General features: G+C 68.2%; 46 protein-coding genes (2 of these 46 running past the window's edge). 21 read left to right on the top strand and 25 right to left on the bottom strand.

Annotated elements, in window-relative coordinates:
* The 5 genes from NBG84_RS00745 to NBG84_RS00725 all read left to right on the top strand — a co-directional run.
* Window positions 1-436, top strand: the 3' portion of a protein-coding gene (locus NBG84_RS00745) for a helix-turn-helix domain-containing protein (protein WP_250917216.1). It extends 425 nt beyond the left edge of the window; only the last 436 of its 861 coding nucleotides appear in the window; its start codon lies off the left edge, out of view; its stop codon occupies window positions 434-436.
* Window positions 437-673: a DUF397 domain-containing protein gene (locus NBG84_RS00740; RefSeq protein ID WP_250917215.1), complete on the top strand. Its 237-nt coding sequence runs from the start codon at window positions 437-439 to the stop codon at window positions 671-673.
* Between the two features lie 222 nt (window positions 674-895).
* Window positions 896-1,528 (top strand): isochorismatase family protein, encoded by a 633-nt coding sequence (locus NBG84_RS00735; RefSeq protein WP_250917214.1) that lies wholly within the window; start codon window positions 896-898, stop codon window positions 1,526-1,528.
* Window positions 1,529-1,580: 52 nt separating this feature from the next.
* Window positions 1,581-4,961 carry an NACHT domain-containing protein gene (locus tag NBG84_RS00730; RefSeq protein WP_250917213.1) on the top strand — a complete coding sequence of 1,127 codons (3,381 nt, stop codon included), beginning with the start codon at window positions 1,581-1,583 and terminating at the stop codon, window positions 4,959-4,961.
* Window positions 4,962-5,188: 227 nt separating this feature from the next.
* On the top strand, window positions 5,189-5,623 hold the full coding sequence (locus NBG84_RS00725; protein ID WP_250917212.1) for a YchJ family protein: 435 nt from the start codon (window positions 5,189-5,191) through the stop codon (window positions 5,621-5,623).
* On the opposite strand, the gene NBG84_RS00720 is transcribed toward NBG84_RS00725, so the two are convergent.
* The 3 genes from NBG84_RS00720 to NBG84_RS00710 all read right to left on the bottom strand — a co-directional run bounded on the left by NBG84_RS00720 (window position 5,613) and on the right by NBG84_RS00710 (window position 9,691).
* Entirely contained in the window at window positions 5,613-7,685 is a 2,073-nt protein-coding gene (locus NBG84_RS00720; protein ID WP_250917211.1) for an MDR family MFS transporter, read from the bottom strand. The two genes, NBG84_RS00725 and NBG84_RS00720, sit on opposite strands and share 11 nt — an antisense overlap.
* Before the next feature lie 108 nt (window positions 7,686-7,793).
* Window positions 7,794-8,054 (bottom strand): hypothetical protein, encoded by a 261-nt coding sequence (locus tag NBG84_RS00715; protein ID WP_250917210.1) that lies wholly within the window; start codon window positions 8,052-8,054, stop codon window positions 7,794-7,796.
* A gap of 566 nt (window positions 8,055-8,620) precedes the next feature.
* Window positions 8,621-9,691, bottom strand: coding sequence for an ATP-dependent DNA ligase (locus tag NBG84_RS00710; protein ID WP_250917209.1), 1,071 nt, complete (start codon window positions 9,689-9,691; stop codon window positions 8,621-8,623).
* Between the two features lie 52 nt (window positions 9,692-9,743).
* On the opposite strand from NBG84_RS00710, the gene ligD reads away from it, so the two are divergent.
* The 3 genes from ligD to NBG84_RS00695 all read left to right on the top strand — a co-directional run bounded on the left by ligD (window position 9,744) and on the right by NBG84_RS00695 (window position 12,064).
* Entirely contained in the window at window positions 9,744-10,757 is a 1,014-nt protein-coding gene (ligD, locus tag NBG84_RS00705) for a non-homologous end-joining DNA ligase (RefSeq protein WP_250917208.1), read from the top strand.
* Between the two features lie 143 nt (window positions 10,758-10,900).
* Window positions 10,901-11,695 (top strand): VOC family protein, encoded by a 795-nt coding sequence (locus NBG84_RS00700; RefSeq protein WP_250917207.1) that lies wholly within the window; start codon window positions 10,901-10,903, stop codon window positions 11,693-11,695.
* 78 nt (window positions 11,696-11,773) lie between these two features.
* Complete coding sequence (locus NBG84_RS00695) at window positions 11,774-12,064, top strand: WhiB family transcriptional regulator (RefSeq protein WP_250917206.1); 291 nt, start codon at window positions 11,774-11,776, stop codon at window positions 12,062-12,064.
* A 471-nt stretch (window positions 12,065-12,535) separates the two neighbouring features.
* Here NBG84_RS00695 and NBG84_RS00690 read toward each other — a convergent pair whose 3' ends face one another.
* The 6 genes from NBG84_RS00690 to NBG84_RS00665 all read right to left on the bottom strand — a co-directional run bounded on the left by NBG84_RS00690 (window position 12,536) and on the right by NBG84_RS00665 (window position 20,181).
* Window positions 12,536-13,510 (bottom strand): acyl-ACP desaturase, encoded by a 975-nt coding sequence (locus NBG84_RS00690; RefSeq protein WP_250917205.1) that lies wholly within the window; start codon window positions 13,508-13,510, stop codon window positions 12,536-12,538.
* 137 nt (window positions 13,511-13,647) lie between these two features.
* A complete protein-coding gene (gene ddaH / locus NBG84_RS00685) occupies window positions 13,648-14,424 on the bottom strand; it encodes a dimethylargininase (RefSeq protein WP_250917204.1) in 777 nt (258 codons plus the stop codon).
* A 281-nt stretch (window positions 14,425-14,705) separates the two neighbouring features.
* On the bottom strand, window positions 14,706-16,967 hold the full coding sequence (locus NBG84_RS00680; protein ID WP_250917203.1) for an ATP-binding cassette domain-containing protein: 2,262 nt from the start codon (window positions 16,965-16,967) through the stop codon (window positions 14,706-14,708).
* Between the two features lie 133 nt (window positions 16,968-17,100).
* Window positions 17,101-18,747, bottom strand: coding sequence for an ABC-F family ATP-binding cassette domain-containing protein (locus NBG84_RS00675; RefSeq protein ID WP_250917202.1), 1,647 nt, complete (start codon window positions 18,745-18,747; stop codon window positions 17,101-17,103).
* 357 nt (window positions 18,748-19,104) lie between these two features.
* Window positions 19,105-19,464, bottom strand: a complete 360-nt coding sequence (locus NBG84_RS00670) for an SsgA family sporulation/cell division regulator (RefSeq protein ID WP_250917310.1) — start codon at window positions 19,462-19,464, stop codon at window positions 19,105-19,107.
* Between the two features lie 312 nt (window positions 19,465-19,776).
* Window positions 19,777-20,181: a (4Fe-4S)-binding protein gene (locus NBG84_RS00665; RefSeq protein WP_250917201.1), complete on the bottom strand. Its 405-nt coding sequence runs from the start codon at window positions 20,179-20,181 to the stop codon at window positions 19,777-19,779.
* Between the two features lie 120 nt (window positions 20,182-20,301).
* Here NBG84_RS00665 and NBG84_RS00660 point away from each other — a divergent pair, with 120 nt between their 5' ends.
* Complete coding sequence (locus NBG84_RS00660; RefSeq protein WP_425608548.1) at window positions 20,302-21,399, top strand: WD40/YVTN/BNR-like repeat-containing protein; 1,098 nt, start codon at window positions 20,302-20,304, stop codon at window positions 21,397-21,399.
* 85 nt (window positions 21,400-21,484) lie between these two features.
* Here NBG84_RS00660 and NBG84_RS00655 read toward each other — a convergent pair whose 3' ends face one another.
* The gene (locus NBG84_RS00655; RefSeq protein WP_250917199.1) at window positions 21,485-21,784 is read right to left on the bottom strand and encodes a YciI family protein; all 300 of its coding nucleotides are present in this window, start codon (window positions 21,782-21,784) and stop codon (window positions 21,485-21,487) included.
* A 253-nt stretch (window positions 21,785-22,037) separates the two neighbouring features.
* Here NBG84_RS00655 and NBG84_RS00650 point away from each other — a divergent pair, with 253 nt between their 5' ends.
* Entirely contained in the window at window positions 22,038-22,730 is a 693-nt protein-coding gene (locus NBG84_RS00650) for an endonuclease V (protein WP_250917198.1), read from the top strand.
* Window positions 22,731-22,799: 69 nt separating this feature from the next.
* Here the strand turns inward: NBG84_RS00650 and NBG84_RS00645 are convergent, their stop codons facing one another.
* Both NBG84_RS00645 and NBG84_RS00640 read right to left on the bottom strand, forming a co-directional pair.
* A complete protein-coding gene (locus tag NBG84_RS00645; protein ID WP_250917197.1) occupies window positions 22,800-24,029 on the bottom strand; it encodes a saccharopine dehydrogenase family protein in 1,230 nt (409 codons plus the stop codon).
* 235 nt (window positions 24,030-24,264) lie between these two features.
* Window positions 24,265-24,495: a hypothetical protein gene (locus tag NBG84_RS00640; protein ID WP_250917196.1), complete on the bottom strand. Its 231-nt coding sequence runs from the start codon at window positions 24,493-24,495 to the stop codon at window positions 24,265-24,267.
* Between the two features lie 359 nt (window positions 24,496-24,854).
* Here NBG84_RS00640 and NBG84_RS00635 point away from each other — a divergent pair, with 359 nt between their 5' ends.
* The 5 genes from NBG84_RS00635 to NBG84_RS00615 all read left to right on the top strand — a co-directional run bounded on the left by NBG84_RS00635 (window position 24,855) and on the right by NBG84_RS00615 (window position 32,727).
* Complete coding sequence (locus NBG84_RS00635) at window positions 24,855-26,165, top strand: NsdA family TPR-like regulatory protein (protein WP_486679371.1); 1,311 nt, start codon at window positions 24,855-24,857, stop codon at window positions 26,163-26,165.
* A 10-nt stretch (window positions 26,166-26,175) separates the two neighbouring features.
* Window positions 26,176-26,739 (top strand): GNAT family N-acetyltransferase, encoded by a 564-nt coding sequence (locus NBG84_RS00630; protein ID WP_250917194.1) that lies wholly within the window; start codon window positions 26,176-26,178, stop codon window positions 26,737-26,739.
* A gap of 1,078 nt (window positions 26,740-27,817) precedes the next feature.
* The gene (locus NBG84_RS00625) at window positions 27,818-28,981 is read left to right on the top strand and encodes a CaiB/BaiF CoA transferase family protein (RefSeq protein WP_250917193.1); all 1,164 of its coding nucleotides are present in this window, start codon (window positions 27,818-27,820) and stop codon (window positions 28,979-28,981) included.
* 45 nt (window positions 28,982-29,026) lie between these two features.
* Window positions 29,027-30,241 carry an acetyl-CoA C-acetyltransferase gene (locus NBG84_RS00620; protein ID WP_250917192.1) on the top strand — a complete coding sequence of 405 codons (1,215 nt, stop codon included), beginning with the start codon at window positions 29,027-29,029 and terminating at the stop codon, window positions 30,239-30,241.
* A 299-nt stretch (window positions 30,242-30,540) separates the two neighbouring features.
* A complete protein-coding gene (locus tag NBG84_RS00615) occupies window positions 30,541-32,727 on the top strand; it encodes a 3-hydroxyacyl-CoA dehydrogenase NAD-binding domain-containing protein (RefSeq protein WP_250917191.1) in 2,187 nt (728 codons plus the stop codon).
* Between the two features lie 433 nt (window positions 32,728-33,160).
* On the opposite strand, the gene NBG84_RS00610 is transcribed toward NBG84_RS00615, so the two are convergent.
* Entirely contained in the window at window positions 33,161-34,222 is a 1,062-nt protein-coding gene (locus NBG84_RS00610) for a S1 family peptidase (protein WP_250917190.1), read from the bottom strand.
* 478 nt (window positions 34,223-34,700) lie between these two features.
* On the opposite strand from NBG84_RS00610, the gene NBG84_RS00605 reads away from it, so the two are divergent.
* Complete coding sequence (locus NBG84_RS00605; protein ID WP_250917189.1) at window positions 34,701-35,210, top strand: F0F1 ATP synthase subunit B family protein; 510 nt, start codon at window positions 34,701-34,703, stop codon at window positions 35,208-35,210.
* A gap of 50 nt (window positions 35,211-35,260) precedes the next feature.
* Here the strand turns inward: NBG84_RS00605 and NBG84_RS00600 are convergent, their stop codons facing one another.
* On the bottom strand, window positions 35,261-36,286 hold the full coding sequence (locus NBG84_RS00600; RefSeq protein WP_250917188.1) for a FadR/GntR family transcriptional regulator: 1,026 nt from the start codon (window positions 36,284-36,286) through the stop codon (window positions 35,261-35,263).
* A gap of 166 nt (window positions 36,287-36,452) precedes the next feature.
* On the opposite strand from NBG84_RS00600, the gene NBG84_RS00595 reads away from it, so the two are divergent.
* Window positions 36,453-37,907: an NAD-dependent succinate-semialdehyde dehydrogenase gene (locus NBG84_RS00595; protein WP_250917187.1), complete on the top strand. Its 1,455-nt coding sequence runs from the start codon at window positions 36,453-36,455 to the stop codon at window positions 37,905-37,907.
* Between the two features lie 297 nt (window positions 37,908-38,204).
* Here the strand turns inward: NBG84_RS00595 and NBG84_RS00590 are convergent, their stop codons facing one another.
* From NBG84_RS00590 to NBG84_RS00545, 10 genes are all read right to left on the bottom strand, one after another.
* Entirely contained in the window at window positions 38,205-39,110 is a 906-nt protein-coding gene (locus NBG84_RS00590) for an NAD(P)-dependent oxidoreductase (RefSeq protein WP_250917186.1), read from the bottom strand.
* A gap of 81 nt (window positions 39,111-39,191) precedes the next feature.
* Window positions 39,192-40,187, bottom strand: coding sequence for an alpha-ketoacid dehydrogenase subunit beta (locus NBG84_RS00585; protein ID WP_250917185.1), 996 nt, complete (start codon window positions 40,185-40,187; stop codon window positions 39,192-39,194).
* A gap of 51 nt (window positions 40,188-40,238) precedes the next feature.
* Window positions 40,239-41,261, bottom strand: a complete 1,023-nt coding sequence (locus NBG84_RS00580) for a thiamine pyrophosphate-dependent dehydrogenase E1 component subunit alpha (protein WP_250917184.1) — start codon at window positions 41,259-41,261, stop codon at window positions 40,239-40,241.
* A gap of 28 nt (window positions 41,262-41,289) precedes the next feature.
* Window positions 41,290-42,552, bottom strand: coding sequence for a M24 family metallopeptidase (locus NBG84_RS00575; protein ID WP_250917183.1), 1,263 nt, complete (start codon window positions 42,550-42,552; stop codon window positions 41,290-41,292).
* A gap of 60 nt (window positions 42,553-42,612) precedes the next feature.
* Window positions 42,613-43,512 (bottom strand): ATP-binding cassette domain-containing protein, encoded by a 900-nt coding sequence (locus NBG84_RS40365; RefSeq protein ID WP_285366190.1) that lies wholly within the window; start codon window positions 43,510-43,512, stop codon window positions 42,613-42,615.
* Window positions 43,509-45,485 carry a dipeptide/oligopeptide/nickel ABC transporter permease/ATP-binding protein gene (locus tag NBG84_RS00565; protein WP_250917182.1) on the bottom strand — a complete coding sequence of 659 codons (1,977 nt, stop codon included), beginning with the start codon at window positions 45,483-45,485 and terminating at the stop codon, window positions 43,509-43,511. The genes NBG84_RS40365 and NBG84_RS00565 overlap by 4 nt, the downstream gene beginning before the upstream one ends.
* Window positions 45,482-46,426 (bottom strand): ABC transporter permease, encoded by a 945-nt coding sequence (locus tag NBG84_RS00560; protein ID WP_250917181.1) that lies wholly within the window; start codon window positions 46,424-46,426, stop codon window positions 45,482-45,484. Before NBG84_RS00560 ends, NBG84_RS00565 begins: the two co-directional genes overlap by 4 nt.
* A complete protein-coding gene (locus NBG84_RS00555; RefSeq protein ID WP_250917180.1) occupies window positions 46,423-47,787 on the bottom strand; it encodes an amidohydrolase family protein in 1,365 nt (454 codons plus the stop codon). The genes NBG84_RS00560 and NBG84_RS00555 overlap by 4 nt, the downstream gene beginning before the upstream one ends.
* Window positions 47,780-49,474 (bottom strand): amidohydrolase, encoded by a 1,695-nt coding sequence (locus NBG84_RS00550; protein ID WP_250917179.1) that lies wholly within the window; start codon window positions 49,472-49,474, stop codon window positions 47,780-47,782. Before NBG84_RS00550 ends, NBG84_RS00555 begins: the two co-directional genes overlap by 8 nt.
* A 68-nt stretch (window positions 49,475-49,542) precedes the next feature.
* Window positions 49,543-51,054: an ABC transporter substrate-binding protein gene (locus tag NBG84_RS00545; protein WP_250917178.1), complete on the bottom strand. Its 1,512-nt coding sequence runs from the start codon at window positions 51,052-51,054 to the stop codon at window positions 49,543-49,545.
* Between the two features lie 371 nt (window positions 51,055-51,425).
* Between NBG84_RS00545 and NBG84_RS00540 the strand changes: the two genes are divergently transcribed.
* Window positions 51,426-52,229, top strand: a complete 804-nt coding sequence (locus tag NBG84_RS00540) for a helix-turn-helix domain-containing protein (protein ID WP_250917177.1) — start codon at window positions 51,426-51,428, stop codon at window positions 52,227-52,229.
* A 55-nt stretch (window positions 52,230-52,284) separates the two neighbouring features.
* Here NBG84_RS00540 and NBG84_RS00535 read toward each other — a convergent pair whose 3' ends face one another.
* The gene (locus NBG84_RS00535) at window positions 52,285-53,316 is read right to left on the bottom strand and encodes a LacI family DNA-binding transcriptional regulator (protein WP_285366215.1); all 1,032 of its coding nucleotides are present in this window, start codon (window positions 53,314-53,316) and stop codon (window positions 52,285-52,287) included.
* A gap of 272 nt (window positions 53,317-53,588) precedes the next feature.
* On the opposite strand from NBG84_RS00535, the gene NBG84_RS00530 reads away from it, so the two are divergent.
* From NBG84_RS00530 to NBG84_RS00520, 3 genes are all read left to right on the top strand, one after another.
* The gene (locus tag NBG84_RS00530) at window positions 53,589-55,589 is read left to right on the top strand and encodes a Xaa-Pro dipeptidyl-peptidase (RefSeq protein ID WP_250917175.1); all 2,001 of its coding nucleotides are present in this window, start codon (window positions 53,589-53,591) and stop codon (window positions 55,587-55,589) included.
* Entirely contained in the window at window positions 55,586-56,866 is a 1,281-nt protein-coding gene (locus NBG84_RS00525; protein WP_250917174.1) for a M14 family metallopeptidase, read from the top strand. Before NBG84_RS00530 ends, NBG84_RS00525 begins: the two co-directional genes overlap by 4 nt.
* 175 nt (window positions 56,867-57,041) lie before the next feature.
* On the top strand, window positions 57,042-57,671 hold the beginning of the coding sequence (locus NBG84_RS00520) for a BCCT family transporter (RefSeq protein ID WP_250917309.1). The gene runs 1,005 nt beyond the window's last position; 630 of the gene's 1,635 nt are visible here — the first part of the coding sequence; the start codon lies at window positions 57,042-57,044; its stop codon lies off the right edge, out of view.

Here is a 57,671-nt window from a genome sequence, read left to right as displayed (position 1 = left end):
GACCGATCCCGAGGACATAGAGCGTCATGTGGCGCTGCGGATGGAACGTCAGGCCTTGCTCACCCAGCCCAAGGCCCCCAGACTGTGGGTGATCATGGACGAGACGGTGTTTCGGAGACCCGTCGGCAGCCCAGCAGTGATGAGAGGTCAGATCGACCGACTTCTCGAAGGCGCCCAACTGCCCCATGTCACCCTGCAAATCGCGGAGTTCGCTTCCGGACATCACCCCGGTACCTACGGGCCCTTTGTGCTGTTCCGGTTCGCTGTCCCCGAGTTGCCGGACATGGTCTACAGCGAGTACCTGACCGGCGCGGTCTATCTCGACGCGCGTCCCGAGGTCGCCTCGCATCTGGAGGTTTTGGACCGCATGGCGGCTCAGGCCGCGACTGCACAACGCACGAAGGAGATCCTCCGGGGTCTCCGCAAGGAGCTGTGAATGGACCACATATACAACGGTATGCCGGCCACCGAGCTGGGCGAGGTGGGCTGGCACAAGCCGTGGAGCGGTGGGAACGGCGGTAACTGCTTCGAAACCATGAAGCTCGCGGACGGGCGGGTGGCCGTGCGTCAGTCGGCCGATCCGGATGGGCCGGCACTGATCTACACACCGAGCGAGATCGCCGCGTTCATCCAGGGAGCCAAGGCCGGGCAGGCGGATTTCCTGCTCACCTGACGGCCCCGATCAGCCTTGGCGCGCATGTCATCAGCCACACGGCTCGCCATCCCCGTGTTCACTTCGGACCGAGACAAGTCAGGCATCAGCAAACACGGCGTGCGGCACCACAGTCCGCACGCCGTCGGTGTCTGCCATCGTAGCTGATCGTGGTTGCTCGATCGCGGATCGTCTCACTCCATGGCCCCGCAGGGGCCCGCGGCCAACTTCAGGAGGGCCGCAGTGCGGGACCGCGAGCCGGCGGCCGAAGCCGCCGCGGGAGGGTTCGTCCAGACAGGGGCCTGGATCTCCGTCCCCCGCGCGGTGTCGGCGGAAGCCGACGCGTTGATCCTGGTCGACGCGCAGGCCGCCTTTCTCACCGGCGCGCAGGCGGTTCCCGGCGCCGAACGGCTCACCGAACGACTTGCCGCGCTCCTGCGCCGAGCCCGCGCGGCCGGTGCGCTCGTGGTGCATCTCCGCAATGACGGCGAGCCGGGAGCGGTGGACGAGCCCGGTACCCCGGGCTGGCAACTACTGCTCGCCGTGAGCGAATCGGCCGATGAGCACATCGTGGCCAAGGACGGCGACGACGGTTTCCACGGAACGAAGCTGGGCCCGCTCCTTGATCAGCGGGGTGCGCGCCGGGTGGTGATCGCCGGAGTCCTCTCGGAGATGTGCGTCAGCGCCACGGCACGCGGTGCGCTGGCACACGATCTGGAAGTCGTCCTGCCGCACGACACCCATGCGACCTACGGCCTTGATGACATCCCGGCCCCAGTCGTCTCCCGGGTCGCCGAGCACGCCCTTGGCTCGGACCCCGTATTCGTACAGAAATCGGACGCCGTACGGTTCGCGCCCCCAACCCGATTCCGGTAGACGGGACTTCGGGAGCAGTTCGTCGAAGGGCACCGAATCCACCCCGAGCCGCGTGATAGACCCGTTCAAGACGGGCGTAAGGCGGGTCTTCGGGGCCCAGGGGGAGTTCGGGGGCTCAGTGCGGGGACGACGACTGCTCAGCTACAACGACGCCGTGGCGATCCTCACCGGCGACAGCGCGGGACTCGCGGCCGCCGACCGGGCGCTCGGCGGGGCGTTGTCCCTCGCTACCGGCGGGGTCAGCGACGCCGTACTGAACGTCCTCGACGCGCGGGGGCGGATCCTCAGGCTCGGTCGGGATCTCACGACCGGACTCGGCGGCAGTCTCGACGCCGTCGACCGCGCGACCCGTACGGAACGGATCGCGGCGGCCCACACCATCTTGGTGATCACCGCCTTCTTCCAGGCCCTGGACGAACTGGAACTCCCCTTCCAGTTAGCCGAGTTGGACCTGACCCGCGATGAGCAACTCAGGATCGCCCAGGGCGAGGGCGTCGAGGGCGGCGGCCCCGGGCTCCTCCAGACCCTGCTCGCCGGATCCGTTCCCCAGCCGGCGCCCCATCTCCCCTATGAACACGTCCTGCACGAGCTGGAGCACTGGTTCACCGCCGCCGGAGTGCGGTTACGCCAGTTCGTCGCCGGTCTACTGCTGTGGGAGCGCCTCGCTCCCCGGCAGCGCGCCGACGCCCACGACGCCTTCGTCGGCGGGCCGCTCCGCGCCCTGGCCACCGAGCGCTACCGCGAGCTCTACGCGCAACTCGCCACTGATGTGCCCGAGTTCGGCTTCTGGTCCGGACAGATCGAGCACCAGGCGACCCGGGTCTCCGTGCGCCGCGCGCTCACCGGCATCGAGACCGCCCTTGCCGGACTGAGCGCCCCGCACTCCCCGCGATTGGTCGCCGATTCCCTGGTCACCGGCTATCGGGCGGCGCTGACCCGACCGATCCTCTCGGAGGGGCAAGCACCGGCCGGCATGTGTCTACCCACCCTCGGTGAGGGCTACGTCGATCCCGACTTCCGGGTCCGCGCGGTCCTCGACGGCGCCCACGGGCCGGCCGAGGAGGAGTGGTGGGAGACCGCTCCCGTGCGCTCCGACATCACCGAGTACCTCGCGGGCGTCCTCACCACCGTCGCCTCCACCAGCGCCCCCCTGGTCGTCCTTGGCCAGCCCGGCGCGGGGAAGTCCGTACTGACCAAGATCCTCGCCGCCCGGCTACCCGCCGGCGGCTACCTACCCGTACGGATCGTGCTGCGCGAGGTGCCGGCCGACGCCGATATCCAGGACCAGATCGAGCACGCACTGCGAGCCGCGACCGGGGAGCGCGCCTCCTGGCCGGAGTTGGTACGAGCCGCGGACGGAGCGGTGCCCGTCCTCCTCTTCGACGGCTTCGACGAACTCCTCCAGGCCACCGGGGTCAGCCAGTCCGACTACCTGGCGCGGGTCGCCCGCTTCCAAGAACGGGAAGCCGACCAGGGGCGTCCGGTGTTCGCCCTGGTCACCACGCGTACCGCGGTGGCGGACCGGGCCCGGTACCCGGACGGAGCGGTAGCGCTTCGGCTGGAACCCTTCAGCCAGCAGCAGACCGCCCGCTGGCTCGACCTCTGGAACCGCCTCAACGAGCCCTATCTCACCGCCCGCGGTCTCGACCCGCTGCCAGCGGCCGTCGCCGTACGCCATCAGGCACTCGCCTCCCAGCCGCTGCTCCTGCTGATGCTCGCCCTGTACGACGGCGCCGGCAACGCCCTGCAACGCGGCGCGGGCGCCGACGAGCCCCTCGACGAGGCCGAGTTGTACGAGGAACTGCTCGCCTCCTTCGCCGCCCGTGAGGTCGGCAAGTCCCTTCCCGACGGGGCGGAGCGCGAGCTGCGCGAACGGGCCGAGCAGGAGTTGCAGCGGCTCTCCCTGATCTCCTTCGGGATGCTCAACCGGCGCCGCCAATGGATCACCACGGCCGAGGCCGAACGAGACCTCGCGGCGCTCCTCGGCCGACCGGAACCCGTGGCGGAGGGCTTCCGCGCCCCCCTCGGACAGGGCGAGATCGCGCTCGGCCGGTTCTTCTTCGTCCAGCGGGCCCAGGCGATCCGGGATGAGCAGCGGCTGGCGACCTATGAGTTTCTGCACGCCACCTTCGGCGAGTACCTCATCGCCAGGCTCTCCGTACAACTGCTGCACGGACTGCTCGCCCAGCGCCCCGCGCTCACCGTGGGCCGTACCAGTGTCGACGACGACCTGCTCTATGTGCTCCTGTCCTACGGCCCGTTGTCCTCCCGCCAGATCCTGCGGTTCATCGGTGCCCGCAGCAGCCAGATCTCCACCGACGAGCGACGCCGGCTCGGCGAACTACTGATCATGGTGATGGGCGACCACCGCCATCGCACCGAGCACCGGTTCACCGACTACCGTCCAACGCCGCGCGCGACCACCTCCCGTCATGCCGTCTACTGCGCGAATCTGGTGACCCTCACCCTTCAGATCACCGGGGGAGTGCGCGCCAGCGAGCTGTTTCCGCAGGCCGAGAAGCCCGCCCTGGTCTGGCACCGACGGGCGCTGCTCTGGCGGGCGGCCTTCACCGAGACCCAGTGGACGGACTTCGCACTCACCCTCCACACCCGCGGTATCTGGAGCGGCGAACGCCAAGATCGGCAGGATCTGGAGATCCTGCCGACCGAAGTGCTCCCACCGCCGGAGCCGGTGGACGTCTGCTGGCTGTCCTCCCGAAGCCCCGGCGACGGCGACCAGGGTGGCGCCCAGGGCTGGCAGCGGGCCTACCCCGACCAGATCCGGCACAAGACGGTGGTGTCGGGCGGAACCGACGACGCGATCGTGCTGCACGCGGTCGACCCCCTCTTCCAGTGGATGGCTCCGGCGGTCTCGTCCTTCATCGGTACTCCGCAGGGCACCGCGACCTCCTTCGCCCATGGCCTGCTCTCCCTCTGGCTGACGAGTGGACTCGGCGCGCCCGAGGACGAGTTGATCGCCCGGTACGAACACTGCCTGTCCTTCATGGGCGCGTGGACCAACCTCGACGATGTCTCCCAGCACCGGGTGCTGCGGCTGATCCTGGGGCAGTTGGCCACCGACGCCCACCGACTCCCGGTGGATGTCGTCTGCGCGGTGCTGGACGCCCCCGACCCCTGGGGCTTGGACGTGGCATGTCAGGAGCTTCGGGCCAAGGCGGCGCTGACCGCGCTGGAACTGCACCAGGACAGCAGGCTGGAGTCGTGCGCAAGGGAGTGCCTGGACGATCTCGCGGGGAACGCGTCCCACCGGCTGCTGGCGCTGATGCCCGGTTCCTATGGCTCGGCGGCGGCCCAGGAGGCGTTTCGCATCGCCGCGGTACGGGTGCTGGCACTGTCCGACCACCATCACACGGTGGTGCCTGGGGAGGTCCTCGCATGGGCGCGGGGATTCCTTGACGGTCACTCGGCGTAGTGCGGTGTTGTGGAGACACTCAGCGAGGTACGGGGTTCCTCCGAGATCATCCGATATAGGTCATCGCACACAGTGACCGTGCTGGGGCCTCGCACCTCAAGGAGACCCCGAGCTGAGTCCTCCAGCCGACCCCGGACGGGTTCCCGAGCAGGTCCTTCGGCGAACCCCTGGAGGTGCCCGACACCCCGTGTCCCGTGGTCCTCGGCCCACCGCGAGAGAATGGGGGTATGGCTCGACGCAACCCCCGCCACCATGGCACCTCAGCCCCCGCACTCACCCCGGCTTCGCCCTGCCCCTGTGGGCTGCCCGCCACCTATGAGCAGTGTTGCGGGCGCTTCCACGCCGGAGAGGCCGCCGCTCCCACCGCCGAGCTGCTGATGCGCTCCCGCTATGCGGCCTTCGTGGCCGAGGACACGGCCTATCTCCTGCGCACCTGGCATCCCGGCACCCGACCGATGCAACTGGAGTGCGACCCCGGCATGCGCTGGACGGGCCTGGAGATCCTTCAGGTCGTCGACGGGAGCCCCTTCCACTCCACCGGTTTGGTGACGTTCCGGGCCCGCTACCGGCATCACGGCAACCGAGGCGCGCTCCAGGAGCGCAGCAGATTTGAGCGGGTGGGCGGCGCCTGGGTCTATCTGGAGGGCACCTTCATCGAGTAACCGCCGCCTTCTCCACCGCATCGGGAAGCCCCTGGGCGAGGTCCTCCACCAGCAGCCGCTTGGCGATCACATCGGCTGCTGCTCGCAGCTGGGGCCCCGCCGGGCGCCCGATGTCCTGCTCCAGACGGTCGCCCAACCATTGCTGCCAGGCCCGGGTGATCGCGGCGGCCTCCTGCCGCCCGGCCTGGGTGTGGGCGTAGTAGTCGCCCTCGCGTGCGAGGAATCCCTGTTCCACCATCCGGTCAAAGACCGGAACCAACACCTCGGGTGGCAGACGATGACGCGCGGCGATCAGCCCCGTGCTGGCGTGCCCCACCAACCGGGTCATCATCTCGACCTGCATCACCGCCCAAGCACCGGCGACGTCGAGACGTGAGGCCGAACCCTCGACCACACCTCGTGCGGTGTCCGTTCCCACCCGGGACACGATCTTGGCCACGGCACCTTCCAGGAGCTTCGCCGAGTCACCCGAGGTCGGTGAGGAGAAGCCATCGCCCATGTCCGTCGATGCCGCACGCGCGGAATCACGCAGGGTGACCTGTTTGAGGAAGAGCGCGACCACCAACCCCAACGCCGCCACCGGTACCGTCCAGAGGAACACCGTATGCAGCGAATCCGCGTACGCCTGCACAATGGGTTCCCGCTGAGCCTGCGGCAACCGCTTCAACCCCTCGGGACTGCGCGCCAGTCTGGCGACCGTGGCCGCGTCCGCACCGCCCGCCCGCACGGCCTCCCGAACTCCCTGGGCGAGGTTGGGGACCAGGGAGTTGGTGTAGATCGTGCCGAACACCGCGGTACCGAAAGAACTGCCCAGCGTACGGAAGAAGGTGACCCCCGAGGTCGCCGTGCCCAGATCCGCGTACTCCACCGTGTTCTGTACCGCGATGGTCAGGACCTGCATGGACAGTCCGATACCGGTGCCCAGGACGAACATGTACAACGACTCCAGCCAACTGCTGGTCTCCGGTCCCATCAACGACAGCAGATAGAGACCGACGCCCATCACCGTTGAGCCGGCGATGGGGAAGACACGGTAGTGGCCGGTCCTACTGACGACGACGCCGCTGAAGACCGAGGCGATCAGCAGCCCCAACACCATGGGCAGGGTACGAACCCCCGAAATGGTCGCCGAGTCGCCGTCCACGTACTGCAAGTAGGTCGGCAGGAACGTCATCGCACCGAGCATGGCGAAACCGACGATGAAGCTCAGCACCGAGCACACCGTGAAGACCGGATTCCGAAACAGCCGCATCGGCAGCATCGGTTCCGCTGCCCGCTGTTCCACCACGCAGAAGAGCACGAGCGCCAGCGCGCCACCGGCGAACAGCCCGAGAATGATCGGCGAGCCCCAGCCGTACTCGTTGCCGCCCCAACTGGTCCCCAGGATCAGCGCACTGGCGCCGACCGCGACGAGGGCGATGCCGAGATAGTCGATGATCGGACGGCTCACCGAACGTACCGCGGGGATCGTACGGGCCGCCGCGATGACCACCGCAATGGCGATCGGCACATTGACGTAGAACGCCCAACGCCAGGTCAGATTGTCGGTGAACCATCCACCGAGGAGGGGCCCGATGACCGTCGCCACGCCGAAGACCGCACCGATCGCGCCCTGGTACTTACCGCGCTCACGCAGGGGGACGACATCCGCGATCAGCGCCATGGAGGTGACCATCAGCCCACCCGCGCCGATGCCCTGCATGCCGCGCCACACGATGAGCAGGGTCATATTGCCGGCCAGGCCGCACAGGAAGGACCCGGTGATGAAGATGATCGCCGAAACCTGGAAGATCAACTTTCGGCCGAAGAGATCACCGAACTTACCGACCAGCACGGTCGCCACGGTCTCCGCGAGCAGATACGACGTGACGACCCAGGACATATGGTCGCCGCCGCCGAGATCCGACACGATCGTCGGCAAAGCGGTGCCCACGATCGTCTGGTCGAGCGCGGCCAGCAGCATCCCCAGCATGATCGTGCCGAAGACGATATTGCGCTGCCGCACATCGAGTACGGGTGGCGCCGCGGCGGGTGCGCGGACACCGGTGGTATCGCTGGTCATCCTCGCAGCCTCACACCGCCGAGGATCAGCCGCATGCGGTGCGGGTCCGCCCGGGGCACGCCCGGGGGCGCCCCGGCCCCTGGCTCACACGGTGGCGCTGTCGACGGGTCAGCCGTAGGCGCGGTTGGGGCGGATCATCAGCAGTGGGTGGTGGGCGGCCAGGACCTTGTTGGCGCGGGCCAGCACCGACAGGGCGTGCTCCCGATCGGCTCGATCCTCGTGGCAGAGCGGACCGCGGAACCGATGCACCTCACGGACCGCGCTGTCCGCTTCGATCTCCGCCTCCAGCACATGGGTGGGCATGCAGGACCCGATCAACGCGGCCACACGGTCGGGGATGGGTACGGGGATGAGAGGCGAGGGAGTCACGGTCCAGTCCTTTGTCTGCTCGGGCGCCGCCGCTCCGGCAATGCCCACCCTCCATACGTAACGAACGGAAGTCCGCATTCGTCGGCGGGGATGTCTCGGTGGGGCAACCGCCATTGGCCGTCCCATGGATGGTGTTCACGCCTGGGGGAGCTGACCGTCCCGTCCCCGCCGGCTTTCCGCCCGCCGCACCGCGGACGGCAACCGGTCATGGGATGCGCGAGGCGCACAGTGGATGAGACAGTGCGGCAACCTCGTCGGCCACGCCCCCCCGTCGAAGTGGTCGCGACTGACGGTGTCGTGTGAACGGCACGCACCGCATGGCTCATCCGGCCCCTGCCTCCGGCAGCACCGACGGCATACCTTACGCGAACAGGGACCACTCACCCGAATCTACGGGCACTTTGTTGAATCGAGAATGGCGCCAAGTCGACTGTACTCAGCGGGCATTGATCATTTCCGCGTTCGACGGGCCGGGTGGGCCGGACCCGACGGAAGTCATCGGACTCCTCACCGTCCCAGGGGAACAGGCCACTTGTTCCCCACGGTGTTTCAAGTGCGCCAGCCCGTCACTCGTTGCGCCAGGAGAGCACTTCGGCCAGGTCGTAGCGCACCGGCTCCTCCAACTGGGCATAGGTGCAGCCGACCGGAGTCCGGTCCGGACGCCAGCGACGGAACTGCGCCGTATGCCGGAATCGATCGCCCTCCATATGGTCGTACGCCACCTCCAGCACCCGTTCGGGCCGCAGCGCCACCCAGGACAGGTCCTTCCGACCCGTCCAGCGACTCTGGGCCCCCGGTAGCCTCGCCCCCTCATGGGCGCTCTCCTGCGCCCAGGCGGACCAGGGGTGTTCATCCGGGGAATCCATCAGCAGCGGCTCCAACTCCTCGACCAACTCGGCGCGCCGCGCCATCGGGAAGGCCGCGCAGACTCCCACATGTTGGAGTGCGCCGGTGTCGTCATAGAGGCCAAGAAGCAGTGAACCGACGATGGGCCCGCTCTTGTGGAAGCGATATCCGGCCACGACCGTGTCAGCGGTCCGCTCGTGCTTGATCTTGAACATCAGCCGGGCGTCCGGACGGTACGGCAGATCGAGAGGCTTGGCGACAATCCCGTCGAGCCCCGCGCCCTCGTATGTCTCGAACCACTGCCGGGCGAGTTCCTGATCTTGAGTGGCGGGGGCGAGGTGGATCTGCGGGCCCGCTGTGTCGAGCGCGGTGGCCAATCGTGCTCGGCGCTCGACCAGGGGGGTCTCCAGCAGGGATTCTTCGTCGATCGCCAGCAGATCGAAGGCGACAAAGCTCGCGGGGTCCCGTTCGGCGAGCATCCGCACCCGGGAGTCGGCGGGGTGGATACGTTCGGTGAGTCGCTCGAAATCGAGCCGGTCCTGATGGACGATCACGATTTCCCCGTCGACCACACAGCGTGGGGGCAGGGCGTCCATGAGCGAGGTGACGAGCTCCGGGAAGTAGCGGGTGAGGGGCTTTCCGGTGCGGGAGCCGATCACCAGCTCACTCCCGTCCCGATGGACGATCGCCCGAAAGCCATCCCATTTCGCCTCGTACTGCATTCCCGGCGGGATCTTTCGCACGGACTTGGCGAGCATCGGCTTGAGGGGCGGCATCACCGGAAGATCCATAGATTGATTGTCTGATATGCGAGCGATGTCGGCTCGCTCTACGCTGATCCACATGGCCGGAGCGGTGGAACTGGAAGTGGGAGAGCGGACGGTACGCGTCTCCAATCCCGACAAGATCTATTTTCCCGGACCCGGCTACACCAAGCTGGACATGGTCCACTACTACCTCGCGGTCGGGGAGGGCATGACCCGTGCGCTCTATGACCGCCCCACCACCCTGGAGCGGTACCCCGATGGGGTGGACGGTGAATCGTTCTTCCAGAAGCGGGCGCCCAAGTACCTCCCGGAGTGGATTCCCACCGCCCACATCACCTTTCCCAGCGGTAGATCAGCCGATGAGATGTGCCCGATGGAACCGGCGGCGATCCTCTGGGCGGCCAATCTGGGCTCGGTCACCTTCCACCCCTGGCCGGTACGCCGTGGCGACACCGACCACCCCGACGAACTGCGTATCGATCTCGATCCCCAGCCGGGAACCGACTACGCGGACGCCGTACGCGCCGCTCATGAGCTACGGGCCGTCCTCGCGGAGGCCGGTCTGCGGGGCTGGCCCAAGACCTCTGGTGGACGCGGACTCCATGTGTTTGTGCCGATTGAACCCCGCTGGACCTTTACGCAGGTCAGACGGGCCGCGATTGCCTGTGGACGTCTGTTGGAGCGGCGGATGCCCGACCGAGTGACGATCAAGTGGTGGAAGGAGGAACGCGGTGAGCGGATCTTCGTCGACTACAACCAGACCGCTCGCGATCGCACGATCGCCTCCGCCTACTCCGTACGACCTCGACCGCACGCTCCGGTCTCCGCCCCGCTGCGCTGGGAGGAGATCGACGACGCGGTCCCCCAGGACTTCGACATCAAGACGATGCCCACCCGGTACGCGGAGGTGGGCGATGTCCATGCGGACATGGACGACCAGCGCTTCAGCCTGGAATCCCTCCTGGAGGCGGCCCGCCGCGATGAGGCCGACCACGGGCTCGGGGACCTGCCCTATCCGCCCGAGTACCCCAAGATGCCGGGCGAGCCCAAGCGGGTCCAGCCGAGCCGGGCCCGGGACACGACGGACTAGGGCCTCGCGGTCGGACCCGTCACCGTCACCGAGCTGAGGGAGGTCCCCAAGATCTCTCGGATGCGGGGCAGTGACATCGAGCGCAGACTCGTAGGTGCAGACCCCCGACGGGATGTCCCAGCGTGCCCCAGAGGAGCACACCCATGTTGACCACGCGATATGTCTCCGGTTCACCGAACTGGCTGGACCTGGGAACCCCCGACATCGAAGCCGCGAAGAAATTCTACGGAGGGCTCTTCGGCTGGAACTTCCTGTCCGCCGGCCCCGAAGCAGGCGGTTACGGAATGTTCCAGTTGGACGGCAAGACCGCCGCCGCGGGGATGACGGTCACCCCGGAACAGAGCCCCTCCGCCTGGAACATCTACTTCCAGTCGCCCGAAGCCGAGGCCACGGCGGAGGCCGTTCGCGGGGGCGGCGGCACGGTGCTCTTCGACCCGATGGATGTCTTCGACCAGGGGCGGATGGCCGTCTTCACGGACCCCGATGGAGCGGGATTCTCCGTCTGGCAGCCGGCGCTCACCAAGGGCCTGGACCTGGTGGACGAGGTGAACAGCCTCTGTTGGCTGGAGCTGTACACCGGTGATCAGGACGCGGCGCTCGCCTTCTACCAGGGCGTGTTCGGCTGGGGCACCTCCTCGATGCCCTTCCCGGACGGCACCGGCTCGTACACGATGGTGCACCCCGCTGGCGCCGATCCGGAGGCGATGTTCGGCGGTGTCGTGCCCCTGGCGATCGATCCCACCGAGACGGACGGTCCCTACTGGCTGCCCTATTTCGAGGTCGGGAACTGCGACGCAACGGTGGCGCAGACGGAACGGTTGGGCGGTACGGTTCGGATGCCCCCCGTGGACATGGAAGGCGTCGGCAGGTTCGCCAAGGTCGCCGATCCCTTCGGGGCGAGGTTCGCACTGATGCAGCCGCGAACCTCGGGCCCCTGATCTTGGGCAGCCCGTCCGTTGGTTGTTGTTGATGGTTCGTTGATCGGCTGTTTATCGCAATGGGGGAGCGTGGGCCCCATGCCGACGCCGATCAACACCACCACCGACGCCCTCTCATGGCAGGAGAGCGCACTGTGCGCGCAGACGGGCCCCGACTTCTTCTTTCCTGCTCCTGGCTCCTCGACCCAGGAAGCCAAGCAGTTGTGCAGGGCGTGCGAGGGACGGCTGCAATGCCTGGAGTACGCATTGACGCACGATGAGAAGTTCGGTGTGTGGGGTGGACTGTCCGAGAAGGAACGGCACCGGCTGAAGCAACGCCGAGGAGCACAGGGCTGGGGCGACGCCAAGGCCGCCGATACCGTGCACTGATCCTGACTCAAGGGTGCAGAGCGCGTGCACCGAACAGGTCTTCAGCATGCTTGCTGCCCACGGGGGAACGGGGGCAGCCGGGGGCGGGGGTGCGTGGTGCGCCCCCGCCCCCGCTGGCTGTCCGAGACCCACGGCTCTTTCCGCCCCGGGACGTGGTGATGGGGATCGACCACGCGGTCCGGCCGGTGGTCTCCGTGAAGGCGTCGCCCATGGCGAAGGCCGCGCTCCCTTTCGCTTGGGAGGGGCGCGGCCTGGTCTGCCAGAAAGCCGGTGCTGTGGAGGAGAGCGAGGCCAGGCCCACGAGGCGGCCCTGGTCAGGGCGGTGAACCGGATCGCCGCTGATGAATCGGCGCCAGATCGCTATCCCCGACAGGCCGTCGGCATAGGACAGGGCCATGCCCTGCCCGTCCGCGGCGGAGGGGGATCAACCGGGTGGGGGCCTTGTGGAGGGCCCGTTCGGCGGTCTGGGTCCTAGCCGGCCGCTCGCGCGGCCAGACGCGCCTTACGGGCCGCGAGCTTCGCGTCGAACTTGCTCGCCTCGTGGTCGAGCCCGTCCATATAGAGGCCGAGTTCTTCCTGTGCCTTCAGTCCGTCCGGGCCGAGGCCCTCGATGTCCAGGACCTTGAGGAAGCGCAGTACCGGAGCGAGCACATCGTCGTGGTGGATGCGCATGTTGTAGATCTCGCCGATCGCCATCTGGGCCGCGGCCCGCTCAAAGCCCGGCATGCCGTGCCCCGGCATCCGGAAGTTGACCACCACGTCGCGCACGGCCTCCATGGTGAGGTCGGGGGCGATCTCGAAGGCCGCGCCGAGCAGATTGCGGTAGAAGACCATATGGAGGTTCTCGTCCGTGGCGATACGGGCCAGCATCCGGTCGCAGACGGGGTCGCCGGACTGATGACCCGTGTTGCGGTGCGAGACCCGGGTGGCCAACTCCTGGAAGGCCACATACGCCACGGAGTGCAGCATCGAGTGCCGGTTGTCGGACTCGAAACCCTCCGCCATATGGGTCATCCGGAACTGCTCCAGCTTGTCCGGGTCCACGGCGCGGGAGGTGAGCAGATAGTCGCGCATCACAATGCCGTGCCGACCCTCTTCCGCGGTCCACCGGTGCACCCAGGTGCCCCAGGCGCCGTCGCGGCCGAAGAGGGAGGCGATCTCATGGTGGTAGCTGGGGAGATTGTCCTCGGTCAGCAGATTCACCACGAGCGCGATACGGCCTATGTCGGTGACCTTCGACTGCTGCGGCTCCCAGGCTTCGCCGTCCTCGAAGATACCGGGGAAGTTCCGTCCGTCGCTGAACGGGACGTACTCATGCGGCATCCAGTCCTTGGCGACCTTCAGATGCCGGTTGAGCTCCTTCTCCACGACCTCCTCCAGCGCGTACAGCAGTCGGGCGTCGGTCCACGCTTCCGAACTGCCGAGGTGGGGAGAGGTGATCGTCACTGATGCTCCTGGGGACGGGAGAGTTACCTACGGATTCGTAGGTTACGAGACCGTAGGTTAAGGGCGCGATAAGCGCACGTCCAAGCCCGTCCCCGGGCGAGTCGACTACGTAACGTCATATGCGCTGGTCAGGTAGGTTATACAGACAATTCGCGGAGGCGGACCGAGAGGCACGTCACGCAGCCTTCAAGCTTTTCGAACTCGCTGATGTCCACCGGAACGGGCTGATAGCCGAGATCCGAGAACAGTTCCGCCGTCTTGGGGGCGCTCGCCGCCATCAGTAGTCGGCCACCGCCGAGGAGCACCACATGGGCGCCGGATTGCTCCGGCACCGGGAGATGGCGTGGAAAGACGGAGGGGGCATCGATATGCGGTGGATAGCCGATGACCGTACCGTCCGGCAGTGCGGTCACGGCCGATTTGAGGTGCGGTACCCGGCTCACCGGTACCGCCACGATCCGAGCGCCCAGCGGCTCGAAGACCGCCCGCAGTTGCTGCACCCCGGCGGCGTTGGTCCGATCGCCCCGCCCCACATAGAGCGTGTCACCGATCTTGAGCACATCGCCGCCGTCCAGGGTGCCCGGCTCCCAGATCCAGTTCACCGAGCAGCCGAGTCGGGCCAGGCTCTCCTCGACGGTCACCGTCTCCGGCCTGCGCGACTCCGCACCTGGGCGGGTGATCAGGGCGACATTGCGGAACATCACCACCGTGTCCTCGACGAAGACACCGTCCGGGCACTCGTCCAAGGGCTCGGTCTCGATGGTCTCCCAGCCGTGCTCGCGCAGGGCCTCGGCGTACATCTCCCACTGTAAGAGGGCGAGGTCGGCGTCGACGGAGCTCCGTTCGGAGTGGGAGACCAGCCCCTCGGCGATGCCTGGGCTCGGTCGGCGGATCAGGGCTTTCCTGCTGGGCACGGGTGCGACTCCTGGAGTTGCCGGGGCTGGGTCGCGCTCCATCATGTCCCGCGGTGCCGGGGCAGGTAACCCTTCTCGGGGTCGGCTCGGTGTTCGCTCACCCACGGAGAGTGCTGCGGCGGTCCTGCCGGTCTACCGGCTGGTCCGGAGCCCGATCTGAAGCACTCGTTGAGCGGAGCGGTAGAGGAGTGCGGCCATTGGGGGTGTTTGCGGAGTGGACCACCGGCCCCTCAGACCTGTCTCCCAACCCCTGCGTTGATCGTCGTCCACGGCGGAACCGGTCACTCCCATCCCAGGTCACGACGGAGGTACTCGGCGGTGAAGGAGGCGCGGTTCGCGAGAAGTTGCTCGGGGGTACCGGCGAAGACCAATGTGCCCCCGTGTTTTCCGCCCTCCGGGCCCAGATCAATAATCCAGTCCGCCCTTTTGACCACATCCATATGGTGTTCGACGCAGATCACCGAGTTACCCGCGTCCACAAGTCGATCCAGCAATGTGATGAGGGTGTCCACATCCGCTCGATGGAGACCGGTGGTCGGCTCATCCAGCACATACACACTGCCCGTACGGTGAAGTTGGGTGGCGAGCTTGAGACGCTGCCGCTCACCGCCCGACAGCGAACTCAGCGGTTGGCCCAGGCTGAGATAGGTCAGCCCGACCTCGTTCAGAGTGCGCAGCTTGCGCAGCAGTGTCTGATCGTCGAAGAACTCCATGCACCCGGCTGCGGTCATCTCCAGTACGTCAACGATCGAGGCGCCCCTCACCCGGTGCTTCAGCACCTCGTCATGGAAACGTCGCCCCTCACAGACCGGGCAGGTGGTGGTCACCGGGTCCATGAAGGCCAGATCGGTGTAGCTGACTCCGCGGCCCGCGCACTCCCCGCACGCACCGTCCGAGTTAAAGCTGAAGAGGCCCGCAGGGACGCCGTTGACCTGCGCGAACACCTTGCGGATGGTGTCCATGATCCCAAGGAAGGAAGCGGGTGTCGAGCGCGAAGAGGCCCTGATCGCGCCCTGGTCGATCACCACGGCCTCCGGGTAGGCGGAGGTGAACACCTCCGACACCAGGGTGGACTTACCGGAGCCCGCCACCCCGGTCACCGCCGTGAGCACACCGGTGGGGAACCGCACATCGACGTCCCGGAGATTGTGAAGGTCGGCGCCGGTCAGCGGCAGCCAGCCGTCCGGGGTACGGAACGAGTCCTTCAACTCCGTGCGGTGGCGCATTGACCGGCCCGTGGGGGTGTCGGCCGTATGGAGTTGGGCCACCGGTCCTTCGTACACCACCCGGCCGCCGTCGCGGCCTGCTCCCGGGCCCATGTCCACAACATGGTCCGCGATCGCGATCACATCCGGGTCGTGCTCCACCACCAGTACCGTGTTGCCCCGGTCGCGAAGCCTGATCAGGAGGTCGTTGAGCCGTCCCACATCGCGCGGGTGCAGGCCCACACTGGGCTCATCGAAGACAAAGGTGAGGCCGGTGAGGGAACTCCCGAGGTGGCGGACCATCTTGAGCCGCTGCCCCTCGCCGCCGGAGAGGGTGGTGGTCTCCCGATCCAGCGACAGATAGCCCAGCCCGATCCCCACCAGCCGCTCCAGTCTCCGCCGTGCGGCGGTGGCGATCGGGGTCGCCACCGGGTCATCGATGAGGCCCAACACCTCGACCAGGTCCGCGACCTCCATCCGGGTCCAGTCCGCGATGTTCAGCCCGCCGATCCGGGTGGCGAGTGCGGCCTTGTTGAGGCGCGAACCACCACAGGTCTCACAGGGGCGCTGCACCACGAACCGGTCCGCTGCCTCGCGCCGCTTCGCTGAGAGACTGGTGGTGTCCCGCTTGAGGAAGAGCCGGGTGAACCGGCTGACGATTCCCTCGAACCGCATCTCCACCGAGCCTGTCCTCAACTGCAGCTGTACGGTGAAATCCCCTCCGTACAGCAGGAGTTCGCGCTCCGCTTCGGTGAAATCGCCGATCGGTCTGTCCGGGTCGAAGTGGCCCGACTCGGCGTAGAGCTTCCACTCCCAACCACCGACCGTCAGCCCCGGCAGCAGGAGCGCCCCCTCGTGGAGGGACTTGGACCAGTCGACGGCCCGGTCGATGTCGAGTCGGACCGTGCGGCCGATGCCATCGCACTCCGTACACATCCCGGCCGGGTCATTGAAGGAGTACGCCGTCGCTGCCCCCGCGCTCGGTGTGCCGTGGCGGGAGAAGAGAACCCGTAGCACCGAGTAGATGTCCGTCATCGTGCCCACGGTGGAGCGCACATTGCCGCCGATGGGTTTCTGATCCACGATGATCGCCACCGAAAGCTCATCGATCCCGTCGGCGTGGGGACGCTCGTACTTCGGCAGACGGTTGCGGATGAACCAGGTGAAGGTCTCATTGAGCTGCCGCTGCGATTCGACGGCGATGGTGTCGAAGACGATCGAGGACTTCCCAGAGCCCGAGACCCCGGTGAACAGGGTGATCTGGTTCTTGGGGATGGTCAGGGAGACATCCTGGAGGTTGTTCTCGCGTGCGCCGGTGATGACGATGTTCTCGGGCATACAGCCGACGCTAACGATGAATCCAGACATCTCCTGTCTGGATTCATCGTCAGCTGATGAGGGAGGCGATCAGCCTGGTGCGGGCCACCCTGGGTGCCTTGCTCTACGGCGCGCTACCGGCGGCTCGACTCTCCTACGTCCCGGCCTCCAGTCGACCCTCCCGTACCTCCTCCACTGAGATGTCATGGAGCCCGTCGTCCAGCAGCAGCCAGCGAGTGACGCCGATGGACTCCAGGAACGGCACATCGTGGCTGGCCACGATCAGCGCCCCCTCATAGGCGTCCAGGGCCGCGGTCAATCTGCGCACACTGGCCATATCGAGGTTGTTGGTCGGTTCGTCCAGCATGAGCAGTTGCGGGGCCGGCTCCGCCAGGAGGAGGGCGGCGAGCGTTGCTCGAAAACGCTCACCGCCCGAGAGTGTCCCGGCCAGCTGATCGGCCCGCGCGCCACGGAAGAGAAACCGCGCCAGCTGGGCGCGCATGCGGTTGTTGGTCGCGGCCGGCGCGAAGCGCGCCACGTTCTCCACGATGGTCAACCCGTCGTCCAGCACGTCGAGCCGCTGCGGAAGGAAGCGCAGCGGCACCTCGGCCACCGCCTCTCCCGCGACCGGGTCCAGCTCGCCGGTGATCGTTCGCAACAGGGTCGTCTTTCCGGCCCCGTTGCGCCCCACCAGCGCGACGCGCTCGGGACCGCGTAGCTCGAACCCGCCCTGGAGCTGCGTCCCGTAGCGGAGTTGGAGATCCATCAGGCGCAGGACGCCCCGCCCGGGATGGACCTGGGTGTACGGCAGCTCGATACGGATCTCATCGTCGTCACGGACGGCCTCCACCGCCTCGTCGAGCCGCTCTTTGGCCTCGGCGAGCTTTCCGGTGTGCATGGTGTGGTGCTTGCCCGCGCTCACCTGGGCCGCGCGTTTGCGCCCACCCATGACGATCTTGGGTTCACGCTTGGTGTCGTACATCTTCTGGCCGTAACGCTTGCGGCGGGCGAGTTTGACCTGTGCGTCGGCCAGTTCCCGCTTCTGCCGTTGGACATCGGCCTCCGCGACGCGAACCATGCGCTCGGCGGCCTCCTGCTCCAGGGCCAGCGCGTCCTGGTACGCCGAGAAGTTCCCGCCGTACCAGGCGACCTCGCCGTCCCGTAGATCGGCGATCTGGTCGACCCGTTCCAGGAGTTCGCGGTCGTGGCTCACCACCACCATCACCCCGGACCATGAGTCGACGGCCTCGTACAACCGTCGTCGTGCCTGCAGATCGAGGTTGTTCGTCGGCTCGTCGAGCAGCAGGACACCCGGCCGGGCCAGCGTCAACGCCGCGAGCCGCAGCAGCACGCCTTCGCCACCCGAGACCTCGCCCAGCGTGCGGTCGAGTCCGATACGACCGAGACCGAGCTGGTCCAGGGTCGCCCGGGCCCGCTCCTCAATGTCCCAATCGTCACCGATGGCGGTGTAGTGCTCCTCGCCCACCTCACCCGCCTCAATGGCATGCAGAGCAGCGCGCTTCTGGGCGATACCCAGCACCTCGTCGACGCGTAGCGCGGTGTCGAGCACCAGGTTCTGCGGCAGGTATCCGACATCACCCATGGTGCGGACCGCGCCCTCGATCGGGGACAGCACGCCGGCGATCAGCTTGAGCAGGGTGGACTTCCCCGAGCCGTTGAGGCCGATGAGGCCGGTTCTGCCAGGGCCGACGGCCAACTGGAAGTCATCGAAGACGGCAGTCCCGTCCGGCCAGGCGAAGGTGAGGGAAGAGCAGGTGACAAAGGTGGGGGAAGTAGACATAGGGGCCTCCTGGTTGCATGGCGAAAAGCGGGCAACGAAGAGACACCGGGATACGTGCGACGGCCGCACCGAAAACCAAGGAAGGAAATGGCCGGGCAGAGAGAACGGCTCACAAAGCCGAGGTCGCACGCGCTGCGCACCTGCCGATACGGCGGTGACGCACGGTGTCTCAAGACCTCAGACGAGCAACGTCCTTCTCCTCACGAGCGGCAGTGGAACGCTTACCACCGTAGGAAACGCGGTTCTGCGTTGTCAATGGATTAAAACGGCGCCCCAGGCAGCCAGTGGGCCTGGCTCGCGTCCGACCGCCACGGACCCGTCCCATGTGGCGCATCGCCCGACCGGCGCTGCTCCCCGTCAGTAGCTGTCGCGCAGAAGCTCGGCCAGGCCGTGGTCGAGATGGAGATAGAGGTGCTCGCGACCCCAGGGCACCGCGCCCTGGGCACGCCGAAGGAATCTGCGCAGCTCACCGGTGCGCAGATGCACGACCGCTACGCCCTCGGGGGCATGGAACTCCAGTGCCGTGCGGTCGTAGCCGTAGGGCCGCACCCGTACGTCCCCGACTCCCGTCGGGGCACTGACCCCCGCCGCCAGCAGCTCGCGTCCGAAGACCCAGGTGATGTCGGAGTTCTCCAGGGTGGCGGGTGCCGGGAAGTCGATCCGCACGGCGAAGGGGTCTCTTGAGTCATAACGCAGCGTCACCGGGACGGTCTCCATTCGGGGCGCTGAAGCGACCAGCCGGGCCCTGAGGGCCTGCTCGATGACGGTGACGGTGGACAAGAACTGCTCCTTCGCACGTGGGCGGGGCACGCCTCACTGACAGGGGGAAAGACGCCGGAATCGCGTTTCACGTGCATTGGAGGGAGGCGTGAGCTGTGTCACCGACAGGCGGCCAGCGGCGTCGGCGCCGTTCTCGCACAAGGGCCGCCGGAGTTCGATGGTCGATGCACACGCTGCGGTCCGGGCGAGGTTCGACACGTGAGGGGGATACGGGCGTCTCGCTCGTTCGGCGTCGGCGTCCCTGGAACATCACTGTTCGGCACAGGGTCCTGATTGGTCGCAGTACGGTCGATTTCCGCTTGCCCCGCAGCCACAGAGCGTCACCCGCGTCTCATGATGCTCGACCCCCGCACTCCATATGGCCAGATCGCCCCGCAGGACCAGCTGCCCTGATGGCGTCGACGCGACTGAGGTCGGTCGATCGGGTGTCTCCGTCGCTCCATCCGCGTACCAGTAGCGCAGCGCTCCGGAAGGGCAGCGGCGCACGATCTCGGCGACCAGGTCAGCCGGGGCGTCATCGGGCGAGATCCAGGGTCGCCGTTCGAGATCGAAGACCTGCGGAAGGCCGCGGACGCACTCGGCCGCATGGAGGCAGCGCCGCGAGGCGAAGGTCACGGTGATCTCCCGGCCTGGGTACTCCTTGGGCTGGGACATGGGGCCAGCCTAGAAACTGCCGCCGGGACCCGCACCCTGGGCGGGACGGAGGTGGATGCGCCACTCCCGGCTGAATCCCGCCCTGGACGGGCTCAGGCCGCTGAGCTAGCTTCCAGCGCCATGACCTCCATGGGGAAGACGAGACGGATGGTGTCCGTGGGGCTGTGTGCGGGTGCCCTCGCCGCAGCACTGATGACTCCGGCGCAGGCGGCATCGCCCGACAGCGCTCAGCTCACGGCGGGAAAGGGAACGGTCTGGAGTCTGAAGAACACCGGCACGGACGTTCAGTTCCGGGGCCTGGCCGCCGTCAGCCGTACGACCGCGTGGGTGGCCGGCTCCAAGGGAACGGTCCTGCGCACGGCCGACGGAGGCCACAGCTGGCGAAACGTCTCCCCGCCCGGTGCCGAAGGGCTGGAGTTCCGCGACGTCGAGGCGTTCGACGCCCGGCGCGCGGTGGTCCTGGCCATCGGCGAGGGTGAGGCATCGCGGATCTTCGCCACCAGCGACGGCGGGACGACCTGGACCGAGTCCTTTCGCAACCCCGACCCGCGTGCGTTCTATGACTGCATCACCTTCTTCGACAGCCGCAACGGCCTGGCGATGAGCGATCCGGTGGACGGCAGGTTCCGGATTCTCTCCACCCGGGACGGCGGACGGTCCTGGCGGGTGCTGCCCAGCGAGGGAATGCCCGCGGCGCAGCAGGGTGAGGCCGGCTTCGCCGCGAGCGGCCAGTGCCTGGTGAGCTCCGGTCCGAAGGACGTCTGGCTGGCCACCGGAGGCGGAGCGACGGCCCGGGTGCTGCACTCCGCTGACCGCGGGGTGAACTGGACCGCCGCCGAAGCCGGCATCCCCGCGGGAGACCCCGCACGTGGCGTGTTCGCGCTCGCCTTCCGCGGCCGCGGACAGGGCCTGGCCGTGGGCGGCGACTACCGCACCGGCCAGCCGTCCCCCAACGCGTCCGCCATCAGCCGCGACGGAGGACGCAGCTGGCGGCCGTCCACGGCCCCGCCGCCCGCCTACCGCTCGGGGGTGGCGTGGCTGCCGCACACCCCGGCCGCCGCGCTCGCCGTCGGCCCCACCGGTACGGACCTCACGGTCGACGGGGGCCGCAGCTGGCGAACCGTCGACGCCGGTTCCTTCGACTCCGTCGACTGCGCCCAGGACATCGGATGCTGGGCTTCGGGCGCCAAGGGACGGGTGGCCCGCCTGGAGCCCTAGCGGGCCACGACGCCGGTCGGAGCCCGCTGGAAACGGGCCCTGACCGGCCGCTGTCCACGGCCGGACGGGGACGGCTACAGCCGGGTCACGACAGCGGTCGCTGGCGGTAGGGGCCGAGTGCGGGCACGGTCCTGGTGGCGATGAACTCGGTGATCCGGTACTCACACACCCCACCGATGGTGAAGGGGTCGTCCGCCGTGATCCTCTCGATCTCGGCGCGATCGTCCCCCACCGCCAGGATCACCCCACCGTCACGCGGGTTCTTCCGCCCCGACGCGATGAACACCCCCGCGGTGTACCCGGCGTCCACCCATGCCAGATGCGCCTCCATCAGCTCATCGGCCCGTTCGACGCCACCCGTGTACGTCAACTCCAGTACGAACATGGCCGCCAGGCTACGTGACCGGGGGCACCGGTCGACCCGGTCACCGACGACAGGGCTGAGGACCCCACCGCCAGCGCGTCGGACCGTTCAGCGACCGTGAGCCGACCGGGGCCGCTGCTCCCTGGCGCCATGGAGCCGCGGGCCGACCGCGAACAGGCCCTGGACGAGGCGCCGACGCGCTCCCCAGGGCAGCCAGGGATCAGAAGAGGCACCGATGGGACACCGCGGACCTGCCCTTAGGGTGGAGCCCACCATGAAGATCATTGAAGTGCCCCCGGGCTGGCCCCTCGACGAGAGCACGGCCCGCGCGGTCCAGGACGAACTGCGGGCCCGCGTCGTCCTCGACGAGCCGGGGCCCCCGCCCGGGACGGGCCGGGTGACCGGTGTGGACGTGGCCTACGACGATGAACGCGGCCTCGTCGCCGCGGCGGCCGTAGTGCTCGATGCCCAAACCCTCACGGTCATCGAGGAGGCCACCGCCGTCGGCCGGGTCGCCTTCCCCTATGTGCCGGGGCTGCTCGCCTTCCGGGAGGTACCCGCCGTCCTGGGCGCACTGGCCTCCCTCACCGAGGCGCCGGGGCTGATCGTCTGCGATGGCTATGGACGCGCCCATCCACGGCGGTTCGGTCTGGCGAGCCATCTGGGCGTACTGACCGACCTGCCCACCATGGGCGTCGCCAAGAACCCCTTTGTCTTCAGCCACGCCGACCCTGATCCGGATCGCGGTGCATCCGTGCCGCTCCGGGCGCCGGACGGGGAGGAAGTCGGCCGGGCGCTCCGCACCCAGGACCAGGTCAAGCCGGTCTATGTCTCAGTCGGACACCGCATCTCGCTCGACCACGCCTGCGCCCACACCCTTCACCTGGCCTCCCGCTACCGACTGCCCGAGACCACCCGCAGAGCCGATCGGCTCTGCCGTGATGCCCTCGCCGACCTCACCCGCTAGTCGGCATCGATCACCGCGCCGGATGGGCGTGCCCACGCGGCTGACACCATGGAGCCGCCTCGGGCACGATCAACGCTCGGCCGCCACCCGAAACCGGATTCCCGCTCGCTGGAGCCGCACCAACAGTGCGTCGCCCATGGCCACGGCGGAAGTCAGCTGCCCCGAAGCGTCGGGCAGCTCATCGAAGGCGAGGCACAGCGCCGACTCGGCAAGGATCTTCGCCGTCTCGCCATAGCCCGGGTCACCACCCGAAACCTCCGTGTACACGGTCCGCCCGCCGCCCTCACCGACGAACCGCAGCGAGAACCAACTCTTCGCCCGCCGCTGCTCATCAGGTCCCTCGCCCGGCTTGATCCGCTCGGAGAGCCAGCGCCTGGCCGGCGGGAGCTGGGCGAGCCCCAGCAGCGCGGCCGCCCCAGCCACGGCACCCAGCGCCATCGGCAGGGACTTCACGGCCGCGTAGTGCCGATAGCGGAAGTCCGGGCCGTAGCGGGGGAGCGTCCTGGCGGAGCGCGCGACGATCTGTGGGTCCAGCAACGGCAGTGGGAGCGCCCAAGCATCCGTCTCACGGCTGAACCGGGGCCCGCCGATGGGCGACCGCGCCCGTCGGCCCACCAGCCGTGGCTCATACAGCCGTCGCTCTCGGGCCGCCCGCTGTGACTGCTTCTGGCGGCTGAGGACCGTGAGCACGGAGGCGAGGGTGCCACCCGAGACCCTGGCCCGGGAGCGGACGAATCCATCCACGCTCAGGGGTACGCCCTCGGGCAGGTGCTGGACGGTGAAGTACACCCCCAGGTCGGTGGGTACGGAGTCAAAGCCGCAGGCGGGTACCAGACGGGCGCCGGTCTCCCGAGCCCGCGCGTCATGCGCGACGAACATCCGGTCGACGAACTCTGGCTCCCCGGTCAGGTCCAGATAGTCGGTCCCCGCCTCCGCACAGGCGGCGACCAGCGGTTCTCCGTGCCGGAGGTAGGGGCCCACCGTGGTCGCCACCACCCGGGTGGAACCGGCCAGTTCACCCAGCGCCTCGGCGTCATCGGCCGTCGCCACCACCAGGGGTAGTTCGGCGCATCGTGGATGGTCGACGGCGAGCGCGTCACGCAGCTGTGCCAGCTTGATGCGACTGCGGCCCGCGAGGGCCCAGCGGCAGTCATCGGGCGCATGCTCAGCGAGGTAGCGGGCAGTCAGCTGTCCGACGAACCCGGTCGCTCCATAGAGCACGAGGTCATATGGACGCGATGCTCCATCGGTCCCGTTCTGGCTGTTCACTGGCTCCTCCGTACTCGCCCCCACGGTCATCGGCAGCTGAGGCTAGCGCGCTGACGCGCTTCGGAAGAAGACGTGTTTCCCATCGGTAACACGGACCGCGGTGGGCCTTTCGGTGAATCGCGACCATCGCTGCGGCACTGGACCTACCAGCGTCCGATCTGGTTCGCGCAGCCGGGACGGAGGATAGCCCCGGCCGTTTGCGGGGTGACGGCCAGGGCGGATGGGTGCCTGCCCCCGCCGGGGGGCGGTTTCGGGGGCAGGCGGTCTAGGAGTCCTCCGGGTCGGCGGTCTGGATACGTATTCCCTCCGCGACGGACTCCGCGGCCATGCTCTCCAACAGGCCGAGCCCGACCCGTACGTACGCCTGCCCGTCCGGACCCACTACCGGGCGGATCAAACCCACGGCCCGCTCGGGTAGTCCGAGCTGGGTGAGGGCTTCTTGCAGAGCGGTCGCCGCGGACTCGGCACGGGCACGGGCGTCACGCCATGTCTGCATCTCCATCACCGACCGCCCGTCTCACTCGCCCGGCACCGAGGGCAGCGGCACGGCGGATACGCCGAGGATGTCATCGGACTCGGTGACGTCTGCGGACCGCTCGGGGTGTCCACCACGATCTCTGGTGACACGGGATAGCGAGACCTGTCCTGCCTGACCCGGTACACACGCATCGTCATCACAGGTGGGGCCTTCCTGGCGTCGGCTTGTCCCTCCACACAATCAGTGACCGCCAGGCGGAATCGACGCCACAGAGATGTAAGAACGATGCAAGTCCGGCCGAAGAGGGTGATCTGACTCCGAACCCTGGGCATGACAGAGGGTGGGGGCGGTACGGTCACCGCACCCGTTCATCGCGGATGCCGCCCGGAGCCGACATGGCTGACCGTCCTTCTCCCAACGCCCTACTACGCGCTGTGCGCGTAGGTGAATTCCAGATGTCCCGACAGGAGTTCGCCCAATTGATCGTCAAGACGGGCGAGGAAATGGGCGAAAGGGTCGGCTGCACATCCCGCCTGATCGCGGCTTGGGAGGACGGTGAGGTCGGACTCCCCCGCGCGATCTACCGGCGCATCCTCACCCGTATGACCGGACGCACACCACGTGAACTCGGCTTCCAGGTCGATGCACCCGCACCGCTCACCGGCATAGCGTCCAGACACGAGACGGAACAGGAGCCACCGGTGGAACGCCGAGACTTCCTGACCGACGGTGCGTGCGCAGCGCTCACACTCCTACCCCTCGGCTCTGGCCCAGGCAGGATTGGGACGACGCACGTCCGTGCTCTGGACCGCGCCGTTGCCACGATCTACACCCACGATCACGACCATGGGTCCGCCGCCCTGCGCCGTGACGCCTCCCGAGCCCTGCATACCGCCTATCAGTGGCTCCAGGAAGGAACACACACCGACGAGACCGGGCGGCAGTTGCGGTCGGCGACCGGCCATCTGTCGATCGCCGCAGGCTGGCTCTCGTACGACTCCGGCCGGGCCGCTGACGCTCGCTCGCTCTACACCGAGGCCCTCGCAGCAGCCCGGATCGCTGACGACCCCGGACTGGAAGGACACGCCTTCGGCTGCCTCTCCCTCCTGGCCAGAGCATCCGGCCGGCCCCGGGAAGCGATCGCAGCCGCCCAAGGCGCACAGAACGCCGTCCGCGCGTACGGCTCACCGAGGACGCTCGCCCTGTTCACCATGCGGGAGGCCGGCGGATGGGCACTCCTGGGCGACGCCAGCGCCACCGACAAGGCCATCGTCCGCGCCCACCACCTCTACGCCAAAGGGCCCAGCGACGCAGACCCCGCCTGGCTGGATTTCTTCACCCCTGCCGAACTCTCCGGACTCGAAGCCCTCGCCCGTGCCGAACTGGGCCAACACGGACGAGCCGCCGCCGGCGCGCAACAGGCCGTGCTCCTCCACGGAGAGGGCTTCACCCGCAACCGAGCCCTGTACACGGCGGATATCGCCATCCAGCATGCAGTCAGGGACCGTCCCGAACCAGAAGCCGCAGCCGAGGCAGCCGGACGTGTCCTCGCCTACCTCCTTGAGGTGCGCTCAGATCGTCTACTTCAACAACTACACAGCGTCGAGAGCGCCCTCCAGCGGCACGCCGCGGTCCCTGTGGTAGCCAACTGGCTGGAGGAGTACCACACCATCACTGAGATCAGTTGAGGAGGAATCGGTGGCCACCAGCACAGACACGGTGATCCGCGCCTACGGACCTGGCAAGGTCCCGCCGATGCTCGATGTGATCGCTGATATCTGGGCGGACGCGCACCCCGAACTCGTCGACAACCCGGGGGCTGAGGCAGCGGGCCTCTCTGTCCGTGCGCTTCACCGCCAGATCACCGGACACCTCAAGCATTCAGGATTCGCTCTCGTCGTCGCCTACGCGGAGGGGACCGCCGTCGGCTTCGGCTACGGATTCCTTTGCAGCGCCAACTACTGGTTCGGCCCCGGACTCATGGACCAGGTCCCTACGGGCGCACGGACCGAGCGGTTGATGGGACTGTGCGAACTTGCCGTCCGTCCGCCTTGGCAATCTCGGGGAATCGGCTCCCAGATACATGACGAACTACTGAAGACCGTCGCCCCTGTCTGGTCATCCCTGCTGGCCCTGCCATCCAACGCACGTGGCAAGGAACTCTATGCCCGCCTCGGCTACGAGTACGCCGGCCCCTACCGGAACACCGCCGATGGCCCGGAGTTCGACCTGCTCCTGCTGCGAGTGGGTACTGACGTCTGATCTGGACACCACGGCCATGCTCTCTGTCGCGATGAGCATCCCGGATGGGGGCGATACCCGCGCCCCCATCCGGATCCTTCTCGGCAGTCCCTCCCGTGGGGAGCCGGGAGGGGACAGGAGCTGTCCCGCCCCAACGGGTCACGCGGGCGGGACATGGTCCCGCCCCGGAGGTGGTAGAGGCGGAACAACATCCTCCACTCACCCTGGCACTCTGACGCGAGCATCGATAGAGGTGCGTACCGGGAAAAATCACACCGCAGCGTGGCCCTGCGTCCGAGCCCGCTGTTGACCCGGGCGTGATCGACCTCGACGACCTCCTCGCAGCCCCCGGCCCACGCCTCCCCTTCTTGCTGCCATCCACCTCTTCAGGGCGCCTTGGCCAAGCGTCCACCGAAGGGGTGGAGATCGCCACTGACCTGCGGGACCGGCTCGCTCGGCGCGCACCCGGCACATGGCAAGCCGTCCCCGCCCGAAGGAGCCGAGAAGTGGAGCGGGTGTCGCCGTGTCTCGTATCCGAGGTGAGGGAAAGTCACCCAGAGATATGCTCCACGCGGACCAGGCGCCCGTGTGCACATTCGCCCCGTTGGCGCCATTCCGGGTGAGGACACGGAAGCTGACCTGCCGGATTCTCTCATGTCGTAGTTGCAGACTTCGGTCGTTCCGGAGCCGCCGGCCGCGTGGCACTCGTCATGGGCGCGGTTGTCGTTGTACTTGGTCTCAACGACCACCCGCAGGCCATCACTCCGCATGTCCTCGGCAGTGATCACGTCGTCGGCATGATCGAAGCAGCTGCGATGCGGGCCTGGTTCGACGGGCAGCACTTCCAGAGGATCTGCCCGGATTCCCCCAGCTCTTGTCCACTCCTCAACAAAGGCCCTCCCGCCGACACGCTGGAGGGCCTGCTCATGGGCCGGTCGATGGATGCCGTGCGAGGTGCGCTACTGCCTCTGAGCTGCGGGGGAGTGTTTCAGCCAGGGCAGGTAGCCGACGCCTCCCGTACTGCGAGGGCGCTTTCCCGCTGCCGTTGTACCGTGGGTCCGCAGCCATATGTGTCATATCTAATGCGAGGAACCCGATGATGGCGACGCCAGCGCCGACCAGCACGACAGCGAAGCAGAACGGGCCTCTCACGGGCGTTCGGGTGGTCGAGCTGGCGGGTATCGGCCCCGGCCCGTTCGCGGCCATGGTGCTGGCGGACCTCGGCGCCGATGTCGTCCGTGTCGATCGGCCCGGTGGCTCCGGGATGGCCATCGATCCGCAGTACGACCTCACCAACCGCAACAAGCGATCCGTGCTGATCGACCTCAAAGCCGAAGGCGCGTCGGAGCACATCCTCGCCCTCGTGGAACGCGCCGACATCCTCATCGAGGGCAATCGACCCGGGGTGGCCGAACGTCTCGGGGTGGGCCCGGCCGAATGCCTCGCCCGCAATCCCCGACTGGTCTACGGCCGAATGACCGGCTGGGGGCAGGACGGCCCGTTGGCGGAGCGCGCCGGGCATGACATCGCGTACATCGCCGTCACCGGTGCCCTGGGCATGGTCGGCAAGCCCGATGAACCGCCCGCGATCCCCGCCAACCTCCTCGGCGACTACGCGGGCGGCTCGCTCTATCTGGTCATCGGGGTGCTGGCCGCACTGCAACACGCCCGTACCGAGGGCGGCCAGGGGCAGGTCGTGGATGCCGCCATCGTCGACGGCGCCGCCCATCTCACCACGATGGTGCACGCGATGATGGCCGCCGGCGGCTGGCAGGACCGGCGCGGCTCCAACCTCCTCGACGGCGGTTGCCCCTTCTACGGCAGCTATGCGACCGCCGATGGCGAGTACATGGCGGTCGGGCCGCTGGAGCAGCGCTTCTACAAGGAGTTCATCCAACTGCTCGGCATCGAGCACGAGGTCCCGGCGCGAAAGGACTTCGCCCGCTGGGGCGAACTGCGGACGGCGATCGCCGACCGCTTCCTGACCCGGACGCGCGCACAGTGGACACGGGTCTTCGAAGGCGCCGACGCCTGTGTGGCCCCCGTCCTCTCCCTACGGGAAGCACCCACCCACGCGCATCTCGCCGCCCGTGGCACCTTCGTCGACCACGACGGCATCGTGCAGCCGGCACCCGCGCCACGGTTCTCCAGCACACCGAGTGCGGTACGCACCGGCCCCGCGCTGCCCGGCGCACACAACGAGGCAGTGGCCCTGGACTGGGGAGTGCCCGCTCTCGAAGTCACCTCGGGACACACCGACTGAGGCAGCCGAACGGCCTCAACCCCACACCCCCGAAAGGTTGTTGACGTGACCACAGAAGCGTATGTGTATGACGCGATCCGTACTCCGCGGGGGCGCGGCAAGGCCAACGGCGCCCTGCACGGCACCAAACCCATCGATCTGGTCGTCGGGCTGATCCATGAGATCCGCGGACGTTTCCCCGACCTCGACCCCGCGGCCATCGATGACATCGTGCTCGGTGTGGTGGGCCCGGTCGGTGACCAGGGTTCCGACATCGCCCGTATCGCGGCAGTCGCCGCCGGGCTTCCCGACACGGTCGCCGGAGTGCAGGAGAACCGCTTCTGTGCCTCGGGTCTCGAAGCCGTCAACATGGCCGCGATGAAGGTCCGTTCCGGTTGGGAGGACCTGGTGCTCGCCGGTGGGGTCGAGTCCATGTCCCGGGTGCCGATGGCCTCCGACGGCGGGGCCTGGTTCGCGGACCCGATGACCAACCACACGGTCGGGTTCGTGCCCCAGGGCATCGGCGCCGATCTCATCGCCACCATGGAGGGCTTCACCCGCCGCGATGTCGACGAGTACGCCGCGCTCTCCCAGGAGCGCGCCGCCGCGGCCTGGAAGGACGGCCGCTTCGATCGGTCCCTGGTCCCGGTCCGCGACCGCAACGGCCTGATCGTCCTCGACCACGACGAACACATGCGCCCGGGCACCACCGCCGAGAGTCTGGCCGCACTCAAGCCGTCCTTCGCCGGCATCGGCGACCTCGGCGGGTTCGACGCGGTGGCGCTCCAGAAGTACCACTGGATCGAGCGGATCGACCATGTGCACCACGCGGGCAACTCGTCCGGCATCGTCGACGGTGCCGCCCTCGTCGCCATCGGCTCGGCTGAGGTCGGCGAACGGTACGGACTCACCCCGCGCGCCCGCATCGTCTCCGCGGCGGTCTCCGGCTCCGAACCGACCATCATGCTCACCGGCCCCGCGCCCGCCACCCGCAAGGCGCTCGCCAAGGCCGGACTGACCATCGACGACATGGACCTCGTCGAAATCAACGAGGCCTTCGCGGGAGTGGTCCTGCGCTTCGCCCGGGATCTGGACCTCCCCCTGGACCGCATCAACGTCAATGGCGGGGCGATCGCCCTGGGACACCCACTCGGAGCCACCGGGGCGATGATCCTCGGCACTCTCATCGATGAACTGGAGCGCCAGGACAAACGATATGGGCTGGTCACCCTGTGTGTCGGTGGCGGAATGGGCATCGCAACGGTGGTGGAACGCGTCTAGGGCCTCTCGTTTGGATCTTGCCGGGCTCGCGTGCCCTGGCACGGCACCTCGCTGAGTTGTCGTCAGTCGCCGATGCTCCGCATGGACTCCCTCCTCCGCCTTGCGATGCACCACGCCAGACCCAGCTCACTGATCCAGCCTGATCCAGACGACAGACCCCAGCCGTACGGGTACGAGCCCGGTGCTCACCCCCGTAGGGCAGCGGGCGACGCGGACACCGGCTCGTCCTACAGCCGAACGCGACCGCTACCCATCACCCCGATCCGCCACCACCCCACCAGACCATGAGGGACTTCACCATGACCGAGAGCACCGAGAGCAGCCCCGTGATTCGTTGGGAACAGGACGACACCGGCGTTGTCACCCTGGTACTCGATGACCCCCACCACTCCGCCAACACCATGAACCAGGCGTTCCGCGACTCCATCGGTGCCATCGCGGATCGCGCCGAGGCCGAGCGGGACTCCATCCGCGGAATCGTCTTCACCTCCGCCAAGAGGACCTTCTTCGCCGGCGGCGACCTCAAGGACCTCATCGAGGCCGCACCCGAGCACGCCCAGGAGATCTTTGACGCGAGCATGGCCGTCAAACGGGCGCTGCGCAGGATCGAGACCCTGGGCAGGCCCGTGGTGGCGGCCATCAACGGCGCGGCACTGGGCGGCGGCTATGAGATCGCGCTGGCCTGCCACCACCGCATCGCCCTCGACGCGCCCGGCTCTCGTATCGGGCTGCCCGAAGTCACCCTCGGGCTGCTCCCCGGTGGCGGTGGTGTCACCCGAACCGTCAGGCTGCTCGGTGTCGCCGACGCGCTGCTGAAACTGCTCCTCCAAGGGACCCAGTACACCCCCGCCCGGGCCCTGGAGAACGGCCTCATCCATGAGGTCGCCACCACCCCCCAGGAGATGCTCGCCAAGGCGAGGGCCTTCATCGACGCCAACCCCGAAACACAACAGCCCTGGGACATCAAGGGCTACAAGATCCCCGGCGGTACTCCGTCCCATCCGCGGTTCGCCGCCAATCTCCCGGCCTTTCCCGCGAATCTGAAGAAGCAGACCGCGGGCGCGCCCTATCCCGCCCCGCGCAATATCCTCGCGGCGGCCGTCGAAGGCTCCCAGGTCGACTTCGAGACCGCGGAGACCATCGAGGCCCGGTACTTCACGGAACTCGTCGTCGGACAGACCGCCAAGAACATGATCCAGGCGCTGTTCTTCGATCTCCAAGCAGTCAACTCCGGAGTCAGCCGGCCGCAGGGCATCGAGCCGCGGCCGGTGCGGAAGGTCGCCGTCCTGGGCGCAGGCATGATGGGCGCGGGCATCGCCTACGCGTGCGCCCGGGCCGGAATCGACGTCGTTCTGAAGGACGTCTCCCTCGAAGCCGCGCGCCATGGCAAGGAGTACGCGGAGCGGCTGTTGGACAAGGCCCTCGCCAAAGGCCGTACCACCGAGCCCAAGCGCGACGCGTTGCTCGCCAGGATCACCCCGACCGCCGACCCGGTCGATCTGACGGGTTGTGATGTGGTGATCGAGGCGGTGTTCGAGGACACGGCCCTCAAGCACAGGGTGTTTCAGGAGGTCCAGCGCATGGTCGAACCCGATGCCCTGCTCTGTTCCAACACCTCGACCCTGCCCATCACCCTGCTCGCCGAGGGCGTGGCGAGGCCCGCCGACTTCATCGGACTCCACTTCTTCTCGCCGGTGGACAAGATGCCGCTGGTCGAGATCATCAAGGGCGAGCGCAGCAGTGGAGCGGCGGTGGCCCGCGCCTTCGATCTCGTACGGCAGATCAACAAGACCCCCATCGTGGTCAATGACTCACGCGGATTCTTCACCTCGCGGGTCATCGGGCAGTTCATCAACGAAGGCGTCGCCATGATCGGCGAGGGGGTGGACCCCGCATCCATCGAGCAGGCAGCGGCCCAGGCGGGCTACCCGGCGAAGGTGCTCTCGCTGATGGATGAGTTGACCCTCACGCTGCCCCGCAGGATCCGTCAGGAGACCCGGCGTGCGGTGGAGAGCGCGGGCGGCAACTGGATCGGACACCCGGCCGATGTGGTGATCGACCGGATGGTGGATGAGTTCGGCCGCGGTGGCCGCAGCGGTGGAGCCGGCTTCTACGAGTACGAGAACGGGCGACGGACCCGTCTCTGGCCGGGACTGCGCACCCATTTCACCCGAGCCGATACTTCCGTCCCCTTCGTCGATATGCGCGAGCGCATGCTCTTCGCCGAGGCACTGGACTCCGTGCGCTGCCTCCAGGAGGGAGTGTTGACCTCGGTCGCCGACGCCAATATCGGCTCCATCATGGGCATCGGCTTTCCGGCCTGGACCGGTGGGGTGCTCCAGTACGCCAACGGCTACCACGGCGGACTGCCCGGCTTCACCGCACGCGCCCGTGAGCTCGCCGAACGGTACGGGGAGCGCTTCGACCCGCCGGCCCTGCTGGTGGCGAAGGCGGAACGCGGGGAAGGGTTCACCGACGGGCGCTGACGCGCCCAGGGTTGTCATGGCGCGTAGGCCGGCGGGTGCATACGCGCCACCCGGCATGGCGATCGGTGTCAGGGCCGCGTACCGGGAGCTGTTTCACCGCTGGCCATCGGGGGAGGGCGGCTGCGCACCGAACGCGGCCCGGAGCTCCTCCTTCGAGCACCGCTGGAATGCGGTGACCAGGGCCTGGACCACCAGGGTTGCACTTGCGCCGACAGCGACTCGACGGCCGCCGCCCGGTCTGGCTCCTTCTCGGTCACGGATCGAGCCGCTGATATCGGAGCGATGGAGAGCCCGGGGCGCGGCAGTGGCCGTCAATGACCACGGGTGCTGAGGGCTGCCCTCGTCGAACGGCCAGGTGCGGCCCGGCTGGGGCAGGGGTGCGCCCGCCCCCGTAGAGCCAGGGGCGGGCACCATGTCATGCGTCGAGCTTGGTCTAGTAGACGGCCACCTGGTACACGTTCAGTGCCTCGGTCACCGGCTGGTGGAGGGCGGAGCCGTTGGTACCGCGACAGCCGGAGCTGCCCGAGTGGATGCCCAGCGCGGTCGAGCCGGAGAAGTGCGCGCCTCCGCTGTCGCCACCGGCGGAGCAAGCGGTCGTCCGCACCAGACCGTAGACGGGCCCGTCGCTGTAGTTCACGGTGACGTTCACCGCGGTGACCGATCCATTGGTCAGCTGGGTGGTCGAGCCGCTCTTCTGGATCGCCTGGCCGACGATGGCGTCCGCGGCGGATGTGATGTCCTGGAAGTTGCCGTCGTAGAGGTTGACGGTTCCCTCGGGCTGCGAGTTGTCCGTGTAGCGGATGATCCCGTAGTCGTTGGTCGGGTAACTGGAGCCATCGCGGGTACCGACCTCGATGCCGCCGTTGCTGGTCGACCAACTGGGGCCGATGTTGGTGCAGTGTCCGGCCGTGAGGAACGAACGGACGCCGTTCCGCACCACGTTGAACGCCGCCGAGCAGCGGTAGCCCCCGGACCAGATGGCGTCCCCTCCCGCCAACTCCTTGGCGAAGACGCCGGGCACGCGCTTGATCCGCACCGCATCGCCGAGTCCGCTGGCCACGGTGTTGAGGACGGTGATGGATTGCGTGGAGACCGATTCATCTGCCTCGACCGCGACCTGGTTGGTCGAAGGGTCGATGCCCCATGAGGTGCCGGGGATCTTCGCCCGCTCCTCCAGTACGGCCATGGCCGCTTCCAGTTGTGCCGTGCTGCGCTTGACCACCTGCGCACGGGCGCCGGCCTTGCGTACCTGTTCGGCGGAGGTCTCGTCGGTGACGGCGACGACGAGCTCACCGGTCTGGGTGTCGAGATAGGAGCCGGCCGAGTGCTCGCCCAGCGCGCTTTCCAGCCGGGCATCCAGGGCGTACTGGGTGGCGGAGGCGGTGACACCCGGCGATGGCTCGGGCTTGGCCGAGGCGGCGGACGCCCCCAAGCCCATGACGGGGACCGTGAGCAGGAGGGACAGGAAGATGCGCGCGGTGAGCGTGCGTCTCATGGAGAGGTCTCCTTGTGCTGATGTCCCGTAAGAGCGGGACTAGGTGCTCAGCAGTCTGTCCCGAGTGTTGTGCTTTGGAATGTAATGGCGGCCATGTCCCTCCCGGATGGAGGGAGATCAGCACCCAAGAGGGTGAGCGTTGCTCACGGTTGGTCAGCGCCGTCCGGGTGGCGCGCTGGGCGAGCTCGTCGAGGGTGGCGGTCGCCCGGGGGGCACCTCCGAGCCGAATGCCCGGCTGACGGTCATCGCCGCGATTGTCCCGGCTGGCTCTTCTTGCCGGGAGCCCCCGGCGGCCCGCCCGTTGAACGGCCTGTCGCTGCCCGCCGTACCCAGGGAGGGATCGGTAAACCGCGACCTTCGCGTGTGTTGGTCTCGGCGAGGCTCGGGCGGGATGGTCTGATGGAGGGCACATGCTGAACCGGTCAACTGCCGCTTGGGCGCGCGGTTCCGGAGTGAGTCGAACGGGTAGGCGAGGGACATGAATGAGAATCTGCTGCCGTTCGATATCGGGCCGCTCAATCCGAGTGGTTATCAGATTCTGGTGTGCTTTGTCTCCTTCGGGATTGTCTATGTCCTCCTTGCCTGGCGGGTGTTGCCCCGGGCCGCCGACATCGTGAAACGGCGCGAAGAGGCGATCTACGGGGTGGCCGCCGATGCGGAGCAGGTGCGCGCCGAGGCTGAGACCGTTCGTGCCGAGCGTGAGGCGATCCTCGCCGAGGCCCGCCATGAGGCGGCCCGCACCCGTCAACGGGCGCATGAGGAAGGCCTGGAACTGATCGCCGCAGCCCGGGCGGAGGGGCAGCGCGAGCGAGCCCGCGTCCTTGCTGAAGGGGCGGTGGAGATCGAGGCCGCGCGGACCGTCGCCGAGGCGGAGTTGCGCGCGGACGTCGATCTCTGGGGGCTCGCCATGGCCGAACGGGTGGTGGGGGAGCCGCTGGCGATCGGTTCCGCGGACGGTGAGGGACCGCCGCGCACCGCCGCGAACTGACCTGCCTTGATGGCGATCGGGCGGACCTGAGGGGGACCTCGGGCCGCCCTTCAGCGTGTTCGGATGTTCGCCATCATCGTGTCGTGATGGTGGCGAACCGCCACCAGGGCGGCCGATGAATCCGTGGCTTCGATCGCTTCCATGATCGGTTCATGTACGGCGATCAGCCGCTCCGCCTCTCCCGGGGCGAGCCAGGGCGGCATGGTCTGGGACCTGATCCAGGGCTCGTACTCGTACCGGATCACGGCCGTGTGGACCGACTCGTAGATGGAGGCGAGGAACGGATTGCCCGAGCGCCGCACGATGGTGGCGTGGAAGACGGTGTCAGCGGCGATCCAGGCGGAGACGTTCCCAGCGCTCTCCCGCAGCCGTTCGAACGCCGTCCGTATGTCGGCCAGCCCGGCATCGGGGCCGGGTTCGACCGCGGACGAGGGGGAGTGCAGGGCGCTGATGGCCTCCTGGACGCCGACTGTCTCCAACCAGAGTCGCAGTTGGGCGAGGTGGGGGATCGACTGCCGGTCCAGATCGAGCATCAACCCCACCGTCGCCGTCATCACCCGATCCGGTCGGTGCACCACATAGGCGCCCGAACCGGGACGGATCTCCACCAGCCCCATCAGGGAGAGCGTGCGCAGCGCCTGGCTGACGGTGGGACGGCTGGTGCCGAACCGGACGGCGAGATCGCGCTCGGCGGGTAGCCGGGTGTCCTCCGCCAGGTCCTCGTTGACGATGAACTCGCGGATCTGATCGGCGACCCGATCGGACAGCGGCCGTACGGCCAGGGGGCGCAGGGGGCGCAGATCGACGGCGGGTGCGGTCCGGGCGGCCTTGGCTCGGGCGCCGGTTCCCCTGCGGGTGGTTCCCCGTGCGTCCGCTGTCGTGGAAGGCGCTTCGATACCGGGGTCTTCCACGTGGGTGTGCTGTGCGTCCCGCCGCGATGGGTTCTTCCTGTGCGGCGGGGAGTCGTCCGAGGCGACGGCTTTCCCGGGGCCCTCTGGGTGATGGCCCGTCCCTGCGTCGGTCGCTTCCGCGGTCCGCGTCGAGCGGTCCGGCCCGGTGGCATCGGTCCCTGGCACGGCTCTGCCTCCTTGTGGCTCGGGCTCTAGCGGCCCGGTGGCCAGGCCACCTTGCCACATTCTCAAACTTCTTCTCTCACTCGGGTGGGACATGGACCCCATACCCACCTTAGGCCTATATTGGCTAATTGGCTAAGCCAATTGCCTGCCGTCTCTAAGGAGCCCCATGAAACTGCGCGACGCCTTGGACCAGTGCCCCACCGAACTCCTCATCGGTGGATCCTGGCGCCCGTCGTCCGACGGCCGTCGGATCGAGGTCCATGACCCTGCCGCCGCCATGCCGATCGCCGATGTCGCCTCCGCCACCGTCGCCGACGCCGTAGCCGCCGTGGACGCCGCCGCCGAGGCCATGCCGGGGTGGGCGGCTACACCGGCCCGACAGCGTTCCGCCGTGCTGCGGCGCGCCTACGAGCTGATGACCGAGCGCTCGGAGTTCTTCGCCACCCTCATCAGCGCCGAGAACGGCAAGGCACTCCCCGACGCCCGGGCCGAGGTCGCCTACGCCGCCGAGTTCTTCCGCTGGTACTCCGAGGAGGCCGTACGCCTCGCCGGAACCGTCCAGCACGCCCCCGCCGGCGGCTACCGGATACTCGTCGACCGGGCGCCCATCGGGGTCGCCGTGCTGGTCACCCCCTGGAACTACCCCGCTGCCATGGCGACCCGAAAGATCGGTCCCGCCCTGGCCGCCGGCTGCGCGGTCGTTCTGAAGCCCGCCAGCGACACCCCCCTGACCGCCCTGGCCATCGGCGCCCTGATGGCCGAGGCCGGTGCGCCGGACGGGGTCGTCAATGTCGTTCCCGCCGACCGGTCGGGCGCCGTGGTCACGGCCATGCTGGACCACTCCGCCGTACGGAAGCTCTCCTTCACCGGTTCCACCGAGGTCGGCAGAAGGCTTCTGCACGGAGCCGCAGACCGTGTGCTGAGCACCTCCATGGAGCTCGGGGGCAATGCGCCCTTCCTGGTCCTGGAAGACGCGGATCTGGATGCCGCGGTCCAAGGGGCCATGCTCGCCAAGATGCGCAACGGCGGCGAAGCCTGCACCGCCGCCAACCGCTTCTATGTCCATGAGTCGGTCGCCGAGGAGTTCGGTACACGACTCGCAGCCGCGATGGCCTCGCTGCGCGTCGGTCCCGGTCTTGAGCAGGACACCGAGGTCGGCCCGCTGGTGAACGCCGACGCCCAGGCCAAGGTGGCCGAGCTGGTCGATGACGCGGTTTCGCGGGGAGCCCGGGTCAAGACCGGTGGACGCATTCCCGACCGTATCGGCTACTACTACGAGCCGACCGTCCTCGACCAGGTCGCGGCCGGGTCCGCCATCCTCGACGAGGAGATCTTCGGACCGGTGGCCCCGCTGGTCCGGTTCCGCGACGAGAACGAAGCGGTCCGGCTCGCCAACGCGACCGAGTACGGACTGGTCTCGTACGTCTACACCCGCGATCTGCGCCGGGGCCTGGCGATCTCGGGGGCGTTGGAGACCGGGATGGTCGGCCTGAACCGCGGGATCGTCTCTGACCCGGCCGCCCCGTTCGGCGGGGTCAAGCAGAGTGGACTGGGTCGTGAGGGTGGGCACGAGGGCATCCTTGAGTACACGGAGACGAAGTACATCGCGACCGACTGGTGAGCCATAGGCCCGCCACGGCGCGGGAACCCCGGCCGGGCCGTCCGCCCGGCCGGGGGCACGGCCACCATCGGCACAGACGCCCCGCTCCGATCGAGCGGGGCGTCCGTGTGTGCGCTGCCGAAGGCGAAGCCGGGCGGGCACACCCAGAACCGCCGTTCTGAGGGCCGACGCGCCCACCGGAGTCCATCCTCCGGAGTGCCCGCCGCCCCGCACCGCACAACAAGACCGCCGTGTGCGCGCCAACGCAGGACAGGGAGCAGTGGCACACACACGGCGGTCGTTCAGGGGGAGACGCCCTTAACTGGCGTCTCCATCGAGCATCCCCGCCGCCCGAGCTTCTACCTCGTACAGCGCGGCGTAGTCCTGCTCGGCGAAACCATGACCGATCGCCGTCTGGATCAGCTGGTGGACCATGCTGCTCACGGGCAGCGGGACCTCCATCTCGCGCGCGGCGGCGAGCCCGAGGTCGAAGTCCTTGCGGAGCATCTTGTTGTTGAACGTGGGGGTGTAGTCGCGCTCGACCAGGGCCCGGCCCTTGTGCTTGATGAAGGTGGACCCGAGCACCGAGCCGTTGATGAAGTCAACGAAGGCGGCCTTCGGCACCCCGCCCTTCTCGGCGAGCGTGGTGACCTCCACCAGCGCCTGCGTGATCATGCCGAGGAACAGGTTGTGGCAGATCTTCACCAGGCGGCTCTGCTCCGCCGGTCCCGCGTGCACCACGGTCGGGGCGATCATCGACAGATAGGGCACCACCCGGTCATAGGTCTCCCGCGGCCCGGAGGCCACGATGGCTCCCCGGCCGTCCTCGACCATGGCCGGGTTGCCGCTGATCGGGGAGGCCAGGAAGGCCACCCCCGCGGCCTCGGCCGCTGCCCTGACCTCGGCGGACGCCTCGGCCGAGACCGTCGAGCAGTCCACGATGATCTGGGGCAGTCGCTCGGCGCTCAGCAGCCCGCCCTCACCGGTGGTGACCTTGATCAGGTCCGCACTCGCGGAGACCATCACGAAGACGATGTCCACACCGGCCAGCTCCGTGATGGAGTCGACCGCCTTGGCGCCCTTCTCGACCAGGGGCGCGGTCTTGGACGAGGTGCGGTTCCACACGGAGACGTCCGAGCCGCCGTCCAGCAGCGCGCCGGCCATCACCGTGCCCATGCGTCCGGTGCCGAGCCAGCCGAGTCGCTCACTGCGGGTTCCACTCATTGTTCGTACCCTCTCGATCTTTGACGGTCAGAAACTATGCCCAATGTGGGCGTTATATGGGTTAAATGCGGGCGAAATTCATCATGCTCGTGAGTCGCCCATGGCGGAGGCGACCGTCTGGGCAATCCGCTCCACCGAAGGAATCGCCAGCTCCTCCAGTGCGTCAGCGGACGGCAAGGGGATGTGCGGAGTGGTGATCCGCACCGGAGCGCCGGTCAGCGCACCCCAGCACTCCTCGGTGGCGATGGACACGATCTCCGCACCCCAGCCGCAGAGCCGGGGGTTCTCCTCCACGGTGAACAGCCGTCCGGTACGGGCGGTGTGCTCCAGGATGGTCGCGGTGTCCAGCGGGACCAGGCTGCGCACATCGACGACGGTGCACTCGATGCCGCTCTCCTGGCTCAGCCGTTCGGCGGCGGCCAGCGCCTTGGGCACCATCGCCGCCAGCGCCACGATGGTGGCGTCGTCGCCGGTGCGCCGCACCACGGCCTTGCCCAGTTCCTCGACGATCTCCCGATCCAGGTCCGGGATCTCCTCCGTGGCGCCGTAGAGCGCCTTGTGGTTGAAGAAGACCACCGGGTCCGGGTCGCGGACCGCCGCGGCCATCAGCCCGATCACATCGCGGGCCGTCGCCGGAGCGACCACCTTCAGGCCGGGGACGGCCATGGCCCAGTTCTCGACGGACTGTGAGTGCTGGGCCCCCAAGCGCAGTCCGGCGCCGTTGCCGCACTGGATGACCAGCGGGATCGACACCTGTCCGTCGGACATATAGCGGCTCTTGGAGATCTCGTTGGCGATCAGGTCCCAGCAGAGCGCGAAGAAGTCGCCGTAGGTGATTTCGGCGATCGGCCGCAGCCCGGTCATCGCGGCTCCCATGGCCGCGCCGAGGATGGCCTGCTCGCTGATGGGGGTGTCGCGTACGCGCCGCGGACCGAACTCGTCCAGCAGCCCGGTCGTCGTCCTGAACACGCCACCGGCCGCGGCGACGTCCTCGCCGAAGAACACCACCCGCGGGTCGCGACGCATCTCCTGGGCGATGCCGTGGGCGACCGCCTTGCGATAGGTCAGCAATGCCATGGGGGGTTCTCCGCTTTCGGATCGATGACGTGGGCGACGCGGACGCGGGTGTCAGTTGCGCCAGGCATGGCCGCCGTCACTCCAGACGTTGGTGTAGAGCCGCGATACCGCCGGCCAGTCGCCCGCCATCGCCTCCTCGGTCGCCGCGTCGATCTGCGCCACGATCTCCGCGTCGATCCCGTTCAGCACCTCGTCCGTGATGCCCCGGCTCTTCAGCCGGGCCCGATAGGTCACCAGCGGGTCCAGGTCCTTCCACGCCCGGACCTCGCCCGGGTCGCGATACCCCGCCGGATCGGCCCCCGAATGGCCCCCGTGGGAGAAGGTGATCGCCTCGATCAGCGCTGGCCCGCCCCCCGTACGGGCCAGCTCGATCGCCGTCGCCACGGTCAGATGCACTTCATCGGGGTCATTGCCGTCGATCACCGTGGACGCCAGACCGTAGGCGCAGGCCCGGTCGGCGGCCGGATTGTCGACGGCGGTCACACTGTCGACCCGGGTGTACCGCGAGTAGAGATTGTTCTCGCAGAGGAACACCACCGGGAGATTCCAGATCACGGCGAGGTTCAACGCCTCGTGGAAGGCGCCGGTGTTGGTCGCCCCGTCACCGAAGACGCAGACCGTGACCTGACCGCTGTCGCGGTACTGCGCCGACCAGGCCGCACCATTGGCGATCACCAGCTGGGCGCCGACGATCGCATACGAGCCGAGGACGCCTCGTTCGGCGTCGATGAGGTGCGTCGACCCGCCCTTGCCGCGCATCAGACCGCTGTCGCGGCCCAGTAGCTCGGCCATCAGCGGGGCCAGCGGGGTGCCGCGAGCCACCAGATGGCTATGGCCTCGGTGGGTGATGAACGAGTAGTCGTCCTCGCGCATCGCCGCCGCCACACCAGCGGCGATGGCCTCCTGTCCGATGCCGAGATGGGTGGGGCCCTTGACCAGGTCCTTCAGGAAGAGGTCATGGACCCGCTGCTCGAACTTCCGGGCGGTACTCATGGTCCGGTAGAGCGCGATCGCGGTCTCTTTCGAGACCTCCTTCGGCGTTGCCTCGGGAGTGTGGAGCGAGTCGATGGACATGAGTCCTCCCTTCGAGTCCCCGCCGTGCCTAGTACTTGTTGGCGATGAAGAGCTCGTCCGCCGGGAAGCGGGTCAGGATCTCCACACCGGACGCGGTCACCACGACCTCTTCCTCGATGCGCGCCGCGGACACCCCGTCAGCCGCCGGGCAGTACGTCTCCAGGGCGAAGACCATGCCCTCCTCGATCAGCATCGGGTTCTCCAGCGAGGTCAGCCGGCTGATGATGGGCCGCTCGTGGAGGGCGAGGCCGAGGCCATGGCCGAAGAGCAGACCGAACGCGGTCTTCTCGTCCTGGACACCGATCTCCTCAGCGGTCGGCCACAGGCGCGCCACATCCGCGGTGGACACACCGGGCTTGATCGCCTGGATGGCGATGTCCATCCACTCACGGGCCCGGGAGTAGGCGTCGTGCTGCACCTGGGTGGCCCGACCGACGTTGAACGTGCGGTAGTAGCAGGTCCGGTAGCCGTTGTAGGAGTGCATGATGTCGAAGAACGCCTGGTCACCCGGGCGGATGATGCGGTCCGAGAAGTTGTGCGGATGCGGGTTGCAACGCTCGCCCGACACCGCGTTGATGGACTCGACGTCGTCCGAACCCATCTCGTAGAGACGCTTGTTGGCGAGCGCCACGATCTCGTTCTCACGCACACCGGGCTTCAGCGCCTCGGTGATGTCGTGGTACGCGCCGTCCACCATGGCCGCGGCCATCGACAGCAGGGTGATCTCGTCCCGGTTCTTGATCTGGCGGGCGTCCAGCATCACCTGCTGGCCGTCCCGGACATCGATGCCCTGGCGGACGAGTTCCGAGTGCAGCGGGATGTCAAGGATGTCCACACCGATGGGCATACCGCCCACACCGGCGTCGGCGAGCCTGGCCTTGATCTCCGTGATGGCCTTGGTCATCAGCCCGGCGTCCGGGGGAACCGCACCACGCATCGTGGTCCAGGACGAAAGGCAGTTCTCCGGCTTCATCCACGGCGCGTACATCCGGTTGTGCACCGCGGCCGAGCCGAAGTCCCAGAGGATGACCTCACCGGTACGGGTGTAGATGGCGTAGCGCGACAGCTTCTCGCGGGTCCACTCACCGATGGAGATACCGGTCAGATAGCGAATGTTGTTGTTGTCGAAGACCAGCACCGCACCCAGGTCGCTCTCCTCCAGCGCCTGCTGGATGCGCGAGGTGCGATAGGCCCGCAGCCGGTCGAAGTTGACCCGCTCCTCGAAGTCGACCATGCCATGGCCGGGAGCTGGGGCGGTGGGCAGTGCGGGGATGGGCAAAGAGCCGGTCATCAGATATCTCCAATGCTCAGAGGGGGGAAACAGGCTCCGGGCCGCGGCCCGGACGGATGCCTAGGCATCCGCGCCCAGCGCTCTGCGCTCGGCGGTACGAGCCGCCTGCCGGGCCGGGTTGGCCACCAGGGTCGAGGCCAGTAGCCGTTGGGTATAGGAGTGGGCCGGGGTGCGATAGACCTGGTCGGCGGGGCCCGCCTCGACCATCTGGCCCAGATAGAGCACCCCGATGTCATCGCTGATGTGCCGCACCACCTCAAGGTCGTGCGCGATGAACAGGTAGCTGACCGACAGCTCCCGCTGGAGTTCCATCAGCAGATTGATCACCTGGCTCTGGGTACTCACGTCCAGCGCACTGACCGGCTCATCGCAGACGATCAACCGGGGCCGGGGCGCGAGCGCCCGGGCGATGGCGACGCGCTGCCGCTGACCGCCCGAGAGCTCATGCGGATAGCGGTCCGCGTGGTACCCGGAGAGGCCCACCCGATCCAGTGCCTGCTCGATCTCACGGTCCCGCTCAAGCCCGGAGAGCGGACGGTGCCGGGTGATCGCCTGACCGATGGTGGTCGCGATCGTCTGCCGTGGATTGAGCGATGACATGGGGTCCTGGAAGACAACCTGGACATCCCGGTTGAAGGACAGCGGCGTCCGCTTGCCGAAGGTGGCCGTGTCCTGGCCGTCGAAGACGATCCGCCCTCCGGAGACCGGCGCCAGCCGCAGGATCGCGCGGCCGATGCTGCTCTTGCCCGAGCCGGACTCACCCACCAGACCGAGGGTGCGACCGGTTTCGATGGAGAAGCTGACATCCCGTACGGCGGTCAGCGTCTTGGCACGCCCGGTCATGCCGCGCCCCAACTGGTACTGCACGGAGAGGTTCTCCACCGACAGCAGCGGTCCGTCCTTCGACGGCTCTGACGGCTCCGAGGACTGCTCGGTGTCCGGGGTGATGTCGGTACTCATCGTGCACCTGCCAGTTGGAGTTCGGTGACCCGCAGACAGCGCACCCCGTCCGCATCGGCCGGCACCGTGCCGGTCCGGCAGTCGTCCGTGGCGTACGGACAGCGCGGATTGAAGCGGCAGCCCTGCGGCCAGGCCCAGGCGGGCGGTACCCGGCCGGGGATGGTCGCCAGCGGCTCACCATCGGTTTCACTGTGCGGCACGGCGGCCAGCAGGGCCTCCGTGTACGGATGCTTGGGCTCGGCGAACGCGTCCTCCACGGAACGCTGTTCGACGATCTGGCCCGCGTACATCACCGCGACCCGGTCACAGCTGTCCGCGACGACCCCCAGGTCGTGCGTGATGATCAGCAGCGACATCTGCAACCGCTCCCGCAGGGAGGCCAGCAGATCCAGCACCTGCGCCTGGATGGTGACATCGAGCGCGGTGGTCGGCTCATCGGCGATCAGCAACTCGGGGTCACAGGCGAGGGCGCCCGCGATCACCACCCGCTGGGCCATACCGCCGGAGAACTGGTGCGGATAGTCCTTCAGCCGCTCCTGCGGATTGGGCACTCCCACCAGGGTGAGCAGCTCGGCCGCCCGGTCGTGTGCCTCGGCCTTGCTGAGACCGGAGTGCGCCCGGATGGCGTCGGTGAGCTGGCGCCCCACCGTGTGGACGGGGGAGAGCGCCGAGCCCGGGTCCTGGAACACCATGCCGATGCGCTTACCGCGCACCTGACGCAGTGCCTCGCCCGACAGTCCGGCGAGCTCCGAGTCCTCCAACCGGATGGAACCACCGGCGATGGTGACTCCCTTGGGCAGCAGTCCCAGGATCGCGGCCGCGGTGATCGACTTGCCGCAGCCGGACTCGCCCACCACTCCGAACGTCTCTCCCCGCTTGATGTGGAAGGAGACGTCCGAGATCAACTGGGCGCCGTTGCGATCGGTGACGGTGAGACCGTCCACCCGCAGCAGGGCGTCATCCGGCGAGGGAACCGGGGTGGAGACGATCGGCAGCTTCGCCTTCTTCCCCGAGCCGGCCCGGGGCGCGGACCGGGGTGACCCGGCGTCCCTGAGCCCATCGCCGAGGAGGTTGAAGGCCAGCACGCTCAGGGTGATCGCCGCACCGGGCAGGATCGCCAGGAGCGGATGCTCCGAAACGTGCTGTCGCGATGCGTCGAGCATGGCGCCCCAGCTGACCTGGGTGGCGTCGATGCCCACCCCGAGGAAGCTCAGGGTCGCCTCGATCAGCAGTGCCGTACCCAGGGCGATGGACGCCTGGACGATGAGCGGCGGCGAGACATTGGGCAGCACCTGCCGGAGCATGATCCCCGACGAGCGCAGCCCCAGCACCCGGGCCGCGTCCACATACAGCTTCTCGCGTTCCGCCAGGACCACGGCCCGGGTGATCCGCATAAAGCTCACGGCGAAGATCAATCCGACGGCGAGCATCGCGTTGCCCAGGCCACTGCCCAGGACGGCGACCAGGGCCAGCGCGAGCAGCAGTGCCGGAATCGACTGCATCACATCGGCGATGCGCATACCGATGCGGTCCCACCAGCCACCTCGGTAGCCCACGAACAGTCCCAGGCCCACGCCGAGCACCAGACCGATCGCCACGCTCTCCGTGGAGGCGAGCAGCGCGGTCCGGGTGCCGTAGATGATCCTGGACAGGGTGTCGCGACCGAGGTCGTCCGTGCCCAGCCAGTGATCACCGCTGGGGCCCTGGAGCTTGTTCGCGACGTTCGGGGCGGCCGGATCGTAAGGAGCGATCAGCGGGGCCCCCAGCGCCAGAACGACCTGGAGCAGGAGCATCGCGAGACAGAACAGGGTGACGGGCTGCCGCAGCATTCGACGCAGGGTGCGTGCCTTGGCGCGCGGCCCCGCGGCCGCCTCGGCCGCCGCGCCGTCCCCCGGCTCGATGCCGGCCGGGTCGGTCTGCTCGGTGAGGACGGCGGTGGACTGGAGGGTCCCCTCGCGAGGTTGATCGGTCATTGGGGCCTCACCTTCGGGTTGATCACGCCATAGAGGAGGTCCGCGCCCAGATTGACCAGCAGCACGATGACGGCCACCAAGACGATGGCGCCCTGAAGCACCGGATAGTCGGCGCGTACGACGCTGTCGATGAGCATGGTTCCCAGGCCCGGCACCGCGAAGATCCGTTCGATGACGAAGCTCGCGGCGACCAGGACGGACATTTGGATGGCGATCACCGCCAGTACCGGAACCATGGCGTTCTTGATCGCGTACCGCAGAACGATCTTCCGCTTGCGGATGCCCCTCGCCAGCAGGGTGGTGACGTAGGGCGACTCCAGCGCGTCGATCATCGCGCTACGGGTCTGCCGGGCGATGACCGCCGCCGTGTGCGAGCCGAGCGCGATCGCCGGGAGGATCATCCCGGTCGCCCAGGCCCCCGGGTCCTCGCCGATCGGGGTGTAGCCGACCACCGGAAGCCAACCGAGGTTGACCGCGAACACCAGCACCAGCAGCAGACCCAGCCAGAAGCTGGGGACGGCGAGCCCGAGGGCGACGACGGTGGTGAGCAGCCGGTCGGCGGTGGTGCCCGGGCGCAGCGCGCCCAGGACACCGAGCGGCACTCCGGCGAGCAGAGCGATCGCCATTCCGGCGATGGCCAGGGAGAGCGTGATCCCGATGCCGGTGGAGATGGACTCGGAGACCGGGATGCTCGTGTAGAGGGAGTTCCCGAGGTCTCCGGTGACGGCTCCACCGAGCCAGTCGATGTACTGCTCGAAGATCGGCCTGCTCAGGCCCATCTGCTCCCTGAGCGCGTCCTTGTCGGCGGCGGGTGCGCCCTCACCCAGGATCTGTGCCACCGGGTCGGTGGGCGTCAGATGCACCAGGGTGAAGACGAACGCCGACACCAACAGCAGGGTAGGCAGTGCGGAGAGCAGCCGCTGCAGGACGAATTTGGTCATCCGTCAGCGCCTTGCGCTGCTCGCGCGTCTGCGAAGACACGCTCCCGGACCCGTCGGACCGCCGCGCCCGCCTCGGTGCGGTCCAGATCGGTCATGCGACCGCCGCGCTTGCGGACCACTCCGCCGACGATGACGGTGTCCACATCGGAGGGGTTGGTCTGGAGGACGATATGGGCGGCGGGGTCTCCGAGTGCCATTCCGTACGGCTCGGTGTTGACCAGCACCACGTCGGCGAGCCGCCCGGGGGCGAGCGTGCCGAGGTCATCACCGAGGCCGATGGCACGGGCCGCGTTGACGGTGGCGAACTCCAGCATCTGCCGGGGGTCGACCATCGGGGTTCCGGGGCGGCGGGCCAGCGGGTAGCGGCCCGCCTCACGCTCGGCGGACGCGTCCACATTGCGCATCAGCAGGAAGGTGAGGCGCATGGTGGCGAACAGGTCGATGGCGACCCGGGCGTGGGTGTCGATGCCCAGGCTCGGGGATGCACCGGCCCTGTAGGCGCGGTTGAGTACGGTCATGGAACGGCCGCCGCCGAACTCTCCTTCGGGAGTGAAGGAGATACCGCCGCCGCAGGCCGCGAGCAGTTCCAGTTCCCCGTCGTCGGCCGCGTTGGCGTGCGCCGGCACGATGTCCTCGTCGAGGAGGCCGGCGTCGTGCAGGGCGCGGATCTGACCGGCCGGATTCTGGTGGACGCTCATCCGCATCCCCAGCTCACGGGCGAGCCCGACCTCCTTGGAGATCCGGTCCATGCTGCCGAACTCGATGGAGGACAGCGCCATGCCGACCCGCAGCAGTTCATCGTCCGCGGTCTCCTCGTGGAGGGAGCGGATGTGCTCCAGCCGCCAGGCGTGGTCCTCGGGCGGTGCGTCGAAGCTGCCGAGCATTCCGTACGCCCAGAGCGTGCGCTGCCCGGTGGTGCGATGGGCCCGTACACCGGCTTCCGCGTGCTCGGGGGACATCACGTTGTGACAGAAGTCCAGTACGCCGGTGACGCCGGCGTCGAGCATCTGGACCGACCCGGCGAGGGTGGCGTCGTAGATGTCCTCGGCGCCGAAGTGCTCGCGCAGATAGAAGACCCGGGACTGGTAGTCGTCGAAGGTCCAGCCGCTGGCGTGCAGCCCCTTGAGCGGGGTCTGCCAGGCGTGCATATGGGTGTCGATCAGACCGGGGATGGCGATCATCCCGCGGGCGTCGATCTCCGTGGCCCGGGGGTCGGACAGGTCCGTGCCGATGGCGGAGATGCGGTCGCCGACGATGAGGATGTCACCGGGGGTGAGATCTCCGAGCGCCGGGTCCATGGTGAGGACGGTGGCGTTCTTGATGAGCAGTCGGGGCTCGGTACGGCTGGTGGTCTCAGGCACGGCTGACTCCCTGAGGTGCGGGGGCGGCGATGGCGATGTCGGCGAAGGGCTTCGCGGTGTGGACGACGCGTCCGCCGACGAAGGTGAGGACGGACTCGATGCGCGGGATGACCTCTTCGGCGACGGTGAAGAAGTCATCGCTGAGGACGGCGAGGTCGGCGAGCAGCCCGGGTTCGAGCCGCCCGCGCTCGTTCTCCTCGAAGCTGAACCAGGCACCGGACGCGGTGTAGCCGCGCATGGCCTCTTCGCGGGTGAGCAGATGCTGCGGAGCGAGGGTGTCGTTCCCCGTGACGGTGCGACCGTTGAGGAACCAGGCGAGGGTGGCGAACGGGTTGTAGGAGGCGACCCGCATGGCGTCGGAACCGAGGCCCAGCGGAATGCCGCGCTCGATCAGCGTGCGCATCGGCGGCGCCTCGGCGACGGTCTCGGCGCCCCAGGCGGTGATGGCCTCGTCGCCCTGGAAGCGGAACAGCCCCTGGGCGAGCACTCCGGCGCCCAGCGCCTCGATGCGGTCGACATCCACCTGCTTGAGGGGCTCGGCGTGCACCAGGGACCAGCGCAGGGCGCTGATGTCGTGCTCGGCGTGCACCTGCTCCCAGGCGGTGAGGACGGCGTCGATGGTCTCGTGGTGGTGTGCGTGGGTGTGCACGGTCCAGCGGTTGGCGGCGAGGTCGGTGAACATGCCCAACAGCTGCTCCCGCACCTCGTCGTCGATGACGACCGGGTGGGCGATCTTGTCGACCGTCCGGTAGAGGGCGACCTCGCCGGAGCCGATGACCCGCAGCATGCCGTCGCCGACGTCCAGGGGGGTGAAGCGCAGGTACCCGGCCAGGTCCTCCTGCTCGGTGCCGGCGCGCTCGGCGTGCACGGCCAGCCGGGTGCGGACGGTGAGCTCGCCGCGGCGCCAGGTCTCCCGGATCGCCGGGTAGGCGGCGGGGCCGCTGTTGAAGCCGCCGCCGTCGATGGCGCCGGTGATGCCGAGCCGGTTGAGCTCTCGGGACATCTCGGCGGTGGAGGCGATCTGCTCCTCCAGGGTGGGGCTGGGCATCCGCCGGTAGAACCACTCCATCAGCGGGGTGCCGTTGACCTTGCCGGTCAGCTCGCCGTCGCTGTCGGTCTCGAACGAGGCGGTCTTGAAGCCCTCCTCGCCCAACTGCGTCACGAGTGCGCTGTCCACGCCCAGCTCCCGCATGGCCGCGGTGTTGAGGACGGCCCAGTCGTAGAGGAACTGCACATAGACGGGGTTGTTGGGAGCTGCCTGGTCGAGCTCTTCGCGGCTCGGTCCCCGGTTCTCGGGGAACTGCGCCGGGTGCCAGCCGCCGATGACCCTGATCCAGCTGCCAGCGGGCCGTTCGGCAGCGCGCCGGGTGATGGCCGCGAGGCCGCTCTCCAGGGACAGCTCGTCCTCCCAGCGCACCTCGTCGCGCCAGGTGCGCCCGGCGCGGACGATGTGCACATGGGAGTCGATCAAGCCGGGTACGACCCGGCGCCCCGCCAGGTCCACCACGGTGGTGCCGGGTCCTGCCAGATCCTCGATCTCCCGGCTGGTGCCGATGGCCGAGACCCGCTCGCCGGTGATGGCGATGGCCTCAACCTCGGCGTACTGCTCGTCCGTTGACATGGTGGTCACACGGCCGTTGAGAAGGACCAGATCGGGGAGTGCGTTCGGGGGCTGGGCAGTGCTCATGGGTGGGTTTCTCCATCCGGGACGTACGGTACGAAAGGGCCGGGGTGGCCGGCGGGGACGGGGCGGGATCAGCCGTTGGGCTGGGCTTCCCGGTAGCGGAACACCGCGACGTCATTGGTCGTGGAGACGATGTTCTGGACCTTCTTCGGGTTGTAGGCCCAGAAGCCGGTGTAGTCGAAGTAGCCGCAGTCCAGTGCCTCGTCGTTGACGATCTTCGACAGCTTCTGCCAGGCGGCGTCGCGTGCCTCGGGCGTGGTGGCCTTCAGGCCCTCCGCGGCGGCGGCGTCGATCTGCGGGTAGGGCACCTTGAGCGGGTTGCCCGGCGCGTCGATGGCGAACTTGCGGTTGTAGTAGTCGTACGCGCCCGAGCGGGAACCGTCGGAGAGGATCGCGGCCGGGTACTTGCCGTTCTGGTACGTGCTCAGGAACTGCGGGAAGTTCGGCAGTTCGAGCTTGACGTTCACACCGATCTTCGACATCTGGCTGCGGAACAGTTCGGCGATGGTCCGCTGGGTGTCATAGCTGATCAGGGTGAACTCGCGGGGACCGCCGGCTTCCTTGATCAGCTGCTTGGCCTTGCCCAGATCAAAGGGGTAGCCCTTGATGGTGGGGTTGTGGCCCGGCTGCCCTTCGGGGAAGCGCTGGAGCGGGGTCTTGCCCTTGCCGCCGAGGGCGGCGTCCGTGTAGTCCTGCGGGTTCATCGCGTAACAGACGGCCTGGCGGAACTTCTTGTCCGCGAACACGCCCTTGGTGTCGTACATCTGCAAGTGCCACAGCACCGAGGGGAACCAGGCGGACTTCAGCCCCTCCTTGTCGGCGCGCTGAGCCAGTGGCGGCGTGGTCCACACGACGTCGAGCTGTCCGGCACGCAGAGCGTTGTAGAGGCTGTCGGGGTCGTTGATCTGGGTGATCTCGACCCGCGCCGGGCCGATCGACTTCTTGTCGTAGTACTTGTCGAAGGCGGTGGCGACGGTACGCAGTCCCTTGGTGGACGCCTTGGCGTCGTACTTCCAGGGGCCGGTGCCCACGCCAGCGGTCTTCCAGTCCCCTGCCGCCAGCGACTTGGGGGAGACCATGTACATACCGAGCCGGGCCAGATTGGTGACCAGGGACGGAGCGGGCTCCGAGAGGGCGAGCCGCACATGGGTGGCGTCGACAGCGGTGATCGACTTCACCGCCGCCAGCTGGCTGCGGTACTGGCTGGGGGTGTTCTTGATCCGCTCAAGGTTCTTGACCACGGCATCCGCGTTGAACGGGGTGCCGTCGTGGAAGAAGACGTCGGAGCGGAGGGTGAAGTCGACCTGTAGTTGGGTCTCCTTCCACTCCGTGGCCAGCTGCGGCTTCAGGGTGAAGCCGTCCGGGGCGACGCTGAGCAGTGACTCGTAGACCAGCGAAGTGAAGGTGCTGTTCTGCTTGGTTACGGTCTCCCAGTCTTCGAACTGCTGGTTGGTGCCGACCTTGAGGGTCCCGCTCGGTCCGGTGCCGGCCTTCTTGGTCGGCTCGGACGAGGTGGTTCCCGTACCGCTGCACGCGGCCAGGGTGACGGTGAGGGCGGTGGTGAGCAGTAGCCCGCCTGCCACGCGGCCCGATCTTGCACGGGAGCGGCGAACCCGCCCCGCAGGGGTGGGCAATCCGTTTTGGGTCACAGCGAGAACCTCCACAGCAGCTTCTTCTGAGCGCCGATACGCGGTGCGATGTGCGTTATGGTGCACGTGTGTGCAGTCATCCTGTCAAGGGTTCTGCACAGACTCTTCGAAAAGCCTCAGCAAAGCCGCACTCTGGACGGGCAAGACAGACATCAGGCACAAAGTCGCTGGACATCTGTGAACAGGCCCTATCCAAGACACGCCGTGCAGTGTTCAATATGCCGTGCATGCCTGTGCACCGCTGTGCAGTCCTATACAGTTGTCTAGTGCGTGAACACGGCGGATGAGATCGATCGGGAGGCTCGATGAAGCCTGAGGGGGAAAGCGCCGGCCTGGGCGGCAGACTCAGAAGAGTCCGCGCCGAACGTGGTCTGTCGCTGCGTGAGCTGGGGAAGCTGGCCGGCTGTTCCGCGAGCCTGATCTCACAGGTCGAACGCGGCCAGACCGCCCCATCGGCCGGAGTCATCTACGGCATAGCCAATGCACTGGAGATCTCTCTCGACTACCTCTTCGGAGTCGCCGACACCGAGGAGATTCCCGCACCCTCCGCCCGTGGCGCCCGGGCGCCGCAGATCGCGCCACCGCCGCAGAACGGTGAGAACGGGGTCCCCCGATTCGCCACGGCGGGCGCTGCCCCCGTCAACGGAGGCGGGCCCCGGCGCTCCGTACGGATCGGAGCGCCCGAAGGGCGGGAGACGGTCGACGGCCTGCCCCTGGAGCCCGACGGCACGGCACCGGCATCCGGACCCGCACTGGTGCCGGCGGCGGAGACCATCGTCCAGCGCAGGGGAAGCCGGCGCACCATCGACCTCGCCAGCGGGGTCCGCTGGGAGCGCCTCACCCCCCAGCAGGACGGGCGGGTGGACTTCCTGGAGGTGGTGTACGCGCCCTACGGCAGATCCACCGACAGCCGCTGCCCGATCCGGCACGACGGCCGGGAGTATCAGCTCGTCCTCCAGGGCACGCTCCACGCCGACGTCGGCTTTGAGACCTATGTGCTGGAGGCCGGAGACTCACTGGCCTTCGATCCAGCCACACCCCACCAGTACCGGAACATGAGCGGTGAAGAGGTTCGGGCGATCTCGGTGGTCGTCCACCACTCCGACTGAGCGCTCCAGGTGCGAGGGGCCCGGCAGCGAGGGCCTCTCGGCCGGACGGGACTACCTAGGCCGACGCCCGTCGCACCAGTGCGGTGGGGGTGATCACCGAAACCGGGGCTCCACCCTCCTGACCAGCTTCTTTGTCATGGTTGAGTATCCCCATCAGCAGTCTGACCATCAGCCTGCCCATGCCCTCGATGTCCTGGCGCACCGTGGTCAACGGTGGGTCGGCGAGCTCGGCGACCGAGGGCATATCGTCGAAGCCCACCACCGCCACATCGCCGGGCACCGCGAGGCCCCGCTCCCGTAGCGTCCGCAGCGCGCCCACGGCCATGAGATCGTTGGCGGCGAAGACCGCATCCAGATCGGGTCTGCGCGCCAACAACTCGACCATGGCCCGGGCCCCGCTCTCGGTGGTGAAATCGCCCTGGGAAACCACCTCCGGATCGGCGTGCGGCAGCACGTCATGGAAGCCGGCGAGCCGGTCGAGCGCCGAAGTCTGGTCCCGCGGACCCGCGATATGCGCAATCCGGCGCCGCCCGATCGACACCAGATGATGGACCGCCTCCCTGGCGCCACCCCGGTTGTCGCAGTCCACATAGGGCACATCCGCCCCCGCTGCCTCCGGCCCATCGGGGCGGCCACCGAACACGGCGGGGACCCCCGACCGCCCGATCGCCGCAGTGAGCGCCCCGTCGTTGTGCAGCGAGAACGCCAACGCCCCGTCCACATGGCCACCGCCCAGGTAGCGGGCGATCCGAGTGTGATCGTCGGGTCCTTCCGCCCACAACAGCACCAGCTGGGCGTCCTGCGCCGTCAACTCCCGGCTGATGCCCCGCACCTGCTGCTCGAAGAACGGATCGGAGAACACTCTGAACTCAGGCTCGCCGATGATCACCGCAATCGCCCCGGTGCGCCGGGTGACCAGCGTCCGAGCAGCGTGATTGGGGATATAGCCCAACTCCTCGACCGCGCGGCGCACCTTGTCCACCAGCGCGCCGCGCACCCCCGCCCCGCCGTTGACGACCCGGGACGCGGTGGCCCTGGACACTCCAGCACGGGCGGCGACGGACTCCAGCGTGGGGCGGGGCCCCATGGTCCGCTCGGTCACGGTGGGCGCTCCTTGGCTGATGCGGTCAGCCGTGTGCGGGGACCCGGCCGCTTGCGACGGCAGCGCAGAGGTACTGCCGCGGTGAGCCAGGATACCGGCGCTTCCTGGCCCATGAGACCCCTTCCGACCTGCTGTGACACACCTTGACAGATCGGTGGAAAAGATCCACGAGGAGGGCGGCACGCTGTCACACCTGTCTCAGCGGCAAGCCGAAGGCCCTCTGTCGCCGCGGAGTTGACAGGGGTAACTTCCCGCCCATGTCGATACGTACGCGGGGAACCCGCTTGACGTACAGATCGCTCGTGCTGGCGGCGACGACCGCCCTGATGGCCTTGACCCTGGCCCCCGCCCACGCGCGGACGGCGCCGGGGACGGACCGCGGGTCGCAAGGCCCGCGGGAGAGCAGACCGATCCACTCCTACGAGAACGCGATCCGTGAATCGGTGTGGGTGGACATCCGACTCGACGGCGACAGCGACGGTAAGGCCGACCGGGTCGCCGTCGACATCGTCCGTCCGTCGGAACCCGCACGCCAAGGGCGCAAGATCCCCGTGATCATGGACGCCAGTCCCTACTACGCCTGCTGCGGACGCGGCAACGAGAGTCAGCGCAAGACCTATGACGCGGCCGGCCGGCCGGTTCAGTTCCCGCTCTACTACGACAACTACTTCGTGCCGCGCGGCTATGCGTTCGCGGCCGTCGACCTCTCCGGGACCAATCGCTCGAACGGCTGCGTGGACGTCGGAGGAGCCCGGGACATCCAGTCCGCCAAGGCCGTCGTCGACTGGCTGAACGGCCGCGCCCGCGGCTATACGACCCGCACCGGCGACGAACGATCCCGGGCCGACTGGTCCACCGGAAACACCGGAATGATCGGCAAGAGCTATGACGGCACCATAGCCAACGGCGTCGCGGCCACCGGTGTGCGAGGACTCAAGACCGTCGTCCCCATCGGCGCCATCTCCTCCTGGTACGACTACTACTTCGCCCAGGGCGCCCCGCTCTTCGACTCCGGCCCGGACTGGCTCGCCAACTACATCGAGAACCCGCAGGCCCGCGAGCGCTGCCAGGCCGTCCAGCGGCGTCTGGTCGACCAGGCCCCGCGCAATGGCGATCTGACCCGGCTCTGGCAGGAGCGCGACTATGTGCGCGACGCCGACAAGGTGACGGCCAGTGTCTTCGCCGTGCACGGGATGCAGGACCTCAATGTGCGGGGAAAACACTTCGGACAGTGGTGGGACGCCCTCGCTGACGAGGGTGTGGAACGCAAGGTGTGGCTGTCACAGGTCGGGCACGTCGACCCCTTCGACTTCCGGCGCGCCGAGTGGGTGAAGACCCTGCACCGCTGGTTCGACCACTACCTCCTCGGATACGACAACGGCATCGACGACGAACCCATGGCGGACATCGAAGTGGCCCCCGATCAGTGGAACACCGACCGGCACTGGCCGCCGCGCTCCACCCGGACCACCGTGCTCCGCCCGGGCCAGGGTGCCCAGGCCGGTGTGGGGACCCTGGCCACCCGCCCGGCCCGCCCCGGTGCTCGTGAGACCTTCACCGATGACCGCGGACTCAACGAGATCGACTGGGCGGCCGCCATCGACCGTCCGACTCCGGCCAAGGCGGGTTTCATCACCCGACCGCTCAGCCGGCCCCTGCGGCTCTCCGGCTCCGGGAAGGTCACGATCACCGCGGCCTCGACCACCCCCAACGCCCATCTCTCCGCCGTCCTGGTCGACCTGGGCCCCGATGTCATCCGTGACTACGCGGCTGCTGGCGAAGGCATCGCCACCCAGCCCAAGCGCACCTGTTGGGGCGCGAGCACCACCGGTGACAGCGCTTGCTACAAGGAAGCCACAGCGCAGACCAAGGCCGTTGGGCAGACCGTGTTCAGCCGCGGGTGGGCCGACCTCGGCAACCACGCGTCAGCTGCCCGTGAGCGTCCACTGGTCCCCGGCCGGCCGTACACCATCACCCTCGATCTGCACGCCACCGACCATGTGGTGCCGGCCGGGCACCGACTCGCCCTGATCATCGCGGGCACTGACCGCAACCTCATCGAACCACCTGCCAGCACCCCCACCCTCAACCTCGATCTGGCGCGAACCTCGGCGCGACTGCCGCTCGTCGGCGGTCCGGCCGCCTTCGACCGCGCCACCAGTGGTCCCGTCTTCACACCGGCACCGCGCGACACCCGCCTCGGCGGGGTGGCCGAGCCGCGTGCCATCCGACCGATCCCGGGAGCTGACAGCCGATGATGTCCCGCAGACGCACGCTCGTCCTGACCGCCGCGGCAACCACCCTCGCGGCAGGGCTGATCGCCGCCCCCGCCCAGGCGGCGGACTCCACCCCGCGCACGGGCTTCGAGCTCAGCGATGGCGCTCGTTGGACGGGGGAGAGCGAAGAGCAGTCCTTCCTCACCGACGTCGACCGCGGTAGCGACCGGGCTTCCATCCAACGCATCGGCACGACCAAACAGGGCAGGCCGCTCCAGTTGGTGAGCATCGGTGAGCGGCGAGCCCCCACCAAGGTGCTGCTGATCTGCTCCCAGCACGGAGATGAGCCGTCCGGTCGTGAGGCGTGCCTCACCACCGTCCGCGACCTCGCCTTCGCCACGGACCGGGACACCCGCACCCTGCTCTCGCGCACACAGATCCTGGTGGTCCCCAACGCCAACCCCGATGGACGGGTCGCCGACACCCGGGGCAACTCCGACCGGGTGGACATCAACCGCGACCACATCGCCCTGAACACCGCCGAAGCCCGGGCGATGGCCGCCGTGATGCGAGACCAACGCCCCGACGTCATCTATGACCTGCATGAGTACGGTGCCTCACCGCCCTACTACGACCGGGACCTCTTTGACCTCTGGCCCCGCAACCTCAACACCGACAGCCGGGTCCACCGGGAGTCAAAGATCCTCTCCGAGCGCTATGTGCGTCCGGCCGCGCGGGCGGACGGCCATACCGCCGGCACCTATGGCATCTGGACCGACCCGGTCACCGGAGCACCCATCCGTCAGGTCGCCGGCGATGGGCAGGAACGCATTCTGCGCAATGCTTCAGGAGCCAAGAACGCCCTCGGGCTACTCATCGAGAGCCGGGTCGATCCGCTGACTCCGCAGGAGCAGGGGGACCCGGCGCTGAACAACCGGCGGCGGGTGGGGAGCCAACTGTCGGCGCTGGATGGGCTGCTGTCCTTCGCCGTTGAGCGACGGGCCGCCATCGAGGTGGCGACCACTACGGCCCGACTGACCGGCTTCCTGGACCGGGGGCCGGTCTATCTCGGCGGCGCGGACAACGACCCCGCCACCCCCGCGGAGACCCTGGCGGATCCGCCGTGCGGTTACCGACTCGACGCGACACAGTTCGCCGCGGTCAAGGATGAGTTGGCGCTCCATGGTGTAGTCACGAAGAGTGATCGCGAGGGTGCGTTTGTGCCCCTGCGGCAGTCCCAGCGAAAGTTGGTTCCCTTGCTGCTAGACCCGAGTGCGACCTACCATCTGACATCGGGTCAGCCGATTGCAGCCTGTTGATCGTGCCGGTGACTGTCACTTGTGGTAGTGGGTAGCGGAAGAAAAAATTCCGCTTCACCCCTGAGAGGTGCCACCCGTGACGCACGAACAGCAACCGGATGATCGGGGGGCACGGTCGGTCACGACCGAGTTCTCCGATCATCCTCAGGAGACCGGGCGCCCCTCGACGGATCGCGTGGTCTTCGGCGTCACCGCCGTTCTCACCCTCGCCTTCGTGGTCTGGGGCTCCCTCGCCACCGATGTCCTGGAAGACGTCTCCAGCACCCTGCTCAGCGGGCTGATCCACAACGGCGGCTGGGCCTTCGTCCTCGCCGCCTCCGGATTCGTGGTCTTCGCGCTCTGGCTCGCCATCAGCCGCTACGGGAAGATCCCGCTCGGCCACGAAGACGAGGGCCCCGAATTCCGTACGGTCTCCTGGGTCGCGATGATGTTCAGCGCCGGTATGGGCATCGGCCTGATGTTCTACGGGGTCAGTGAGCCGTTGGCGCACTTCATCACGCCCCCGCCCGGTACCCGGCCCGCCGACTCGGCGGAGGCGATGAGCGTGGCCATGGCCACCACGCTCTTCCACTGGACACTGCATCCATGGGCGATCTACGCGGTGGTCGGACTCGCCATCGCCTACAGCACCTTCCGCCGCCGCCGTAGACAGACCATCAGCGCCGTCTTCGAGCCGCTGATCGGCAAACGACACGCTCACGGCGGTGCCGGTCGTCTGATCGACATCCTGGCGATCTTCGCCACGCTCTTCGGGTCGGCCGCCTCGCTCGGGCTCGGGGCGCTGCAGATCGGCAGCGGCTTCACC

Source organism: Streptomyces albipurpureus (genome assembly GCF_023701525.1).
Classification (GTDB): Bacteria; Actinomycetota; Actinomycetes; order Streptomycetales; family Streptomycetaceae; genus Streptomyces; species Streptomyces albipurpureus.
Note: the sequence above shows the minus strand (reverse complement) of the source record. Positions and strands in the feature narration are given on the sequence as shown.

What these genes read in the sequence shown, in the direction of transcription:
- NBG84_RS00585 (WP_250917185.1), bottom strand. Translation starts at nt 40,187, where the DNA reads ATGGCATTGCTGACCTATCGCAAGGCGGTCGCCCACGGCATCGCCCAG.
- NBG84_RS00725 (WP_250917212.1), top strand. Translation starts at nt 5,189, where the DNA reads ATGGCTCGACGCAACCCCCGCCACCATGGCACCTCAGCCCCCGCACTC.
- NBG84_RS00720 (WP_250917211.1), bottom strand. Translation starts at nt 7,685, where the DNA reads ATGACCAGCGATACCACCGGTGTCCGCGCACCCGCCGCGGCGCCACCC.
- NBG84_RS00680 (WP_250917203.1), bottom strand. Translation starts at nt 16,967, where the DNA reads ATGCCCGAGAACATCGTCATCACCGGCGCACGCGAGAACAACCTCCAG.
- NBG84_RS00655 (WP_250917199.1), bottom strand. Translation starts at nt 21,784, where the DNA reads ATGTTCGTACTGGAGTTGACGTACACGGGTGGCGTCGAACGGGCCGAT.
- NBG84_RS00530 (WP_250917175.1), top strand. Translation starts at nt 53,589, where the DNA reads ATGTCGATACGTACGCGGGGAACCCGCTTGACGTACAGATCGCTCGTG.
- NBG84_RS00575 (WP_250917183.1), bottom strand. Translation starts at nt 42,552, where the DNA reads ATGACCGGCTCTTTGCCCATCCCCGCACTGCCCACCGCCCCAGCTCCC.
- NBG84_RS00625 (WP_250917193.1), top strand. Translation starts at nt 27,818, where the DNA reads ATGGCGACGCCAGCGCCGACCAGCACGACAGCGAAGCAGAACGGGCCT.
- NBG84_RS00550 (WP_250917179.1), bottom strand. Translation starts at nt 49,474, where the DNA reads ATGAGCACTGCCCAGCCCCCGAACGCACTCCCCGATCTGGTCCTTCTC.
- NBG84_RS00605 (WP_250917189.1), top strand. Translation starts at nt 34,701, where the DNA reads ATGAATGAGAATCTGCTGCCGTTCGATATCGGGCCGCTCAATCCGAGT.
- NBG84_RS40365 (WP_285366190.1), bottom strand. Translation starts at nt 43,512, where the DNA reads ATGAGTACCGACATCACCCCGGACACCGAGCAGTCCTCGGAGCCGTCA.
- NBG84_RS00615 (WP_250917191.1), top strand. Translation starts at nt 30,541, where the DNA reads ATGACCGAGAGCACCGAGAGCAGCCCCGTGATTCGTTGGGAACAGGAC.
- NBG84_RS00660 (WP_425608548.1), top strand. Translation starts at nt 20,302, where the DNA reads ATGACCTCCATGGGGAAGACGAGACGGATGGTGTCCGTGGGGCTGTGT.
- NBG84_RS00525 (WP_250917174.1), top strand. Translation starts at nt 55,586, where the DNA reads ATGATGTCCCGCAGACGCACGCTCGTCCTGACCGCCGCGGCAACCACC.
- NBG84_RS00560 (WP_250917181.1), bottom strand. Translation starts at nt 46,426, where the DNA reads ATGACCAAATTCGTCCTGCAGCGGCTGCTCTCCGCACTGCCTACCCTG.
- NBG84_RS00665 (WP_250917201.1), bottom strand. Translation starts at nt 20,181, where the DNA reads ATGTCCCAGCCCAAGGAGTACCCAGGCCGGGAGATCACCGTGACCTTC.
- NBG84_RS00710 (WP_250917209.1), bottom strand. Translation starts at nt 9,691, where the DNA reads ATGGATCTTCCGGTGATGCCGCCCCTCAAGCCGATGCTCGCCAAGTCC.
- NBG84_RS00670 (WP_250917310.1), bottom strand. Translation starts at nt 19,464, where the DNA reads ATGGAGACCGTCCCGGTGACGCTGCGTTATGACTCAAGAGACCCCTTC.
- NBG84_RS00640 (WP_250917196.1), bottom strand. Translation starts at nt 24,495, where the DNA reads ATGCAGACATGGCGTGACGCCCGTGCCCGTGCCGAGTCCGCGGCGACC.
- NBG84_RS00695 (WP_250917206.1), top strand. Translation starts at nt 11,774, where the DNA reads ATGCCGACGCCGATCAACACCACCACCGACGCCCTCTCATGGCAGGAG.
- NBG84_RS00565 (WP_250917182.1), bottom strand. Translation starts at nt 45,485, where the DNA reads ATGACCGATCAACCTCGCGAGGGGACCCTCCAGTCCACCGCCGTCCTC.
- NBG84_RS00610 (WP_250917190.1), bottom strand. Translation starts at nt 34,222, where the DNA reads ATGAGACGCACGCTCACCGCGCGCATCTTCCTGTCCCTCCTGCTCACG.
- NBG84_RS00635 (WP_486679371.1), top strand. Translation starts at nt 24,855, where the DNA reads ATGCCGCCCGGAGCCGACATGGCTGACCGTCCTTCTCCCAACGCCCTA.
- NBG84_RS00540 (WP_250917177.1), top strand. Translation starts at nt 51,426, where the DNA reads ATGAAGCCTGAGGGGGAAAGCGCCGGCCTGGGCGGCAGACTCAGAAGA.
- NBG84_RS00595 (WP_250917187.1), top strand. Translation starts at nt 36,453, where the DNA reads ATGAAACTGCGCGACGCCTTGGACCAGTGCCCCACCGAACTCCTCATC.
- NBG84_RS00740 (WP_250917215.1), top strand. Translation starts at nt 437, where the DNA reads ATGGACCACATATACAACGGTATGCCGGCCACCGAGCTGGGCGAGGTG.
- NBG84_RS00700 (WP_250917207.1), top strand. Translation starts at nt 10,901, where the DNA reads ATGTTGACCACGCGATATGTCTCCGGTTCACCGAACTGGCTGGACCTG.
- NBG84_RS00675 (WP_250917202.1), bottom strand. Translation starts at nt 18,747, where the DNA reads ATGTCTACTTCCCCCACCTTTGTCACCTGCTCTTCCCTCACCTTCGCC.
- NBG84_RS00580 (WP_250917184.1), bottom strand. Translation starts at nt 41,261, where the DNA reads ATGTCCATCGACTCGCTCCACACTCCCGAGGCAACGCCGAAGGAGGTC.
- NBG84_RS00535 (WP_285366215.1), bottom strand. Translation starts at nt 53,316, where the DNA reads ATGGGGCCCCGCCCCACGCTGGAGTCCGTCGCCGCCCGTGCTGGAGTG.
- NBG84_RS00650 (WP_250917198.1), top strand. Translation starts at nt 22,038, where the DNA reads ATGAAGATCATTGAAGTGCCCCCGGGCTGGCCCCTCGACGAGAGCACG.
- NBG84_RS00590 (WP_250917186.1), bottom strand. Translation starts at nt 39,110, where the DNA reads ATGAGTGGAACCCGCAGTGAGCGACTCGGCTGGCTCGGCACCGGACGC.
- ligD (WP_250917208.1), top strand. Translation starts at nt 9,744, where the DNA reads ATGGCCGGAGCGGTGGAACTGGAAGTGGGAGAGCGGACGGTACGCGTC.
- NBG84_RS00645 (WP_250917197.1), bottom strand. Translation starts at nt 24,029, where the DNA reads ATGACCGTGGGGGCGAGTACGGAGGAGCCAGTGAACAGCCAGAACGGG.